The 56,163-nt window shown below is 70.1% G+C and carries 53 protein-coding genes and 1 pseudogene; 29 read left to right on the top strand and 25 right to left on the bottom strand.

All coding sequences use genetic code 11. The features are described from left to right. Positions 1-611: MFS transporter (locus A5712_RS28880; RefSeq protein WP_156766820.1), on the bottom strand; the 611-nt coding region annotated here is incomplete at its 3' end. A gap of 94 nt (positions 612-705) precedes the next feature. On the opposite strand from A5712_RS28880, the gene A5712_RS28875 reads away from it, so the two are divergent. Together A5712_RS28875 and A5712_RS32260 are read left to right on the top strand one after the other, a co-directional pair. Beyond that, complete coding sequence (locus tag A5712_RS28875; RefSeq protein WP_068113672.1) at positions 706-1,335, top strand: helix-turn-helix domain-containing protein; 630 nt, start codon at positions 706-708, stop codon at positions 1,333-1,335. A 104-nt stretch (positions 1,336-1,439) separates the two neighbouring features. Next, positions 1,440-2,054 (top strand): annotated as a pseudogene (locus A5712_RS32260) (PPE family protein); the annotation flags it as partial. 270 nt (positions 2,055-2,324) lie between these two features. Here the strand turns inward: A5712_RS32260 and A5712_RS28865 are convergent. Continuing rightward, on the bottom strand, positions 2,325-3,428 hold the full coding sequence (locus A5712_RS28865) for a cytochrome P450 (RefSeq protein ID WP_068113666.1): 1,104 nt from the start codon (positions 3,426-3,428) through the stop codon (positions 2,325-2,327). Between the two features lie 71 nt (positions 3,429-3,499). On the opposite strand from A5712_RS28865, the gene A5712_RS28860 reads away from it, so the two are divergent. Then, positions 3,500-4,108, top strand: a complete 609-nt coding sequence (locus tag A5712_RS28860; RefSeq protein ID WP_068113663.1) for a TetR/AcrR family transcriptional regulator — start codon at positions 3,500-3,502, stop codon at positions 4,106-4,108. Here the strand turns inward: A5712_RS28860 and A5712_RS28855 are convergent. Further along, on the bottom strand, positions 4,071-4,715 hold the full coding sequence (locus tag A5712_RS28855) for a TetR/AcrR family transcriptional regulator (protein WP_152531325.1): 645 nt from the start codon (positions 4,713-4,715) through the stop codon (positions 4,071-4,073). The two genes, A5712_RS28860 and A5712_RS28855, sit on opposite strands and share 38 nt — an antisense overlap. Positions 4,716-4,775: 60 nt before the next feature. On the opposite strand from A5712_RS28855, the gene A5712_RS28850 reads away from it, so the two are divergent. Then, a complete protein-coding gene (locus A5712_RS28850) occupies positions 4,776-5,972 on the top strand; it encodes an acyl-CoA dehydrogenase family protein (RefSeq protein WP_068113657.1) in 1,197 nt (398 codons plus the stop codon). A 7-nt stretch (positions 5,973-5,979) separates the two neighbouring features. Here the strand turns inward: A5712_RS28850 and A5712_RS28845 are convergent, their stop codons facing one another. The 3 genes from A5712_RS28845 to A5712_RS28835 are packed head-to-tail and all read right to left on the bottom strand — an operon-like array spanning position 5,980 to position 8,233. After that, entirely contained in the window at positions 5,980-6,573 is a 594-nt protein-coding gene (locus A5712_RS28845) for a TetR/AcrR family transcriptional regulator (protein WP_068113654.1), read from the bottom strand. Positions 6,574-6,585: 12 nt separating this feature from the next. After that, a complete protein-coding gene (locus A5712_RS28840; RefSeq protein ID WP_068113646.1) occupies positions 6,586-7,422 on the bottom strand; it encodes an SDR family oxidoreductase in 837 nt (278 codons plus the stop codon). A 13-nt stretch (positions 7,423-7,435) separates the two neighbouring features. After that, positions 7,436-8,233, bottom strand: a complete 798-nt coding sequence (locus tag A5712_RS28835; RefSeq protein WP_068113645.1) for an SDR family oxidoreductase — start codon at positions 8,231-8,233, stop codon at positions 7,436-7,438. Between the two features lie 191 nt (positions 8,234-8,424). Between A5712_RS28835 and A5712_RS28830 the strand changes: the two genes are divergently transcribed. From A5712_RS28830 to guaA, 4 genes are read left to right on the top strand one after another with little or no spacing between them, the layout of a single operon-like run. Further along, the gene (locus A5712_RS28830; RefSeq protein ID WP_068113643.1) at positions 8,425-8,853 is read left to right on the top strand and encodes an MmpS family transport accessory protein; all 429 of its coding nucleotides are present in this window, start codon (positions 8,425-8,427) and stop codon (positions 8,851-8,853) included. Continuing rightward, positions 8,850-11,684 (top strand): RND family transporter, encoded by a 2,835-nt coding sequence (locus A5712_RS28825; protein WP_304528685.1) that lies wholly within the window; start codon positions 8,850-8,852, stop codon positions 11,682-11,684. Before A5712_RS28830 ends, A5712_RS28825 begins: the two co-directional genes overlap by 4 nt. Then, entirely contained in the window at positions 11,681-12,058 is a 378-nt protein-coding gene (locus tag A5712_RS28820; RefSeq protein ID WP_068113630.1) for an SRPBCC family protein, read from the top strand. Before A5712_RS28825 ends, A5712_RS28820 begins: the two co-directional genes overlap by 4 nt. 34 nt (positions 12,059-12,092) lie before the next feature. Next, positions 12,093-13,664: a glutamine-hydrolyzing GMP synthase gene (guaA, locus tag A5712_RS28815; protein ID WP_068113629.1), complete on the top strand. Its 1,572-nt coding sequence runs from the start codon at positions 12,093-12,095 to the stop codon at positions 13,662-13,664. Between the two features lie 9 nt (positions 13,665-13,673). On the opposite strand, the gene A5712_RS28810 is transcribed toward guaA, so the two are convergent. After that, a complete protein-coding gene (locus A5712_RS28810; protein ID WP_369830445.1) occupies positions 13,674-14,288 on the bottom strand; it encodes a TetR/AcrR family transcriptional regulator in 615 nt (204 codons plus the stop codon). 110 nt (positions 14,289-14,398) lie between these two features. Here A5712_RS28810 and A5712_RS28805 point away from each other — a divergent pair, with 110 nt between their 5' ends. The 3 genes from A5712_RS28805 to A5712_RS28795 all read left to right on the top strand — a co-directional run bounded on the left by A5712_RS28805 (position 14,399) and on the right by A5712_RS28795 (position 16,540). Next, on the top strand, positions 14,399-15,151 hold the full coding sequence (locus A5712_RS28805) for an SDR family oxidoreductase (RefSeq protein ID WP_068113620.1): 753 nt from the start codon (positions 14,399-14,401) through the stop codon (positions 15,149-15,151). 64 nt (positions 15,152-15,215) lie between these two features. After that, positions 15,216-16,097, top strand: a complete 882-nt coding sequence (locus tag A5712_RS28800; protein ID WP_068113617.1) for an NAD(P)H-binding protein — start codon at positions 15,216-15,218, stop codon at positions 16,095-16,097. Next, a complete protein-coding gene (locus A5712_RS28795) occupies positions 16,094-16,540 on the top strand; it encodes a nitroreductase family deazaflavin-dependent oxidoreductase (protein ID WP_156766819.1) in 447 nt (148 codons plus the stop codon). Before A5712_RS28800 ends, A5712_RS28795 begins: the two co-directional genes overlap by 4 nt. Positions 16,541-16,551: 11 nt before the next feature. Here A5712_RS28795 and A5712_RS28790 read toward each other — a convergent pair whose 3' ends face one another. Next, positions 16,552-17,139, bottom strand: coding sequence for a hypothetical protein (locus tag A5712_RS28790; RefSeq protein WP_231982269.1), 588 nt, complete (start codon positions 17,137-17,139; stop codon positions 16,552-16,554). Between the two features lie 89 nt (positions 17,140-17,228). On the opposite strand from A5712_RS28790, the gene A5712_RS28785 reads away from it, so the two are divergent. The 3 genes from A5712_RS28785 to A5712_RS28775 all read left to right on the top strand — a co-directional run bounded on the left by A5712_RS28785 (position 17,229) and on the right by A5712_RS28775 (position 19,815). Next, positions 17,229-17,885 (top strand): hypothetical protein, encoded by a 657-nt coding sequence (locus tag A5712_RS28785; protein ID WP_068113611.1) that lies wholly within the window; start codon positions 17,229-17,231, stop codon positions 17,883-17,885. A 4-nt stretch (positions 17,886-17,889) separates the two neighbouring features. Continuing rightward, positions 17,890-19,449 carry a DNA polymerase Y family protein gene (locus A5712_RS28780; RefSeq protein WP_197519526.1) on the top strand — a complete coding sequence of 520 codons (1,560 nt, stop codon included), beginning with the start codon at positions 17,890-17,892 and terminating at the stop codon, positions 19,447-19,449. Positions 19,450-19,524: 75 nt separating this feature from the next. After that, a complete protein-coding gene (locus A5712_RS28775) occupies positions 19,525-19,815 on the top strand; it encodes a hypothetical protein (protein WP_068113610.1) in 291 nt (96 codons plus the stop codon). On the opposite strand, the gene A5712_RS28770 is transcribed toward A5712_RS28775, so the two are convergent. Genes A5712_RS28770 through A5712_RS28755 form a run of 4 tightly spaced genes read right to left on the bottom strand, consistent with a single transcriptional unit; the run spans position 19,778 to position 24,201 of the window. Then, the gene (locus tag A5712_RS28770; protein ID WP_156766818.1) at positions 19,778-20,734 is read right to left on the bottom strand and encodes a nucleoside hydrolase; all 957 of its coding nucleotides are present in this window, start codon (positions 20,732-20,734) and stop codon (positions 19,778-19,780) included. The genes A5712_RS28775 and A5712_RS28770 overlap by 38 nt on opposite strands. A gap of 1 nt (position 20,735) precedes the next feature. Further along, positions 20,736-21,473 carry a 2OG-Fe dioxygenase family protein gene (locus tag A5712_RS28765; protein WP_082973709.1) on the bottom strand — a complete coding sequence of 246 codons (738 nt, stop codon included), beginning with the start codon at positions 21,471-21,473 and terminating at the stop codon, positions 20,736-20,738. Positions 21,474-21,515: 42 nt separating this feature from the next. Beyond that, positions 21,516-23,480 (bottom strand): SDR family oxidoreductase, encoded by a 1,965-nt coding sequence (locus A5712_RS28760; RefSeq protein ID WP_068113605.1) that lies wholly within the window; start codon positions 23,478-23,480, stop codon positions 21,516-21,518. Between the two features lie 16 nt (positions 23,481-23,496). Then, positions 23,497-24,201: a histidine phosphatase family protein gene (locus A5712_RS28755; RefSeq protein ID WP_068113602.1), complete on the bottom strand. Its 705-nt coding sequence runs from the start codon at positions 24,199-24,201 to the stop codon at positions 23,497-23,499. Positions 24,202-24,283: 82 nt separating this feature from the next. Here A5712_RS28755 and A5712_RS28750 point away from each other — a divergent pair, with 82 nt between their 5' ends. After that, the gene (locus A5712_RS28750; RefSeq protein ID WP_068113599.1) at positions 24,284-25,153 is read left to right on the top strand and encodes a MaoC family dehydratase; all 870 of its coding nucleotides are present in this window, start codon (positions 24,284-24,286) and stop codon (positions 25,151-25,153) included. Here A5712_RS28750 and A5712_RS28745 read toward each other — a convergent pair. From A5712_RS28745 to A5712_RS28735, 3 genes are all read right to left on the bottom strand, one after another. Further along, complete coding sequence (locus tag A5712_RS28745) at positions 25,150-27,570, bottom strand: PE family protein (RefSeq protein ID WP_068113597.1); 2,421 nt, start codon at positions 27,568-27,570, stop codon at positions 25,150-25,152. The two genes, A5712_RS28750 and A5712_RS28745, sit on opposite strands and share 4 nt — an antisense overlap. Before the next feature lie 118 nt (positions 27,571-27,688). Further along, positions 27,689-28,801 (bottom strand): trehalose-phosphatase, encoded by a 1,113-nt coding sequence (otsB, locus tag A5712_RS28740; RefSeq protein ID WP_082973708.1) that lies wholly within the window; start codon positions 28,799-28,801, stop codon positions 27,689-27,691. A 41-nt stretch (positions 28,802-28,842) separates the two neighbouring features. Beyond that, positions 28,843-30,168 carry a wax ester/triacylglycerol synthase domain-containing protein gene (locus tag A5712_RS28735; protein ID WP_068113590.1) on the bottom strand — a complete coding sequence of 442 codons (1,326 nt, stop codon included), beginning with the start codon at positions 30,166-30,168 and terminating at the stop codon, positions 28,843-28,845. Positions 30,169-30,336: 168 nt separating this feature from the next. Between A5712_RS28735 and A5712_RS28730 the strand changes: the two genes are divergently transcribed. After that, positions 30,337-33,633: an error-prone DNA polymerase gene (locus A5712_RS28730; RefSeq protein WP_068113587.1), complete on the top strand. Its 3,297-nt coding sequence runs from the start codon at positions 30,337-30,339 to the stop codon at positions 33,631-33,633. Positions 33,634-33,782: 149 nt separating this feature from the next. Continuing rightward, positions 33,783-34,121 (top strand): hypothetical protein, encoded by a 339-nt coding sequence (locus tag A5712_RS28725; RefSeq protein ID WP_068113584.1) that lies wholly within the window; start codon positions 33,783-33,785, stop codon positions 34,119-34,121. A gap of 68 nt (positions 34,122-34,189) precedes the next feature. Here the strand turns inward: A5712_RS28725 and A5712_RS28720 are convergent, their stop codons facing one another. Next, the gene (locus tag A5712_RS28720) at positions 34,190-34,600 is read right to left on the bottom strand and encodes a TIGR03667 family PPOX class F420-dependent oxidoreductase (protein ID WP_068113678.1); all 411 of its coding nucleotides are present in this window, start codon (positions 34,598-34,600) and stop codon (positions 34,190-34,192) included. A gap of 23 nt (positions 34,601-34,623) precedes the next feature. Here A5712_RS28720 and A5712_RS28715 point away from each other — a divergent pair, with 23 nt between their 5' ends. Continuing rightward, positions 34,624-35,268, top strand: a complete 645-nt coding sequence (locus tag A5712_RS28715; RefSeq protein WP_068113581.1) for a nitroreductase family protein — start codon at positions 34,624-34,626, stop codon at positions 35,266-35,268. Position 35,269: 1 nt separating this feature from the next. Here A5712_RS28715 and A5712_RS28710 read toward each other — a convergent pair whose 3' ends face one another. Then, the gene (locus A5712_RS28710; protein ID WP_068113578.1) at positions 35,270-35,596 is read right to left on the bottom strand and encodes a YciI family protein; all 327 of its coding nucleotides are present in this window, start codon (positions 35,594-35,596) and stop codon (positions 35,270-35,272) included. A 38-nt stretch (positions 35,597-35,634) separates the two neighbouring features. After that, positions 35,635-36,099: a tRNA (cytidine(34)-2'-O)-methyltransferase gene (locus tag A5712_RS28705; protein ID WP_068113576.1), complete on the bottom strand. Its 465-nt coding sequence runs from the start codon at positions 36,097-36,099 to the stop codon at positions 35,635-35,637. A 255-nt stretch (positions 36,100-36,354) separates the two neighbouring features. Here A5712_RS28705 and A5712_RS28700 point away from each other — a divergent pair, with 255 nt between their 5' ends. From A5712_RS28700 to A5712_RS28680, 5 genes are read left to right on the top strand one after another with little or no spacing between them, the layout of a single operon-like run. Continuing rightward, the gene (locus tag A5712_RS28700) at positions 36,355-39,144 is read left to right on the top strand and encodes an ATP-binding protein (protein WP_156766817.1); all 2,790 of its coding nucleotides are present in this window, start codon (positions 36,355-36,357) and stop codon (positions 39,142-39,144) included. Next, on the top strand, positions 39,141-39,545 hold the full coding sequence (locus A5712_RS28695) for a serine protease inhibitor (protein WP_068113573.1): 405 nt from the start codon (positions 39,141-39,143) through the stop codon (positions 39,543-39,545). Before A5712_RS28700 ends, A5712_RS28695 begins: the two co-directional genes overlap by 4 nt. Before the next feature lie 6 nt (positions 39,546-39,551). Further along, positions 39,552-39,926 (top strand): DUF742 domain-containing protein, encoded by a 375-nt coding sequence (locus tag A5712_RS28690; protein ID WP_068113571.1) that lies wholly within the window; start codon positions 39,552-39,554, stop codon positions 39,924-39,926. Continuing rightward, entirely contained in the window at positions 39,907-40,491 is a 585-nt protein-coding gene (locus A5712_RS28685) for an ATP/GTP-binding protein (protein WP_068113569.1), read from the top strand. Before A5712_RS28690 ends, A5712_RS28685 begins: the two co-directional genes overlap by 20 nt. Position 40,492: 1 nt before the next feature. Next, positions 40,493-41,047 carry a pentapeptide repeat-containing protein gene (locus tag A5712_RS28680; RefSeq protein ID WP_068113566.1) on the top strand — a complete coding sequence of 185 codons (555 nt, stop codon included), beginning with the start codon at positions 40,493-40,495 and terminating at the stop codon, positions 41,045-41,047. Here A5712_RS28680 and A5712_RS28675 read toward each other — a convergent pair. The 3 genes from A5712_RS28675 to A5712_RS28665 are packed head-to-tail and all read right to left on the bottom strand — an operon-like array spanning position 41,044 to position 47,431. After that, positions 41,044-43,494 (bottom strand): ATP-binding cassette domain-containing protein, encoded by a 2,451-nt coding sequence (locus A5712_RS28675; protein WP_068113561.1) that lies wholly within the window; start codon positions 43,492-43,494, stop codon positions 41,044-41,046. The two genes, A5712_RS28680 and A5712_RS28675, sit on opposite strands and share 4 nt — an antisense overlap. Further along, a complete protein-coding gene (locus tag A5712_RS28670; protein WP_068113559.1) occupies positions 43,494-46,184 on the bottom strand; it encodes an ATP-binding cassette domain-containing protein in 2,691 nt (896 codons plus the stop codon). The genes A5712_RS28675 and A5712_RS28670 overlap by 1 nt, the downstream gene beginning before the upstream one ends. 29 nt (positions 46,185-46,213) lie before the next feature. Beyond that, positions 46,214-47,431 (bottom strand): NADH:flavin oxidoreductase, encoded by a 1,218-nt coding sequence (locus A5712_RS28665; RefSeq protein ID WP_068113556.1) that lies wholly within the window; start codon positions 47,429-47,431, stop codon positions 46,214-46,216. Between the two features lie 39 nt (positions 47,432-47,470). On the opposite strand from A5712_RS28665, the gene A5712_RS28660 reads away from it, so the two are divergent. Both A5712_RS28660 and A5712_RS28655 read left to right on the top strand, forming a co-directional pair. Beyond that, on the top strand, positions 47,471-48,319 hold the full coding sequence (locus tag A5712_RS28660; RefSeq protein ID WP_068113554.1) for a bifunctional methylenetetrahydrofolate dehydrogenase/methenyltetrahydrofolate cyclohydrolase: 849 nt from the start codon (positions 47,471-47,473) through the stop codon (positions 48,317-48,319). Between the two features lie 3 nt (positions 48,320-48,322). Then, a complete protein-coding gene (locus A5712_RS28655; protein WP_068113551.1) occupies positions 48,323-48,598 on the top strand; it encodes a DUF3017 domain-containing protein in 276 nt (91 codons plus the stop codon). A 62-nt stretch (positions 48,599-48,660) separates the two neighbouring features. On the opposite strand, the gene A5712_RS28650 is transcribed toward A5712_RS28655, so the two are convergent. Beyond that, on the bottom strand, positions 48,661-49,140 hold the full coding sequence (locus A5712_RS28650) for a DUF732 domain-containing protein (RefSeq protein WP_068113548.1): 480 nt from the start codon (positions 49,138-49,140) through the stop codon (positions 48,661-48,663). A gap of 259 nt (positions 49,141-49,399) precedes the next feature. Here A5712_RS28650 and A5712_RS28645 point away from each other — a divergent pair, with 259 nt between their 5' ends. The 4 genes from A5712_RS28645 to A5712_RS32565 all read left to right on the top strand — a co-directional run bounded on the left by A5712_RS28645 (position 49,400) and on the right by A5712_RS32565 (position 54,091). Next, a complete protein-coding gene (locus A5712_RS28645; protein WP_068113545.1) occupies positions 49,400-50,842 on the top strand; it encodes an FAD-dependent oxidoreductase in 1,443 nt (480 codons plus the stop codon). Then, positions 50,842-51,222: a VOC family protein gene (locus A5712_RS28640; protein WP_068113542.1), complete on the top strand. Its 381-nt coding sequence runs from the start codon at positions 50,842-50,844 to the stop codon at positions 51,220-51,222. Before A5712_RS28645 ends, A5712_RS28640 begins: the two co-directional genes overlap by 1 nt. Before the next feature lie 148 nt (positions 51,223-51,370). Next, positions 51,371-52,783, top strand: a complete 1,413-nt coding sequence (locus A5712_RS28635) for an HNH endonuclease signature motif containing protein (RefSeq protein WP_068113538.1) — start codon at positions 51,371-51,373, stop codon at positions 52,781-52,783. 54 nt (positions 52,784-52,837) lie between these two features. Continuing rightward, positions 52,838-54,091 (top strand): PE-PPE domain-containing protein, encoded by a 1,254-nt coding sequence (locus A5712_RS32565; protein ID WP_068113535.1) that lies wholly within the window; start codon positions 52,838-52,840, stop codon positions 54,089-54,091. Positions 54,092-54,101: 10 nt separating this feature from the next. Here the strand turns inward: A5712_RS32565 and A5712_RS28625 are convergent, their stop codons facing one another. The 3 genes from A5712_RS28625 to A5712_RS28615 all read right to left on the bottom strand — a co-directional run. Next, complete coding sequence (locus tag A5712_RS28625) at positions 54,102-54,836, bottom strand: class I SAM-dependent methyltransferase (protein WP_068113532.1); 735 nt, start codon at positions 54,834-54,836, stop codon at positions 54,102-54,104. After that, entirely contained in the window at positions 54,833-55,960 is a 1,128-nt protein-coding gene (locus A5712_RS28620) for a homoserine O-acetyltransferase (protein ID WP_068113528.1), read from the bottom strand. Before A5712_RS28620 ends, A5712_RS28625 begins: the two co-directional genes overlap by 4 nt. A gap of 11 nt (positions 55,961-55,971) precedes the next feature. Beyond that, positions 55,972-56,163 (bottom strand): PLP-dependent transferase (locus A5712_RS28615; RefSeq protein WP_197519525.1); only part of this gene is annotated, 192 nt, incomplete at its 5' end.

Genomic DNA, 56,163 nt, shown 5'->3' with positions numbered 1-56,163 from the left:
TCGACGCGTGGCGCCGCGGGGTCGCGCGAGGTGGGGACGAACAGGATTCCCCCGACGATGGCCAGCGCCGCGATGGGGATGTTGACCATGAATATCGAGCCCCACCAGAAGTGTTCGAGCAGCCAGCCGCCGCTGATCGGCCCGACGGCCACCCCCACGCCGACCATGGCCGCCCACAGTCCGATCGCCTTGGCGCGTGGGACCGGGTCGGTGAAGATGTTGGTGATCAGGCCCAGCGTGGTCGGAAAGATCACCGCGGCGCCGATGCCCATCGCGGCGCGGGCCGTGATCAGCGCGTCGGCCGAATTCACTTGCGCGGCAACGGCGGAGGTGAGCGCGAACAGCGCGAGTCCGGAGTTGAGCCAGCCCCGCCTGCCGTAGCGGTCGGACAGGCTGCCGGCCGACAGCAGCAGCCCGGCCATGACCAGCGTGTAGGCGTCGACGATCCATTGCAGCTGGGCGGTGTCGGCGCCGAGTTCGCGCGACAGGGTGGGCAGGGCGACGTTGACGATGGTGGCGTCGACGCTGATGACGAAGACGCCGAGGCAGATGACGGCGAGCGCGGCGATCGGGCGGTTCTTGAAGATCGGGAAGACGGGTTCGATACTCATGCACAAGACGCTAAAGCGATGAGATAGCTAAATCAAGTAGTAAGTTGAAAAAGATGTCTGCCCCGATTAGAGTGAACGCGTGGCGTCACGCCGGATGTACAACCAGAACTGCCCGATCGCGCGCGGACTCGACGTTCTCGGCGAGCGGTGGACGCTGCTGATTCTGCGCGAATTGGTCGGTGGACCCCGCCGCTACGGCGACCTGCGCGACGCGTTGCCCGGGATTGCGACCAATCTGCTCGCCGAGCGTCTCAAGGAATTGCAGGCGGCCGGGCTCGTCGACCGGACCGACCTGCCCGCCCCGATCGGGCGCACCGTGTACACCCTCAGCGACATGGGCTGGCAGCGTGCGCTGCCCGTCCTGCGGAGCCTCGCGTGGTTTGGGCTGGACCGGCTGGACCCGATCGGGGACGGCCCCGCGACGCCGTTGAACGGGTTCCTGGCCGGAATCCTGCTCGGCTTCGATTCCGCTGGCGCGGCGGGCCTGGATGCGACAATCCGCATCGAAATCGACGGCCGTCGTTTCGAATTCGCCGTGACGCAGGGGCGGCTCGCCGGCGCTCGTGGCGAGCCTTCGGTGGAGATCACCGCCAGCGCCGCGGACCTGGTCACCGCGCGCCTCGGCGCCAGCGAGGCCAAGCGGCGGGCGGCGCTGCGGCGCACCGACTTCGATGGCGACCCCGGCACCGTCGACGCCGTGCGCCGGGCGTTCGCGCTCCTCTAGATCGACTTTTCCGAAATCGTGGATTTTCGGCCCGCACTGCAATACAGTCGTATCGTTTTGCGCCGTTTTCACCTCGAGCATGTCCGAACGAAGGGACGGGTCTGATGAGTTTTGCGGTGCTGCCACCAGAGGTGACGTCCGCGCAGATGTATAGCGGCGCCGGCTCCGGGCCGATGCTGGCCGCCGCGGCGAGCTGGGCCGGGTTGGGCGACGAGTTGGGGTCGGCGGCGGAGTCGTTCTCCTCGGTCACCTCGGGCCTGGCCGGCGGGCCCTGGCAGGGTCCGGCGTCGGCGGCCATGGCGGGCGTGGCCGCCCAGTATGCGCAGTGGCTCGACGCATCGGCGGCTCAGGCCGCCGGAGCTGCCGCGCAGGCCAATGCGACGGCCGAGATCTTCGAGGCGGCCAAGGCGGCGATCACCCACCCGGCGGCCGTCACCGGCAACCGCCTGCAGCTGCTGTCGCTGGTGCGCTCCAACCTGTTCGGGTTCAACGCCCCGGCGATCGCGGCCACCGAGGGTGCGTACGAGGAGATGTGGGCCCAGAACGTCGCCGCGCTGTCGGGCTATCACGGCGCGGCCTCGGCGGTGGTCGCCCAACTGGCGCCCTGGCAGCAATTGCCGTCGGCCCAGGCGACTCCGGCGGTGGCCCTCGGTGCTACCCCTTGGGCTCAAATCGCCGCGGCGCTCGCCCCCGCGCGAACCCAGGCCAACGTGGTTGTCGACCTGGCATCCGAGATGGGCAAAGCCGCGCTCCGGGCTGACCTCCAGCAATTGAACAATGTTGCCCGTCCCCTCGCGGCGATTCCCGTACCACCACCGGTGCAAGCCGTCGAACGCAGCGTGGAAGAGGGCGCCGACGCAATGGCCAGGCTGGCCAGGGGGCTTGAAGCCGAAGCCGAAGCCGACGCCGTTTCGCTCATCACGACCGGAGCTTTACCGGCTCCGCCTGCTACGCCTCCGCCGACCAGTCCGCTGCCGCCGTAGCAATCCTCACCAGGACACCGGAAGTTCGGCGAGACCGCCGGCCAGCACGTCACCGCGCGTCGGCAGTGTCTCGGGATCGACGGCCAGGCGCATCGACGGGAATCGCGGAATCAGTTGTCCGAAAACGGTTTTCAGCTCGATGCGGGCTAGCGGGGCTCCGATGCAGTAGCGGGCGCCGTGCCCGAACGTCAGGTGGGCGGTCTCCTTGCGGGCGACGTCGACACACTGCGGGTCGGGGAAGGCCGTGGGGTCGTGGTTGGCGGCGTTGATGTCCAGCAGCACCAGGTCCCCGGCGTGGATGGCGACGCCGTCGATGTCGAAGTCGGTGCGCGCGTAGCGCGGAACTCCGCCAACACCGCCGCCACCCGACGTCGCCCGCAGCAGCTCCTCGACGGCGTGGGGGATCAGCGCGGGATCGTCGACGAGCGCCCGCCATTGATCGCGATTGGTCAGCAACAGCATTGCGCCCAGCCCGATTTGGACCACCGTGGTCTCGTGCCCGGCGAACAGCAGGAACATCGACATCGTGGCGGCCTCCTCGTCGGAGACGCCGTCGGTGGCGCACAGCCGCGACATCACGTCGTCGCCGGGATGGGCGCGCTTACGTTCGACCATTCGGCGGCCGTACTCGAACAGCTCGGCCAGCCCGCGCTCGGAGCGGGCGTGATCGCGCACGTTGCCGGCGTCCTCCGCCCAGGCCCGGAACTGCTCACGGTCGGCGTATGGCACCCCGAGCAGCTCGCAGATCACCAGGATGGGCAGCGGCAGCGCGAGGCGCGCGTGCAGGTCGGCCGGGGGCCCCTGCGCCGCAAGTTGGTCCAGCAGGCCGGCGGTGAGCGCCGCGACCCTGGGTTCCAGCGACCGCAGGTGCCGCGGTGAGAAGTGAGGCTGCAGCAGTGCGCGCAACCGCGCGTGGTCGGCCTCCTCGGTGTCGAAGTCGCCTAGCGGTCCACCAAACAGCGCGGATTCCCCCGTGCGAGAGGCGGTTTCGGGGTTCCGATGCGAACGACCGAGGCGATCGTCGTCGAGCAGCCGCCGCACCTGCGCGTAGTCGGTGACCAGCCAGGCCTCGTGGCCGACCGGCGTGCGCACCGAATGAATCGCTGTCATGGCGCCACCTTGTATACGGCAAGTTATACAAGATTACTTGTACACTCTGCTCTAGACAAGAGGAGGCTGAGATGACGGTGGTCCGGCCCGAGTCGACCCGGCGGATGCCCCGCGCCCAGCGGCGGGAACAGATCCTCGATGCCGCCACGCGCGCCTTCGCCCGCGGCGGCTTCGCGAACACGGGACTCGACGCCATCGCCGCGGAAGCCGGTGTCACCCCGGTGATCCTGTACCGGCACTTCGCCTCGAAGGCCGACCTGTACCGGGAGGTCATCGAGGGCGGTCACGCACGCCTTCGCGAAGCCACCGGCCCCGACGACTTCGACGACGCCAGCATCCCCGCGCTAATCCGCGCCGCCGCAGCCGATCCCGACACCTTCCGGCTGCTCTATCGCCATGCCGCACGCGAAGCCGACTTCCGCGACATCATCGACACCCTCGTCGAGCGTTCGGCCGAGATCACCCGCCGCCACCTCGAGGACATCGCCGACGAAGGTTGGCGCAACTGGGCGGCGCGGCTGCTGCCCACCATGACGATCGACGCCGTCATCGCCTGGCTCGACGCCGGTCAGCCCGACCCCGATCAAGCCGCCGCCCGAATTCGCAGCGTCGTCGACGCCGTGATCCAGGCCGCGTCGGGCGCTAGCCGAGCAGGGCGTCGATCCACGCCTGGGCGATGAACTTGCCGTAGCGGGTGGCCGACCAACCACGTTCGAGCACGAGAAGCTCGTAGAGCTCGGGCGCGTGGTAGGTCCACAGGATGTCGCGCGCCTGCGTGGCGCTGACCCGAAGCTGTCCGGTGCCGGCGAGGCCGGCGGCGAACATCGTCATGGCCGTGAGGGTTTCGTGCCGGATCTGCTTCCAGACCTCCGCGGCGTCGGCAGACGACGCGGCGCCATCGCGGGCCAGCAGCTGGACCGGGGCGCTGCGCGGCATGGTGGCGGCCAGGTGCTTGGCGTAGAGCTCGAGCTTGCGGGCGGCGTCCGGGGCGTCGCGCACCTTCTGGATGACGTCACGCTCGGCCATCGGGATCGGTTCGTCGTCGCCCGCGACGGACACGTCGAAAAGCGCCTTGAGCACCCCCGCCTTGGTTGCGAAGGCCTTGTACACCGTCTCGACCGACACGCCGGCGTCCCGCGCGATCTCCGCGATGGTCGTCGCGGCATAGCCCTGCGCCAGGAAGCGTTGGCGGGCTGACGTGAGCACCGCGCGCCGATTCCGTTGGGCCTGTTGGCGTCGACGGCTCGAGTCGTAGCGGCGCGGGGGCTGGCTCTTGACAGATCCCATAATTCAGTACATGCTCCTGTATCTATTACAGATTACTGTATCAGAAAAAGGGGAGCCGACATGACAACCGCGACACGCGCCGCCACTTTGGCCGACGGCGACCATCCCACGGCGGTAGCACGCGCCCTGACAACGGAGATCACGCGGGCCGCCGACGACGCCGAGGCGCTCGGCACGCTGCCGAACGAGCTGGTGACGCGGCTGCGTGCGGCCGGCGTCTTCCGGGCGGTGCAACCGCGCGCGCTCGGCGGATTCGAAGTGGCCCCGGTCGACTACATCGAGATGATCGAGGAGATGGCGCGCGCCGACGGTTCGACGGGCTGGATCGCGGCCATCGGCGCCGGCGCACCGGCGTTTACCGCCTGGCTCGAGCCGGCCGTCGCCGAAGACCTGTTCGGTTCGGACGCGGACTTCTTGGCGGCCACCGTGTTTTCCCCCACCGGGCGGGCCGTCCCCGACGGCGCGGGCCGGTTCGCCGTCGACGGCCGATGGCCGTTCGCCAGCGGTTGCCGCCACGCCGAGTGGTTACTGACGGGGATGTTCGTGTTCGACGACGGTCAGGCGCCGCGGATGATTCCGGGACAGGGCCCGGACTGGCGCCTCGGGTTCTTCCCCCGCGCCGAGGCCGAAATCGTCGACAACTGGGACGTTTTGGGGTTGCGCGGCACCGGTAGCAACGACGTGGTGGCCCGGGGCCTGAGCGTCGCCGAGGAACACACCATCGCCCCGTTCTTCGGGCCGGCCCGGCACGACGGGCCGCTGTGGCGGCTGCCGTTCTTCACGATGGTGGGGGTGGCCCTCGTCGGCGTCCCGCTCGGGATAGCGCGGCGCGCCCTCGACGAATTCGCCGACCTGGCGCCCACGAAGACCCGCGCCGGCACGTTCGAGCCGCTCGCCGCGGACCCCGTCGCGCAGGTCGAGTTCGCCGGTGCCGAGGCGGGTTTGCGGTCGGCGCGGGCCTTCGTTCTCGACGAGGCCGGCTCCCTCTGGGACACCGCCCTCGCCGGGGACGCGCCGTCGCTGAAGCAGCGCGCTCGTTTCCAGCTCGCCGCCCAGCAGGCGATGCGCGCGGCGCGCCAAGCGGTCGACACGACGTTCGGCCTGACCGGTGCGGGTGCGGTGCACGCCGCCCATCCGCTGCAACGATGCTTCCGGGATTTGCACACCGTCGGCCAGCACGTGTACTTCAGCCCGGCCGCGCTGAAGCGCTACGCCAACACCTACTTCGGCATCGCCCAACCGACACACCTGCTGTGACACCGACCTACAGGGCGTTGATCCACTTTTCCATCCGCCGGGCCTGGTGCGCCATCAGCTCGGGTTGAGCCAGCGCGTTAGTCAGCACCGCGCTGCCCTCGTAGGCGATGACGAGCTCGCGCGCCAGGTCGCGCGCGTCGCGGCGACCCATCGCGTGGAATTGCTGCTCGGCCCAGTCCAGCAGGGTTTGCATAAGGGGGGCGGTCAGTGCGGGTGATCGGCCAGGTTGGTTCGCCAGCTCGGTGCACAGGGTCCCCAAGGCGCAGCCGTGGTCGGCGATGGCCTCGCTCGATTCGGCCAGCATCCCCACGAGCGCCTTGAGCCGGGCCTTGGGGCTCCCGTACTTGCGCTGCAGGGCCGCGGTCGCGGCCCGGATTTCCTCGGTGCGCGCCTCGACGACGGCGGCCACGATGTCGTCTTTGGTCTTGAAGTAGTAGTACATGTTGCCCAGTGGCACGTCGGCGGCCTCGGCGATGTGCGCGAGCGTGGTGCCCGCGATGCCCTGGCGGTAGAACAGGTCGCAGGCGGCGGCGATCAGTCGCTCACGCTTGCCGGGCGGTGGCGCCAAGGGGGCCTCGCCGGCGTCGGTTAAGTCAGCCATATCACTCACGGACTATAGACGGCACGCGGCCATGCTCAGGTTCCACAGCAGCTCCCTGTTCTCCGGGGTGTTGTAGGCGCTCTTGACGTTCTTCGGCGCGGCGTTGATGAAGTACTGGCCGGAGGCCGCCGCCGCGTCCGGTGAGGTGGCGAGGAACAGCGAGGTGGCGGCACCCTGCTGCGGCGACCGGGAAAACGGCAGCGCCGCAAAGGAGATCGCGCGGAAGACCCCTTGGGCTCCACGCATCATCGGCGTTCGGACGATCCCAGGGTGCGCGGCGTTGGCGGTGACGCGGGTCGGGCGAAGTCGATGCGCCAGTTCGATGGTGAAGAGCAGCACGCACAACTTGGACGCGGCATACGTGCGGATCGTCGAGAAGCGGCGTTCGCTCTGCAGGTTGTCCGGTTCGAACTTGCCGGCGCGGTAGACGCTCGAACTGAGATTGACGACCCTGCCCTGCGGGCTTTTTTCCAATTCGCCCAGCAGCAATTGGGTGAGATAGAACTGCGCCAGGTAGTTGACCTGAAACGTCGTCTCGTATCCGTCGGCGGTCAGCACGCGTTGCGGCATGATGACGCCGGCGTTGTTGATCAGCACGTTCAGTCGCGGGTAGCGGGCCCTAAACGCCTCGGCCAGCCGGTGCAGCTGCGCGAGCGACCCTAGGTCGGCGGTGAGGTAAGCGACGTCGCGGTTGCCGGTCGCCGCGACGATTTCGCTTGCGACGCTTGCCGCCTTCGCCTCGTTGCGCGCGGCCAGCACCACACAGTAGCCGGTGCGGGCGAGCTCGGTGGCGGTGACCTTGCCGATGCCGTCGGTGGCTCCGGTGATGAGGCAGATGGGCCTGTCCATATATTTCGAGCGCCTATCTGGACTCGGCCAGGGTGGGCCGCAACAACATCCGCGACATCACCGAGCGGGTGACGGCCGCCGGCACCAGCGCGGCGGTCACCCGGTTCATTCGTCCCGGTATGCAGTTGGCGCGATTGCGTTCGAGGGCGCGCAGCGCCTCCCGGGCGCAAGCGTCCGGCGCCATGGGCGATATCGGCATCTTGTCGGGGTCGAGGCCCAGGTCGCCCAGCGCCGGCGTGCGGGTGGGCCCCGGGTGCAGCACCGTAACGTGCACCCCCCGCTTGGCCAGCTCGCCGTGCAGGCCGACGCCGAGGCTGGTGATGTAGGCCTTGGTCGCCGCGGTGTGCGCCATGTAGGGCACGCCATGCACCGCTCCGAGCGCGGAGACCAGCAGGATGCCGCCGCGGCCGCGCCGCACCAGCCGTTCACCGAAGTGGTGCGTCAAGCCCAGGTGTGCGGCGGTGTTCAGCCGCAGGATCGCGCGCTGGGCCTGCAGGTCGGAGCCCACGAGGGCACCGGGCAGGGCCGTGCCGGCATTGGAGACCAGCAGCCCGACGTCGATGTCGTTGGTGGCCTGGACGATTGGGGTCAGCGAGCCCGGGTCGGACAGGTCGACGCCGACGGCCCGGTAGTCGACGCCGTAGCCCCGGCTCAGCCCTTCCCCTAGCTCCTGCAGCACGGCCAGGCGCCGCGCGACGAGGACCACGTTGACGCCCGAATCGGCGATCTGGTGCGCGAATTCGCGCCCGATTCCCGACGACGCGCCCGTCACGACCGCCCATGGGCCAAACCGATCTGCGCTAATGCTCATGCGTGCAAACCTCCGTATCGAGTTAGTTGCCTAACTTAGCAGCTGCGGCATCGGTCGGCAAGCGGGGGAGAGTAGGTGCCGCATTTTTTGCCGCAAGCTTCTGGAAATCAACGTTTTCTTGCGTCGCCGCCATCGCAGTGGTTAGCGTATGTATTAGTTGGCTAACCAACTATGGACGCACAGGGGTGAGGATGAGTGTCGTCAAACGCGCGTGGATTCCACTGGTCGTCGTGGTCCTGGTCGGCGTCGCGGGTTTCGCCGTCTACCGGCTACATGGCGTCTTCGGCGCGCGCGGCGGCACGTCGGCCGTCGGCGCGCGCTCCGATGACATCAAGCCCTTCAACCCCAAGCGCGTGACCCTGGAGGTCTTTGGGCAGGAGGGGACCGTGGCGGACATCAACTATCTCGACGTCGACGCCGCACCGCAGCGGGTCGACGGCACGCCGCTGCCGTGGACGTACAGCGTGGCCACGACCGCTCCGGCGGTCAGCGTGAATGTCGTGGCCCAGGGCGACGGTGACGTCATCGGCTGCCGAATCACGGTGAACGGCGACGTCAAGGCCCAGCGAACGGCATCGGGGATCCACCCGCAAACCTATTGCCTGGTGAAGTCCGCGTGATCGCGCGAACGGTCCGCCGGCTGTCGGTGCCCATCCTGCTTTTCTGGCTCGGGCTGGCCGCGGTCACCAATGTCTTTGTACCGCAACTGGAAGCGGTCGGGGAAGCGCACGCCGTTTCGATGAGCCCCGACGACGCCCCGGCGATACAGGCGATGAAGCGTATCGGCCAGGTGTTCGGAGAATTCGACTCCGACAGCGCGGTCATGGTCGTGCTGGAAGGCCAGGCGCCGCTGGGCGACGCGGCGCACCGCTTTTACGACGACCTGATGCGCAGGCTCGCCCGCGACCGCAAGCATGTCGAGCACATCCAAGACTTCTGGGGCGATCCGCTCACCGCGGCCGGGTCGCAGAGCGCCGACGGCAAGGCCGCCTACGTTCAGGTTTTCCTCGCGGGCCACCAGGGCGAGACACTGGCCAACGAGTCCGTCGACGCCGTCCGGGGAATCGTGTCAAGTGCGCTGGCGCCCAACGGCGTCCGGGCATACGTCGCCGGCCCGGCGGCCGTGACCACCGATCAGCTCGAGTTCGGCAACAAGAGCGCCCGCAAGGTGATGGGTGTGACGGTCGGGGTCATCGTGCTGATGCTGCTGATCGTCTACCGCTCCGTGGTCACCGTCCTGCTGACCCTGCTGATGGTCTTCATCGAACTGCCCGCCGTGCAAGGAGTCATCGCATTCCTCGGAAACCAGGGGTTCATCGGGCTTTCCACCTTCGCGGTCCAGATCCTTCCGGTCCTCGCCATCGCCGCGGGCACCGATTACGCGATATTCATCGTGGGCCGATATCAGGAGGCTCGGCAGACCGGGCAGGACCGAGAGGCCGCCTACTACACCATGTTTGGCGGCAGCGCCCACGTGGTCCTCGGCTCGGGCCTGACCATCGCCGGCGCGATGTTCTGCCTCAGCTTCACCACGCTGCCCTACTTCCAGACCCTGGGCGCGCCGTGCGCGATCGGGATGTTCACCATGGTGGCGGGCGCGCTCACGCTCGGCCCGGCCATCGTCACGCTGGGCAGCCGATTCGGCCTGTTCGATCCCAAACGGAAGATCAAGACGCGCGGGTGGCGGCGGGTGGGAACTGCCGTCGTCCGGTGGCCCGCACCGATACTCGCGGCGGCGTCGGCGAGCGCGCTCGTCGGGCTGCTCGCCCTGCCGTCGTTCACGACGAGTTACAGCGACCGCAATTACCTACCCCGGATCACCCCGTCCAACATCGGGTACGCCGCGGCCGAGCGGCACTTTTCGCCCGCCCGGTTGAACCCCGACCTGCTGTTGGTGGAGGCCGACCACGACATGCGCAATCCCGCCGACATGCTCGTGCTGGACCGGCTGGCCAAGGGCGTGTTCGGGGCCGACGGCGTGGCCCGCGTTCAATCCATCACCCGTCCGTTGGGCGCCCCAATCACGCACACCTCCATCCCATTTCAGATCAGCATGCAGGGCACCACGCTGACCGAGAACATGAAGTACCTGCATGACCGCATGGCCGACATGCGGGCCATCGCCGATCAGATGTCCGGCGTCATCGACACCATGCAACGCATGCTCGCCATGATGCGCGAGCTCGCCACCACCACACACGACGTCGCCGGCCAGACGAAGCGGATCGTCGACGACACGACCCAAGTGCGCGACCGGATCGCCGATTTCGACGACTTCTTCCGCCCGCTGCGTGGCTACTTCCACTGGGAGCAACACTGTTTCGACATCCCCGTCTGCTGGGCGCTGCGATCGGCATTCGACGCGCTCGACGGCGTCGACACGCTCACCGACGACCTGGGCGGCCTGGTCAAGGACACCGACCGGCTGGACAGCCTGATGCCGCAGCTGATTTCGCTGCTGCCGCCGATCATCGACGCGACGACGACCATGCGCACCATGACCATGACGATGTACAGCACGTTCGCGGGCCTGCTGGACCAGATGGACGCCGCGCAGCAGAACGCCTCCGCGATGGGGAAAGCCTTCGACACGGCCAAGAACGACGACTCGTTCTACCTGCCGCCGGAGGTCTTCGACAACCCGGACTTCAAACGGGGCCTGGCGATGTTCCTCTCGCCGGACGGCAAGGCCGCGCGACTGATCATCACCCACGACGGGGATCCCGCCACCCCCGAAGGCGTCTCGCGCGTCGACGCCATCAAGAAGGCCGCGCGTCACGCCCTCAAAGGAACGCCCTTGGAAGATGCCAGGATCTACCTGGGTGGCACCGCCGCGACGTACAAGGACATGAGCGACGCGGCCAAGTACGACCTGCTGATCGCGGGAATCGCCGCGGCCTGCCTGATCTTCATCATCATGCTGGTCATCACCGGCAGCGTCGTCGCGGCCCTGGTCATCATCGGGACGGTGGTGCTCTCGCTGGGATCTTCGTTCGGGCTGTCGGTGCTGGTGTGGCAAGACATCCTCGGTATTCCGTTGCACTGGTTGGTCATCGCGATGGCGCTGATCGTGCTGCTGGCCGTGGGATCGGACTACAACCTGTTGCTCGTCTCGCGGTTCAAAGAGGAAATCGGCGCCGGAATCAAGACCGGGATCATCCGCGCGATGGGCGGAACCGGGGCGGTGGTGACCTCCGCGGGCCTGGTGTTCGCGTTCACCATGGCGTCCTTCGTGTTCAGCGACCTGCAGATGATCGGCCAGTTCGGGACCATCGTCGGCATCGGCCTGCTTTTCGACACGCTGATCGTGCGGTCGCTGATGACACCGTCGATCGCCGCCCTGCTCGGGCGGTGGTTCTGGTGGCCCCGGCGGGTGGGTCCCCGCCCTCGCGCGCGGGGGCCCCGTCACACCCTGTCGACCCCGACCGCCATCGAAAGCGTGCGCCCATGACCCTCCGCCGCAGCAGACACCAGAAGCTGTCCGAGTCGATCCGCATCGCCGCCCCGCCCGACCAGGTGTGGGAACTGATCACCACCGTCGCCGGCATCACGGAGTGGTATGACGCCTGGGACGCGGTGGAGCACTCCGCCGACGAGGAACGGCTCCAGGTCGGCACGTCGTTTCGACTGATCCGCCGCCGCAAGGGCCGCGACGACACCGTGCTGTGCCGCGTGACCTCGATGCAGCCGGGCAGGCGGTTGTGCTGGGTGCAGTACGCCCCCCACCTGCCCGCCATGTCGGTCGAGTTCCGGTTGGCTGCCGGAACCGACGCCGGCACGCTGCTCAGCCACACCAGGAGCTGGCTCGAACCGGGTAATCGCTGATGCCACTCGGCTGGCTGCCACTAAGCTGGCTGCCGTGGAAACCCCCTCGCCCCGGCCCGTGCTGGTCGTCGACTTCGGCGCGCAGTACGCGCAGTTGATCGCGCGCCGGGTCCGCGAGGCCCGGGTGTTTTCCGAGGTCATCCCGCACACCGCCACGGTCGAGGAGATCAAGGACCGGGACCCCGCGGCGATCGTGCTGTCCGGCGGGCCGGCCAGCGTCTACGCCGACGGAGCCCCGCAGCTCGACCCGGCGCTGTTCGACCTCGGGCTGCCGGTGTTCGGCATCTGCTACGGCTTTCAGGCCATGGCGCAGGCCCTGGGCGGGACCGTCGCGCACACCGGCACCAGCGAGTACGGCCGCACCGAGCTGAAAGTCGTTGGCGGCGAACTGCATTCGGGCCTGCCCGATGTCCAGCCGGTCTGGATGAGCCACGGCGACGCGGTCACCGCGGCGCCGGACGGGTTCGACGTGGTGGCCAGCAGCGCGGGCGCCGCCGTCGCCGCCTTCGAGAACCGGGCCCGGCGCCTGGCCGGCGTGCAGTACCACCCGGAGGTGATGCACACCCCGCACGGGCAGCAGGTGCTCAGCCGGTTCCTGCACGACTTCGCCGGCCTCGGCGCGGAGTGGACGCCGGCCAACATCGCCGACGCGCTCGTCGAGCAGGTGCGCGCCCAGATCGGTGACGGCCGCGCCATCTGTGGGCTGTCCGGTGGGGTGGATTCGGCGGTGGCCGCGGCGCTGGTGCAGCGCGCCATCGGTGACCGATTGACCTGTGTGTTCGTCGACCACGGGTTGCTGCGCGCCGGCGAGCGCGATCAGGTGCAGCGCGACTTCGTGGCCGCCACCGGCGCCAACCTGGTCACCGTCGACGCCGCGGACACCTTCCTGCAGGCGCTGTCGGGCGTGACCAATCCCGAAGGCAAGCGCAAGATCATCGGCCGCCAGTTCATCCGGGCGTTCGAGGGCGCGGTGCGAGACATCGTGCAAGAAGAGGGGGCGGAGAGCGGGTCTGACGTCGAGTTCCTGGTGCAGGGCACGCTGTATCCCGACGTGGTGGAGTCCGGTGGGGGCAGCGGCACCGCGAACATCAAGAGCCACCACAACGTCGGCGGCCTGCCCGACGACCTGAAGTTCAAGCTCGTCGAGCCGCTGCGGCTGCTGTTCAAGGACGAGGTGCGTGCGGTAGGGCGCGAGCTGGGCTTGCCGGAGGAAATCGTTGCGCGCCAACCGTTTCCGGGGCCCGGTCTGGGCATCCGGATCGTCGGCGAGGTCACCGCGCAGCGGCTGGACACGCTGCGGCGCGCCGATGAGATCGCGCGCGAGGAGCTCACCGCCGCGGGCCTGGACAAGCAGATCTGGCAGTGCCCGGTGGTGCTGCTGGGCGACGTCCGGTCGGTCGGCGTGCAGGGCGACAACCGGACCTACGGCCACCCGATCGTGCTGCGGCCGGTGTCCAGCGAGGACGCCATGACCGCCGATTGGACCCGGGTGCCCTACGAGGTGCTGGAGCGCATCTCCACGCGGATCACCAACGAGGTGGCCGAGGTCAACCGCGTGGTGCTGGACATCACCAGCAAGCCGCCCGGCACCATCGAGTGGGAGTAGCTCGGCGGTTTATGCTCGCGGGTCCGTTGTGAGGCCCGGCCAGGCGGCCATCGCGGCCGCGACTGCGCCCATGAGCGCTTTGCGGGAGGCGCCGTCGCCGGCGCGCACGGCCAGGCCGTGGATCACGGTGGCGTAGAACGATGCGATGGTATCGATGTCGGTCGATGCCGCCAGTTCACCTTCGTCGACGGCGCGGGCGAGCCGTGCCTTGATGACTTTCGGGGTTTGCCGGCGGATGGCCTGTAGGTAGTCCTGCGCCCCGCTATTGGCCGGCGTGCAATTCGTCGCACCCAGCACCAGCAAGCATCCGTGGGGTTGCCCTGAGCGGCTGAAGGATTCAGCGGTGAGTCGCAGCATCTCGTGCAGGGCTTCGCGAGCGGTCGGAGTTTCCTGCAACGCGTGCAGCGCGGGCGCGCCGACTGTCTGCTGGTAGGCATCGACGGCTTGACGAAACAGGGCCTCTTTGGACCCGAACGCGTGGTACAGGCTGGTCGCGCTGATATCGCCCATGGCAGCCAACAGGTCCTCCAGGGTGGTGCCCTCGTAGCCGCGTTCCCAGAACAACATCATCGCGCTGTGCAGCGCCTCGTCGCGGTCGAATCCCGGCGGTCGTCCCCTCTTCACCATGTCCTCCTCCATTTCTGTAGTTCATACTACATAAACTCTTGACACGGTCGCTCCCGGCCCACCACTATTTCTGTAGGACGGACTACAAAATAGCGAAGGGTAAGAGGATGGGCGGTTCTGCACAACCTGTCGTGCTCGTCACCGGCGGCACCACCGGCATCGGATACGCGAGCGCAGTGGCGCTACACAAACGGGGTTACGCGGTGCTGGTGACCGGCAACAATCCGGCCAGGCTGGCAGCTGCTCGTGACGGTATGCCCGCCGATATCGTTGTGCTGCAGGCAGATTCGGCAGATGTCGCATCGGCCGATCTGATCGCTGATGAACTGCGGCGGCGGTGGGGCGGTGTCGATGCTGTCGTGCTCAACGCGGGCATCGGGCGGATGTTGCCCATCGAGGCCGTCGAGGAAGGGATCTTCGACGAGCACTTCGCGGTCAACGTGAAAGGCCCGTTTTTCACTCTGCAGAAGGTGCTGCCCCTGCTGCCGTCGGGCGGGTCGATCGTCATCACCAGTGCGGTCGGGACGTATCTGGGCGCGCCGAACTGGTCGGTGTACACCGCCACCAAGGGCGCCTTGGCGGCCATGGTGCGTGCGCTGGCCGCTGAACTCGCGCCGCGTGGAATCCGGGTGAATTCGGTGAGCCCGGGCCCGATCGACAACGCCGCCTTCGACAAACTCGGAATGCCGCCCGAGGAATTGGCAGCCTTCAAAGCCCTGTTGCCCCAGCGCATTCCGATGGGCCGCTTCGGTGTCGAGGACGAGACCGCGCGCCTGATCGCCTTCCTGGTGTCGCCCGAGGCGAGCTTCATCACTGGCGAAGACATCCGTGTCGACGGCGGCCTGGCCGCCACTCTCTGAACGGACGCCAGCCGATCCCACCCCTGCCCTACCGGCTCGCCTCACCCACCCACGGAGACAAACCATGACGCATAACCCCATCCTGGTCACCGGAGCCACCGGCCGCGTCGGCCGCCACCTCGTCACCCAACTCGCCGCCGCCGGGCATCCGGTCCGAGCTCTGATTCGTGATCCGTCCAAAGCCGCCATGTTCCCGCCCTCCGTCGAAGCGGTAGTGGCCGACCTGAGCGAACCCCGGTCGCTGACCGCCGCGTTCGACCGAGCCGAGCGGGTGTTCGTGTTGGCCCCCACCCCGCCGATACCGGACATGGAACAACTGGAGATCAACGCGTTCGTCGCCGCCGAACAAGCCGGCGCCCGCCACATCGTCTACCTGTCCAACTTCGGTGCCGGCCGCTTCCACCACCCGCTGTTCACCGCGCACGGAGCCAACGAATGGCGCCTCCGCTCCCTGGCCGTCGAGTGGACCATCCTGCGCCCCACCCGATTCATGACCGAAGTGCCGTTCACCTGGCACGGCATCCACACCGAGGCGACCCTGCGCGAACCCGTCGGCGGTCAGCCGCTGACCATCGTCGATCCGCACGACATCGCCGCGGCCGCAGCGCTGATCCTGACCACCGATGGTCATGCCTCCCGCATCTACGAACTCACCGGTCAGGCCATCACCGGCCCCCAGATCGCCGAGCACCTTTCCGCAACCTTGAACCGGCCGATCGGATTCGAAGATTGCACCGAGGACGTCTTCGACCGCGACCTCGTCGACGGCGGGGTGCCCACAGCAGTGATCGAGATCCTGCACGAAGTCTTTCGCACCGTGCGCCAAGGCCACTGGTACGACACCCCCACCCTGGCGAACCTGCTCGGGCGCCCGCCCCGCAGCTACGCCGACTGGCTGCGCGACAACCGCGAGCGGCTTCCGGCCGACCGCGAGGCGCTCAAGTGAGCAAACCTCGACCCGAGCTTCCCGCGGCGATGCTGCGCTTCTCCAAAGTGCCGGCCGCGTTGCTGCGCGCCGGCATTCCCCTTGGCCCGCTGTACCTTCTCGAGAGCCGCGGCCGGCGCAGCGGAACGCTGCGCTCCGTCCCCGTGGTCGTCTTCCGCCACGACGACGGCCGCTGGCTGGTGTCGATGTACGGCGAAACCGGGTGGGTCGCCAACGTGCGGGACGCCGGCACGGCTGTCATCCGGCGCGGGCGCCGGGCGGAGACCGTCCACTGCACCGAAGTCACCGACAACCGCCGCGCCGAGGTCGCCATGCACCTGCGACGCAAATTCGGTTTCATCCCGTTTGTCCGGGCCGCGTTCAACGCCAACCCGAGCGACGGCCCGGGCGCTTTCGAGGCCGAACAGCGCCGCCACCCGGCATTCCTCATCGCGCGGGAGTAACGCGGGAGTAACTACGCCACGAATTCGCGCCTGCCGTAGGCGATCGTGGCGGCCTCCCAATTGCCGCCGGCCGCGCCGACGAGTCGGCGGGCGACGTCTCGATCGTCGTTGCCGGCGACCAGGATCAGGGTGTGGTCGGTCGTGGTGACGGATCCGCCGCGGATGCGTTCGCGGGCGACCGGGTCGCCCGCCAGCGCGTCGCCGAAGCGGGCGACGTCGACATCCGGCACGGCGATGATGATCGCGTCCTCTCCCGGCGCGCGCTCGTAGTCGAAGGTCAGCACCGCTTCCTGGTCGAACTGGCGGCGCAGCGCCTCGGCGGCGGTGTGCAACGAGCCGTCGGCGCCGCACAGATGAAATTCCCGCGAGCGCTCCTGGGTGTTCCGTTGCAGCGCGCTCGACCAGTACACCCCGTCGAGCGGGGTCGATCCCGTCACCGTCGCGCCGCTGAGCGCGATCGTCGCGGTGGCCTGCGCCTCGAACAGGGGATCGGTGGTGTCGGTGGCGAACAGCTCCGCCGGTCGGCAGGGAGCGGCGACGCTCGGAGCCGAAAAAGTGCAGCAAAAAAGCACCATCAGCCACACCAGCAACGACCGCATAAAGCAGCCTCTCACGTTTCTTGACGCTTGTCGGAGGGTGGGTGTTTACTCGCGAATGTATCGAACATACATTCGAACAGGAGGCAGTCATGACCGCGGCTTTGGCCTCCGATAACCGCGCTGAGCAGCTGGAATCGCTGCGCAGGCGGATGGCTGCAATGTCCGGGCGAGCCCCCGACCCGCTGCCGGATTCGGAATCCGTGGTGGCGCTCCCGCGGTGGCTGGCGGAGTCGCTGCCGGCGCCGTTGCCGCGCGGGACGGTGGCGGTGTGCTCGGGGGCCCGGTCGCTGCTGCTGAGCGTGGTGGCCTCGGTGACGGCGGCGGGGGGCAACGTCGCCATCGTCGGCCAACCGGACCTCGGGCTGCTGGCCGCGGCGGAGATGGGGGCGGACCTGAGCCGGCTCGCGGTGATACCGGATCCCGGAACCGATCCGGTCGAGGTGGCCGCGGTGCTCATCGACGGCATGGACCTGGTGGTGCTCGGCCTGGGCGGGCGGCAGGTGCCGCACACCCGGGCGCGGGCGGTGGTGGCGCGGGCCCGCAACAAGGGGTGCACCCTGCTGGTCACCGACGGCGACTGGCAGGGGGCGCCGACGCGGCTCGCGGCCCGGGTCTGCGGCTACGAGATCACTTCGGCTTCTTCAGGGGTTCCCGCCCCGGGCTTCGGCCGGATCGGCAGGGTGCGGCTGCAGATCAGCGGTGTGTGCGCGGGCAGGCGGGTGATCGGCCGGGCGCGGGCCGGGTGACCCCATGGCATCCCGGGCCCTGGCGATCTGGTGCATGGACTGGCCGGCGGTCGCGGCGGCGGCCGCGGCGGACCTGCCCGCGACGGCCCCGATCGCGGTCACGCTGGCCAACCGGGTGATCGCCTGCTCGTCGGGCGCCCGCGCGGCGGGAGTGCGGCGCGGGCTGCGGCGACGGGAGGCGGCGGCGCGGTGTCCGCAACTGCACGTCGCGCCGGCCGACGCCGACCGCGACGCCCGCTTCTTCGAACCGGTGATCGCCGCGGTGGACGACCTGGTGCCCCGCGCCGAGGTGCTGCGGCCCGGGCTGCTGGTGCTGCCGGTGCGCGGGGCGGCCCGCTACTTCGGGTCCGAGGAGCAGGCCGCCGAGCGGCTGATCGACGCGGTCGCCGCGGCCGGCGCCGAGTGCCAGGTGGGCATCGCCGACCAGCTGTCCACCGCGGTCTTCGCCGCGCGGGCGGGCCGGATCGTCGAGGCGGGGGGCGACGCGAGGTTCCTGTCGGTGCTGTCGATCCGGCAGCTCGCCACCGAACCGAGCCTGTCCGGTCCGGGGCGGGAAGAGCTGACGGATCTGTTGTGGCGGATGGGAATTCGCACCATCGGGCAGTTCGCCGCGCTGTCTAGGACCGACGTGGCCTCCCGGTTCGGCGCCGACGGGATGGCCGCGCACCGGTTCGCCCGCGGCGAACCCGAGCGTGGGCCGTCCGGGCGCGAGCCGCCGCCGGAGCTCGAGGCGGTGCTGGATTGCGACCCGCCGATCGACCGGGTCGATGCCGCGGCCTTCGCCGGCCGCTTCCTGGCCGGCGCGCTGCACCAGGCGCTGATGGCCGCGGGGGTGGGCTGCACCCGGCTGGCCATCCACGCCGTCACCGCCAACGGCGAAGAGCTGCAACGGGTATGGCGGTGCGCCGAGCCGTTGACCGAGGACGCCACCGCCGACCGGGTGCGCTGGCAGCTGGACGGATGGCTGAGCAGCCGATCCGCCCGCACCCCGCGCCCGACCGCGCCGGTGACGCTGTTGCGGCTGCAGGCGGTGGAGGTGGTGTCCGCCGAGGCGCTGCAGTTGCCGCTGTGGGGTGGGCTCGGCGAGGAGGACAGGCTGCGGGCCCGTCGCGCGCTGGTGCGGGTGCAGGGCCTGCTCGGCCCGGAGGCGGTGCGGGTGCCGGTGCTGTCCGGCGGGCGGGGGCCCGCCGAACGCATCACGCTGACCCCGCTGGGCGACGAGCCGGTACCACACGCCGACCCGGGCCCGCCGTGGCCCGGTCAACTGCCCGAGCCGTCGCCGGCCGTGCTGCTGGACGACCCGGTGGATCTGCTTGACGCCCAGGGCAATCCGATACGCGTCACCGCCCGGGGGATGTTCTCGGCCGACCCCGCCCATCTGACCGTGCGCGGCCGGGACCAGGGGCTGCGCTGGTGGGCCGGGCCGTGGCCGGTCGACGAGCGGTGGTGGGATCCAGACGCGAAGGGCCGCGCCGCCCGCGCCCAGGTCTTGCTGGAGGACGAGCGGGCGTTTCTGCTGTGCTACCGCCAGCGGCGCTGGTATCTCGAGGGGGCCTACGAGTAGCGCTGCGACTCAACGTGTTCAAACCTTCGGTACCGTGGTAGTCGAAGTCATTCGGTATTGAGTGAAGGGGTAAGGATGGCGGCTGAAATCGGCCGGCGGGTCGACGACGTCCTCGCACGAAGCACGGGCGCCGTCCTCGAAGCTGCGCACGCGACGGTGCTCCACCTGAGCCGGATGGTCGGCGCCGTGTCGGAGGCCGCGTCGAGGGCCGTCTCAAAAGTCGGCAGCGAGGCCGATGACTTGGTCTGGTCTTACCGTCATGTCGCCGGCAACCGCGCAGACTCGCCGGACTCGGGCGGTCCCGACAACCTGATCGACATCCGCTCGGTCAGATCCGCCGCGCGAACGGCCCGACCCGCTCGATGAACCGCTCGAAGAACACCGAAGCGTCCACGTCAACACCGATCAGCGCGTTGGCTTTTCGATCCCCCGACCAATCGGGGGTCGTCACGCCCCGGGTCGGCGTGTCCGCCAGCTCGATGTCCACCGTCGCCGCCCGGGTCGTTATCAGCTGCGCGTCCAGCGCCGCCGCCGCGGCCAGCGGGTCGTGCATATAGGCGACGTAGCCGTGCCCGCGGACCTCGTGGGATTCGAAGTAGAACCGCATCGCGTCCTCGATCACCGGAACTAGGGGCGACGGCCCCGCGGCGGCCGCGAGCTCGGCCAGGATCTCGGGTGTCATCGCGACGCGCCGGGTGAGGTCCAGGCCGCAGACGATCGGAAGTCGTTGCTGCCCGGCCCAGCCGGCGAAGACCTCGCCGGCCGCCTCGGGATCCACCCGGATGTTCCACTCGGCCATCGGGTTTATGTCGCCGCCGAACGAGCCGCCCATGATCACCAGCCGTCGCAGCAGCGCCGGCAGCGCCGGTTCGGCGCGCAGCGCGAGCGCCAGGTTGGTCAGCGGGCCGGTGACCAGCCCGACCAGCTCCCCGGGGTGGGCGCGCGCCGCGGCCACCCACGCGGCGGTGGCGTCGTGGTCGGTGAGCCGCCGGTCGGTGCGGGGCAGCTCGGCATATCCCAAACCCTTGGGGCCGTGGAACTTCGAGTGATGCGGCCAGTGGCCGCACAGCGGGTCGTCGGCGCCCTTGGATACGGGTATGGCTGGGGCCCGGCACAATTCGAGCAACCGAAGGTTGTTTTCGCAGACCTGCTCGACGTGGATGTTGCCGCCGGTGGAGGCGATGCCCACCACGTCGGCGTCGGCGCTGGCCAGCAGGTAGATCAACGCCATCGCGTCGTCGATGCCGGTGTCGACGTCGACGAAAAGGCGGTTCACCGCCGTGATCTTACGGCCAGGCGGACGCGAACGTGATCACCAGGACGTCGCGCTGCGCCGGCCCGGAGCCGTCGATCGGCCGGATCGGCGACACCGCGTGCAGGGTGCGGCGGTCGTCGCCCAGCATCAGCGTCCCCGGCTCGGCCAGCGTCGTCGCCAGCAGCCGGCGACCCTCGAGGTCACACACCGTGCTCTCGCCGCCGATGGCGTTGCGCCGCCCGATCAGCAGCGAGCTGACCAGGGTGACGCCGTCGCGGTGCAGGCCCTCGGGCGTCGGGCTGCCGTCATCGTCCGTGCAGCATCGGATGCGAAACGGGTGCACCTTGACGTTCCAGTCGGCCACGTCGTCCAGGGCGGCGGCCACCCGGGCCAGCAGCCCGATCACCTTGTGCAGCAGGGGATCCGCGGCGAACGCATCGGTCAGCGGCTCGAACTCGCGGTCCCTGCCGACGTAGAGCGGGTTGGAGTCCTGCGGTTGGACGAACGCCAGCTTGGGCATCGGGCGCAGCACGCCGTCACGAAACGAGTACTGGCCGTAGCGGCGCAATCGCCGGACCCCCAGCTCGGCCGCGTAGGGGTCGGGCGCCAGCTGCCGCCAATGCCGGGCGAACCGCGTCCACTCTTCGCGGCCGACCTCGAGGCTGCGCGTCACGTCGAGCGCGGGTAGCACGGCGACGCCGGTCGTGGCGACGAGCCGGCCCGCGGCGGCCACCGGGTCGGCGTCCGTCCGCTTTTCGCAAAGGACCATCGCGCCGGAATACCGCAATCGGGCCGGGCTAAAACCCCGGGTTTACCAGTGCACTCCGGGTACCCGTCGCACCAGCCGCTTGACCGGTCGCGGCGTGCGGAGTCCGGTGACGGTGCGGGTCGGGCGCTTCGGCCGGCGGTTCGGCACCTTCGTCGGCGCAGTGGCTTCGGTGGGCAGCCCGCGCGCCGCGGCGGAATCCGGGTAGCCGAGGTAGAGCTGGTGCAGGATGCGCCGCGACGTCCTGGGCGCGAAGTAGTTGCCGGCCTCGGCGAGTGTGCCCAGCGGGGTGTCGATGCGGGCCGGCTTGTCGACGAGGCCGCGCACCACCATCGCCGCCGCGCGCTCGGGGCTGATCGCGGGAACCGGGTTGAGCCGGTGCGACGGCGCGATCATGGGTGTGCGGACCAGCGGCATGTGGATGTTGGTGAACGTGATGTGGTCTGACAGCGTCTCCGACCCGACGACGTCGGCGAACGCGTCGAGCGCCGCCTTGCTCGGCAGGTACGAGCTGTATTTGGGGTTGCGTGCCTGCACGCCCGCGCTGGAGACATTGACGACGTGACCGAAGCGCCGCTCGCGCCAGTGCGGCAGCAGCGCCAGCACCATGCGCACCGCGCCGAAGTAGTTGACCGCCATCACCCGCTCGTAGTCGTGCAGCCGTTCGGTGGAGTTGACCACGGAGCGCCGGATCGACCGGCCGGCGTTGTTGACCAGGTAGTCGACGTGGTCGAAGCGGCCGAGGATGTCCTTGATGGTGTGCTCGACGGACGCGGAATCGGTGACGTCGCAGGCGAACGCGTGCGCCTGCCCGCCGCCCGCGCGGATTTCGGCGACCAGCTCGTCGAGCGCGTCGGCGTTGCGGGCCAGCGCGAACACCGTCGCCCCCTTTTCCGCGACCGCGATTGCCGACGCCCGCCCGATCCCGCTGGACGCGCCGGTGATGATGACGTGCCGGCCCTGCAAGGGGCCCCTCGGGTCGTCGCGCCGCGCGCGGTCGGGGTCGAGGTGCTCGGCCCAATACCGCCACAACCGGGGCGCGTAGCTGGCGAACTCCGGGACCTCGATTCCCTTGCCCCGCAATGCTTTTCGGGTCCCGTCGCTGATGAAGGTGGGCTTCAGGTCGACGACGTCGAAGATCTCGGCGGGGATCCCGAGCTGGGTGGCCGCCATGTTGCGCAACACCCTGGCGCGCCCGCGCACCTTGAGCACCGGCGCGGCCACCGAGCCGGGCAGCGATGCGCGCATCGGCGGCAGGCCGGCCTCCTTGGCGACACCGCGGTAAATGCCGCGCAGCCCAACGGTTTTCGGCGCGGTCAGGTGGAACGTCCGGCCGTCGCACCCCTCGGTGTGCATGAGCGCCACCAGGGCGTCGGCCACGTAGTCGACCGGGACGATGTTGGCGCGCCCCGTGTCGGGCAGCACGATCGGGGTGAACCTGGGTAATACAGCAAGTGCCGACAATATGCCGAAGAAGTGGTACGGCCCGTCGACCTTGTCCATCTCGCCGGTGACCGAATCGCCCACCACGACCGCCGGGCGGTAGACGCGGTAGCGCAGCCCTGGTGTCGACCGCACCAGCGACTCGGCCTCGAACGTCGTCCGCTGATAGGGAGTCGGCAGCTGCTGGCCGACGTCGAAGTCGTCCTCGGTGTACTCGCCGCGAAAGTCGCCCGCCACGGCGATCGACGACACGTGATGCAGCGTGGCGTCCAGCCGCGTCGCCAGCTCGATGACCGCGCGGGTGCCCTCGGCGTCGACCGCCGCGCAGTGCACGAGGTGGTCGACGCGGCCCAGCTCGGCCAGCGTCTCGTCGGTCAGGCCCAGCTCCGGCAGCTCGCCGACCAGCGGCTTGACCCGTTCGCCCCAGTCGACGGCCAGGCGCTCGAACCGCCCCAGCGACCGGCGGCGGGCCAGCACCCACACCTGGGCATCGGGCTCGGTGGCTAGCAGACGAGAGACGACGCGGCGCCCGATAAACCCGGTACCGCCGGTAACGACATACCGCATTCGGTCATGGTAGCGGTCAGCCGCTGAAGTTGCGGATGCCGTCCCAATCCTCGAGCGTCCAGCCGGTCGCCGGGTTGCCGCTGATCACCACGCGGCCGGTGTTGGGCAACGGGTGGCTGGTGCGCAGGCTGTCCTTGGCGTTCTTCACGTTCATCAGCACCCAGTACTCGATGGAGTAGAGGTGCGCGAACACCACCGGCTTGCTGTGACCGCTGTCGTAGATCTTCTGCACCGCACCGGTGAACCGGTCGTTGAACTCCTTGCCGGAGATGGAGCCCGGGATGCTGTTCTGGGTGTCGCCCGCCAGCCAGTCCGCCGGGGCCAGCAGGTACGTCGTCGGGTCCATCGAGATCGGCTTGCCCTCGAACCAGCCGGCGTTGATCTCCTGGATGCCCTGCAGCACCTCCACCTGCTTGCCGAGTTCGGCGGCCAACGGCGCGGCGGTCTGCTGGGCCCTCGTCATGGTGGAGGCGTAGACGGCGTCGTAGTGCTCGCGGCCGAGCTGATGCGCGACCTGCTCGGCCTGGGATTTGCCCTCCGGGCTCAGGCCGGGACCCGGCACGCTGGTGTCGATGATCCCGCCGGCGTTGGCCTCCGACTGCGCATGCCGGATGAACGTGATCGTGATGCTGCGCACCTGCGGTGACCCGCCGCAGGCGCCGACGATCATCACCGCGGCGAGCGCGGCCACGAATTTCCAGGACATGCTCCCCTTGCGCATGTCGATAGCCTGCCCTGCCGACGGTGCCGGGGGGAAGGGTTTGCGATGGTTAGGTGCAGAAAATCCTCGAAAGGAGCCCCCTATGGCGATTGACCCGAGTGCGGTCGGCGCGATGAGCGACCCCATGCTGTTCGAATGGACGGACCGGGAGACGCTGCTTTACGCGCTCGGCGTCGGTTGCGGCACCGACGACCTGTCGTTCACCACCGAGAACAGCCATGACATCACCCAGCAGGTGCTGCCCACCTACGCGGTGATCTGCTGCCCGGCCTTCGGGGCGGCGGGCAGGATCGGAACGTTCAACTGGGCCATGCTCTTACACGGATCGCAGGGCGTCCGGTTGCACGCGCCGCTGCCGCCCGCGGGGAAGCTGTCGGTGGTCTCCGAGGTCACCGACATTCAGGACAAGGGCGAGGGCAAGAACGCGGTCGTGATGTTGCGCGCCCGCGGCACCGACCCGGACTCGGGGACGCTGATCGCCGAAACGACGACGACCTTCGTCGTGCGCGGCGCGGGCGGTTTCGGGGGAGTGCCCGGCCAGCGGCCGGTCGCGCCGGAGATCCCCGACCGCGAGCCCGACGCGCGCCTCCCGCTGCCCACCCGCGAGGATCAGGCGCTGATCTACCGGCTCTCCGGTGACCGCAACCCGCTGCACAGCGACCCGTGGTTCGCCCGCGAGCTGGCCGGGTTCCCCAAGCCGATCCTGCACGGGCTGTGCAGTTACGGGGTGGCGGGCCGCGCGCTGGTCGCCGAGCTGGGCAAGGGGGTGGCCGCCAACGTCACCTCGATCGACGCCCGGTTCAGCTCGCCGGTGTTTCCCGGCGAGACGCTGACCACGCTGATCTGGCGGACGGAGCCCGGCAAGGCCGTGTTCCGCACCGAGGCGTCCGGCGCCGAAGGCAGCCCCGCGCGCGTGGTGCTCGACGACGGCGCCGTGGAGTACGCGGGCTAGGTCCCGTTGCTGCCGGCGGTGCCGAACAGCGAGCCGCGCTTGCCGCCCGCGCCGCCGGTTCCGGGGGTTCCGGAAGCCGTGGGGCCGGTGCCGGCGGCCCCGCCGTTGCCGCCGGCACCGCCGTTGCCGACGGTCTGGGCGCCCCCGCCGGCTCCGCCGGCGCCGCCGTTGCCGCCGTCGCGTGTCGCGCCGGTGGCGGTGCCGGTGTTGTTCCCGCCGGACCCGCCGATCCCGCCGGCCCCGCCGTTGCCGTAGAGGGCGCCGGCGGTGCCGCCGTTCCCGCCGCCGCCGCCGTCACCGCCGTTGGTGCCGTTCGTGCCGTTGGCCGGGCCGTTGGTGTTTCCGCCGTTCCCGCCGGCGCCGCCGTTCCCGCCGGCGCCGAAGAGCCCGGCGTTGCCGCCGTTCCCGCCGTTCCCGCCGAAGTAGCCGCTGCCGACACTGTGGGCGGTTTGGCTGCCGCCCAGCCCGCCGGAACCGCCGTCGCCGCCATTGCCGGACAGCAACCCGCCGGTTCCGCCGCCACCGCCGTTGCCGCCCAAGCCTCCCCTGCCGTTGCCGCCGGCTTCGTTCCCGGCGGCCCCGCCCTGGCCGCCGTGACCGCCGGCGCCGATCAGTCCGGCGTTGCCGCCGGCGCCACCAAGGCCGCCGTCGCCGCCGGCCCCGTTGTCCACGTTGTCGCCCCCGGCGCCCCCGGCGCCGCCCGTTCCGCCGTTGCCGGAGAGGTACCCGCCCCGGCCGCCGTTGCCGCCGGCGCCGCCCGTGCCGGCCGGCGAGCCGGCATTGGAACCGTTGACCCCGCCGGCCCCGCCGTGCCCGCCGGCGCCGCCGTCGCCGACCAGCAAGCCGGCGGCTCCGCCGGCCCCGCCGCGGCCCCCATCGCCGGGGGCGCCGGTCAGAATGCTGTTCGGCGGGCCGTCGCCGCCGGTGCCGCCGGCGCCGCCGTTGCCCCACAGCCCGGCCGCACCCCCGGCCCCGCCGCCGCCGCCGTTGCCGCCGGTGCCCTGCTGGACGTTGACGTTGCCGCCGTTGCCGCCGCCGCCGCCGTTGCCGTAGAGCCACCCGCCGCGGCCGCCGTTGCCGCCGGCCCCGCCGCCGCCGTTGTCGGCGGGCTGTCCGCCGTTTCCGCCCGCGGCGCCGTTGCCGAACAACCCCGCGTTGCCGCCGCCACCGCCGTTGCCCGCGGCGCCGGCGCCGCCCGGGGTGCCGCCGTTGCCGCGGAGACTCCCGGCGACCCCGCCGTCGCCGCCGGCGCCGCCGGCGCCGGCGTTGCCCCAGAGCAGTCCGGCGCTTTGGCCGGCCCCGCCGGCGCCGCCGGCGCCGCCGTTACCGGCGCTCTGTGGGCCGGGGCTGAAGCCGCCCCAGGCGGTCCCGCCGGTACCGCCGGCGCCGCCGTGGCCGCCGGCGCCGCCGCTGCCTCCGAACAGCCCGGCGGTCCCGCCGGCCCCGCCGGCTCCGCCACTGCCCGCGCTGCCGCTCACCGCATTGGGGGCGGGCGTGGCGCTCGTCCCGGCTTGCCCGCCGTTGCCGCCGACCCCGCCGCTCCCGCCGGTCCCGCCGTCGCCCCACACCAGCCCGGCGCGGCCGCCCGTCCCGCCGCTGCCGGGGCTGCCGCCCTGGCCACCCGTGGCACCGGATCCGGTTGCCGCACCGCCGGTTCCGCCGTCGGCGCCGGATCCGCCGGCGCCCCCGTTGCCCCCGAACAGCCCGGCCGCACCGCCCGCTCCGCCGCTGCCGCCGTTGCCGCCCGCGCCGCCGAGCACACCGCCGGAGGTGCCGGTCGCGCCGGCCGCGCCGTTGCCGCCGGCGCCGCCGCTGCCGAGCAGCCAGCCGCCGCGACCGCCGGCCCCGCCGTTGCCGCCTGCCATCCCGGCGGTGGTGCCGCTGCCGCCGTTGCCGCCGAGACCGCCGTTGCCGATCAGCCCGGCGGCCCCGCCGTTGCCGCCGCTCAGGCCGGACCCGGCGGATTGCGTGTAGCCGTTGCCGCCGTTGCCATACAGGAACCCACCCGGCTGGCCGTTCGGGCTCGCCGCCGTCCCGTCGGCGCCGTTGCCGATCAGCGGGCGTCCCAGCAGCGTCTGGGTGGGCGCGTTGATGGCGCCGAGCACGTCCTGTTCGAGGGTCTGCAGGGGCGAGGCGTTGGCGGCCTCGGCGGCGGCGTAGGACAGGCCGGCGCCATTCAACAGCTGCACGAATTGGTCGTGGAACGCGGTCGCCCGCGCGCTGAACGCCTGATATGCCTGGCCGTATTCGCCGAACAGCGCGGAGATGGCCGTAGACACCTCGTCGGCGGCCGCGGCCCGCACCTGCGCTATCGGCGCGGCGGCGGCGGCGTTGGCCGAACCGATCGCCGACCTGATTCCCGCCAAGTCCGTTGCGGCCGACGCCACCACGTCCGGGCTCGCGGATACAAACGACATAGCTGACCTCCCGAGTCGGCGGGAAGCCTAGCGGGTTTGCGTACCCCGCGCTCGGAGATACGCCGACGCCCAGACCATTCGCAGGAATGACCGTGGTCAGCAGACCGAAGGTGATCGGTTACGTGCGGGTGCTTTTTAACCGCTCCGCCAGCCGGTCGGTGAACTCGGCGGCCTGCGCGGGAGTGTCCAGCGCGTAGAGCGCGGCGGTGGCGCGGTCACCGTCCTCGTTGTGCCGCACCAGGATCGGGACACCGTCCGCGCGGACGGCGTCGAACGCGTCCTCGTCGGTGATGTCGTCGCCGAGATACATCGGCACCAGGGGGCCGTCCTCGCTCAGGTGCTCGAGCACCCAGCGGAGGGTCTTTCCCTTGTCCCAGTCCATGTCCGGGCGCAGCTCGATGACCTCGCGGCCCGTGGTCACCCGAAGCGCGTCGCGCCGGCCCGCCGTCCGCACCGCCGCGGCGACCTCGGCGACGCGATCACGGGCGGCGTTGCGGTAGTGCACGGCGACGCCAAAACGCTTGTGCTCCACCACGACACCGGGAATGGACCCGAGCTTGTCGCGCAGCTCGGCGGCCGCCTGTTCGAGCACCGGCACGGCCGCCGCCGCGTCCTCGTTCTGGTGGTGTGTCCCGTCGGGGGCGGTCAGTTCGAAGCCGTGGCTGCCGGCATACCAGATGCCGGGCACGCCCAGGCGCTGCGTCACGTCGGCGAGGTCGCGTCCGGACAGCACCGCCACCGGGCACTGCGCGGCCAGCTTCCCCAGCGCCTCGACGGCGCCGGCGACCGGCCTCGCGGCGTCCGGGTCGTTGACGATCTCGGACAGCGTGCCGTCGAAGTCGTAGAACACGGCCGGCCCGCGGGCGGCCAGGGCGTCGAGCGCCTCCAGCGCGTCCGGCAGCTCCGACATCCGGCGGTCCCCGGTGCGCACAGCGATCTGGTCGAGGTCGTCGACGACCGCGTCGGCGTCAACCGCCGGGCGGACACCGATGACCAACGCGAACCCGTGCTCGCGCGCCGCCCGGACGACGGCCGCGTCGCCCGCGATGACGACGCTCCGGCCCGGCCGCACGCCCGCACGCCCGAGCTCGTCGCTCGACGAAAAGCCGCCGGTATCGACGCCCACGTCGTGCAGCCGACCCACCAGTACGTCGGTCGACCCCAACGCGGCGTCGAACAGCACCGCGTCGTGACGGCGAGGGTCGATGGTGACCGGCTCCAAGGTGGGCACCGATCCACCCTCTCACGGTGACCACGGCCACCGGGTCCGGGTCAGCGCAGCGACGACGGGTGCGCCCGCAGCGACCGGTTCGGAAACGCGCGGGCCTTGCTCCTGCGCCGGCGGTCCTTGCTGAACAGCAACACCGAGTCCTGGCTCAGCGCGACCAGCCGCGCCACACCCAGTTCGATGCCGGCGGCCAGCCGCTTGACGTCGGCCGCGGCGTCGTATTCGCCGGTGATGCCGAACACCACCTCGTCGCCGTAGCTGAGCACGCCCACCCCGGTGCTCAGCCGCACGGCGGTCGGGGGAATCGGCAGGAAGCGCTCCAACGTCCGGCCCATCAGCCGCAGCTGGTGGCGGGGACCCGGCGCGTTGGTCGCCAGCGTCACGGTCGCGCGTTGCGGCAGCCGCGCCAGCAGTTGTATCACGTTGCTGCGCAACATCGTCGGCAACATGTTGAGCGCCGACTCGACGAGGCCGGGCTCGTCGGTGTGCTCGGCCTTCTGGGCTTTCCAAAGGTCGTGCACCGCCCGCAACAGCTGCACGGGGTCCTCGTGCTCGACGGGCAGATACGGCAGCATGGCCGATCGCATCGGCATCGGCACCAGCGTGCGCAGCGAATCGGCCCGCGGTTGTTCGCCGCGGCCCAGCAGCATCGTGCGGAAGCCCTCAGTGATGGCCGCGAGGGCAACGTCGTTGACGGTCACCCCGAATTTGCGGCACACGCGGTCGACGTCGGCGCGCGGCACCCGCACGGTGCCGTACTTACGCATGGTGGTGACCGCGCCGACCGCGGGCCGCGCCGCCGGCCATATCGCCCCGACGAGGGAGTCCGCCAGCCCCGCAGCCCGCCCGAGCGCGTCGACCCAGCCGCGCTTGTCGTCCTGCGTCGGCGAAATCCCCTTCGGGCCCGCGTGATTGGCGAACGTGTCGCGCTCGGCGTCGTCGCAAAGCCGGGTGAGCAGGTGGGCGGCGGAGTGGCCGTCGGCCAGCCAGTGATGGACCTTCATCAGGATCGCCCACCGGTTGCCGCGCAGCCCCTCGATGACCCAGCACTCCCACAGCGGACGGTCCAGGTCGAGGGGGCGCTCCAGGGCATGGGCGATGGCCCGCGACAATTCGGCGTCATCGCCCGGTCGCCGAACCGCCACCCGGCGCACGTGATGGGCGAAATCGAGCCCCGGGCAGTCCATCCACTCGAAGTCCTGGGTTCGCAGCACCTGCGTGCACCGCGGAATCGACGGAAGTCGTTGCGCCAGCAGATCTTTCAGTAGTTCGTCATCGGGGGCCGGACCGTCCACGATGGCGACCGCCCCGATCGCCAGGCTGGCATGCTGATCGGGGAACGCCGTGTCCAGTGTCTTCACCTGCGCCATGCTCAGTCCCCGCCGTCGAATTTTGATCTTGTACCAGTATCTGCGCGGCAGGTTATGCCCGGTAGGCCCCGCAGCGTTAAGACCTTGTTTAGGAGTTGAAGATCCGTTTAACAACTGTTGTCACGAGCCAGGGTTAAATCGAACATACATTCGAGTAGACTCGGCGACGTGGGTTGGTTTAACGGGCCGCTGAGCTGGTCGGAAATGGAGCGGGTGCTCGACGGCAAGCCGCGCCACGCCGGCGCGCCGGCGGATCCTCCCGAGGACGCCCCGTTGTCGCGCAGGCGCGGGACGTATCAGCCGCCCGACGACACCCGGCCGGCCCGCTCCTCCGTCCCGTATGCCGAGCTGCACGCGCACTCGGCGTTCAGCTTCCTCGACGGCGCCAGCACCCCCGAGGAGATGGTGGAGGAGGCCGCCCGGCTGGGCCTGCGCGCCCTGGCGCTGACCGACCACGACGGGCTGTACGGGGCGGTGCGGTTCGCCGAGGCGGCCGCCGAACTCGAGCTGCCCACCGTCTTCGGCGCCGAACTCTCGCTGGGGCCGGGCGCCCGCACCGAGCAGCCCGACCCGCCCGGCCCCCACCTGCTGGTGTTGGCCCGCGGCCCGGAGGGGTACCGACGGCTGTCGCGGCAACTGGCCGCGGCGCACCTGGCCGGCGGGGAGAAGGGCAAGCCGCGCTACGACATCGACGCGCTGACCGAGGCCGCCGGCGGGCACTGGCACATCCTCACCGGCTGCCGCAAAGGCCATGTGCGCCAGGCGCTTTACCAGGGCGGGCCGGACGCGGCGGAGCGGGCGCTGGCCGACCTGGTGGACCGGTTCGGCGCGCACCGGGTCAGCGTCGAGCTGACCCGGCACGGTCACCCGCTCGACGACGAACGCAACGCCGCGCTGGCCGGGATCGCGCCGCGCTTCGGCGTCGGCGTCGTCGCCACCACCGCAGCGCATTTCGCGGATCCGTCGCGCGGGCGGCTGGCCATGGCGATGGGCGCCATCCGGGCCCGGGAGTCCCTGGATTCGGCCGCCGGGTGGCTCGCCCCGCTGGGCGGTTCACACCTGCGCTCCGGCGACGAGATGGCCCGCTTGTTCGCCTGGCGCCCCGATGCGGTGACGGCCGCCGCCGAGCTCGGCGAGCAGTGCGCGTTCGGGCTGGCGCTCATCGCGCCGCAGCTGCCGCCGTTCGACGTGCCCGCCGGGCACACCGAGGACAGCTGGCTGCGGCAGCTGACCATGGCGGGCGCGCGCGAGCGTTACGGGCTCCCGGAATCGGCGCCGCGCGCGTACGCTCAGATCGAGCACGAGCTGAAAGTCATTGCGCACCTGACGTTTCCGGGTTACTTCCTGGTGGTGCACGACATCGCCCGGTTCTGCCGCCAGAACAACATCCTGTGCCAGGGCAGGGGATCGGCGGCCAATTCCGCGGTCTGTTACGCCCTCGGGGTCACCGCGGTGGACCCGGTGGCCAACGAGCTGCTGTTCGAGCGCTTCCTGTCGCCGGCCCGCGACGGGCCGCCCGACATCGACATGGACATCGAATCGGACCAGCGCGAGAAGGTCATCCAGTACGTCTACGACAAGTACGGCCGGGACTACGCCGCTCAGGTCGCCAACGTCATCACCTACCGGGGCCGGATCGCGGTGCGCGACATGGCCCGCGCCCTGGGCTTTTCGCAGGGGCAGCAGGACGCGTGGAGCAAGCAGATCAGCCACTGGAACGGGCTCGGCCCCAATTCAAATGACCCAGCGCCGGACATCGAGGACATCCCGGAGCAGGTGATCGACCTGGCCAACCAGATCCGGAACCTGCCGCGGCACCTGGGCATCCATTCCGGCGGCATGGTGATCTGCGACCGCCCCATCGCCGACGTGTGCCCGGTGGAGTGGGCGCGCATGGAGAACCGCAGCGTCCTGCAATGGGACAAGGACGACTGCGCGGCAATCGGTCTGGTGAAGTTCGACCTGCTCGGGCTGGGCATGCTCTCGGCGCTGCACTACGCCATCGACCTGGTGGCCGAACACAAGGGGATCGAGGTGGACCTGGCCCGCCTCGACCTCTCCGAGCCGGCGGTATACGAGATGCTGTGCCGCGCCGATTCCGTCGGCGTGTTCCAGGTGGAGTCGCGGGCCCAGATGGCCACCCTGCCCAGGCTCAGGCCGCGGGTGTTCTACGACCTGGTGGTGGAGGTCGCGCTGATCCGACCCGGACCCATCCAGGGCGGGTCGGTGCACCCCTACATCCGCCGGCGCAACGGCATCGACCCGGTCGTCTACGACCACCCGTCCATGGAATCCGCGCTGCGAAAGACGCTGGGCGTGCCGCTTTTTCAGGAACAACTCATGCAGCTCGCCGTCGACTGCGCCGGGTTTTCCGCCGCGGAGGCCGACCAGCTGCGCCGCGCCATGGGCTCCAAGCGCTCGACCGAGCGGATGCGACGGCTGCGCGGCCGGTTCTACGACGGCATGCGCGAACTGCACGGCGCCCCCGACGACGTGATCGACCGGACCTACGAAAAGCTGGAAGCCTTCGCCAATTTCGGGTTCCCCGAGAGCCACGCGCTGTCCTTCGCGTCGCTGGTGTTCTACTCGTCGTGGTTCAAGCTGCACCACCCGGCGGCGTTCTGCGCGGCGCTGCTGCGCGCGCAGCCGATGGGCTTCTACTCGCCGCAGTCGCTGGTGGCCGACGCGCGCCGACACGGCGTGACGGTGCATGGCCCGGACGTCAACGCCAGCCTGGCGCACGCCACGCTGGAGAACGAAGGGACGGAGGTCCGGCTCGGCCTGGGTGCCGTCCGCCACATCGGCGACGACCTCGCCGAGCGGCTGGTCGACGAGCGAAAAGCCAATGGCCCCTTCGCCTCCCTGCTGGACCTGACCACCCGGCTGCAGCTATCCGTGCCGCAGACCGAGGCGCTGGCCACGGCCGGGGCGCTGGGCTGCTTTTCCATGTCCCGGCGCGAGGGGCTGTGGGCGGCCGGGGCCGCCGCCACCCAACGCCCGGACCGGTTACCCGGCGTGGGCTCGTCGTCGCACATCCCGGCGCTGCCGGGGATGAGCGAGCTGGAGCTGGCCGCCGCCGACGTGTGGGCCACCGGCATCTCCCCGGACAGCTACCCGACGCAATTCCTGCGGGCGGACCTGGACGCGATGGGCGTGGTGCCCGCCGACGCGCTGGGCTCCGTGCCCGACGGCGACCGCGTGCTGATCGCCGGTGCGGTGACGCATCGGCAGCGGCCCGGGACGGCCCAGGGAGTGACGTTTATCAACCTCGAGGACGAGACCGGGATGGTCAACGTGCTCTGCACGCCGGGGGTGTGGGCGCGCCACCGCAAGCTGGCCAACACCGCGCCCGCGCTGCTGATCCGCGGGCAGGTGCAAAACGCCAGCGGCGCCGTCACCGTCGTGGCCGAGCGGCTGGGCCGCATCACCCTGGCGGTCGGCTCGAAGTCGCGCGACTTCCGCTGAGCCGAGCCACCCGCGTCGAACGTGCACTGGCGGCGCGGTTTTGGCGGTCGCCGTGCCTCTTGCACGGAAAGGCGCACAGCAAATCCGCCGCGTCGTAAGCTATTCGAAAGGTAGCTTGGAATCGGCTGTATTGATTCAAGGGAGTCGAAATGAAATTCAGGCTCGCTCGCCGCGGCACCGCGATATTGGGTTGTGCTGCGGCGCTTGTTCTTTCCCCCGCGGTGGCCAGCGCCGATCCGCCCGACCCGCACCAGCCGGACATGACGAAGGGCTTCTGCCCCGGGGGTCGATGGGGTTACGGCAATTTGGCCGTGTGCGACGGCGAGAAGTACCCGGACGGGTCGTTTTGGCACCAATGGATGAAAACCTGGATAGTCGGCCCGCAATTTTATTACGACTGCGTCGGCGGGGACGAACCCCTTCCGGGGCCGCCGCCGCCCGGCGGCTGCGGCGGGGCGATTCCGCCCGGGGGGCCGCCCCCGCCCTGATCTCGGGGGTCAGCCGGGTGGTGGCGAGATCTCCACCGTGGCTGCACGTTCGGCGAAGCCAAATCGGCTCAGCCCGTCGGCGTCGTCCACACCTTCGTCGGCGTGATCTTCAATCGGGTGCTGTAGGTGGCCATCGCGTCGGTCAGGCCGAATCTCGTCGCCGCGTCGCGGTACTTGGCCCAGTACGGCTCGTCGTCGCGGCAGTCCACATCGGTGGCGTCCACCGTGGCGATGCCGCCGATGACGATGATGCCGCCGCCGTTGCCGTCGGAGTCGAGGTTCAGGCTCACCTGCGGGTGCGCCTTGATGTGGGCGACCTTGGCCGCCTGCGGCGTGGAATAGACCGTCAGGTCTGCGCCATCAAAGTAGAACCAGATCAGCCGCGGGACCGGTTGCCCGGACTTCGCGACCGTCGTCAGCCAGCCGTAGTGATCCGACGTCAGCCTGTCGGAAACCTCTTGTGTCAGTTCGACGCTCATGGACCCGAATGTAGTCTCCACACATGACCCTCAACCTGTCCGTCGATGAAGTCCTCACCACCACCCGCTCGGTGCGCAAGCGCCTCGACTTCGACAAGCCGGTCGGCCGCGAGGTGCTGATGGAATGCCTGGACCTGGCGCTGCAGGCGCCCACCGGCTCCAACTCGCAGGGCTGGCAGTGGGTGTTCGTCGAGGACGCCGAGAAGAAGAAGGCGATAGGCGACATCTACCTGGCCAACGCCCGCGGCTACCTCGCCGCGCCGGGAGCCCAGTACGCCGAAGGCGACACCCGCGGCGAGCGGATGGGCAAGGTCCGCGATTCGGCGACATATCTCGCCGAGCGCATGGGCGAGGCGCCGGTCCTGATGATCCCGTGCATCGAGGGCCGCGAGGACAAGTCGCCGCTGGGCGGCGTGTCGTTCTGGGCGTCGCTGTTTCCCGCGGTGTGGAGCTTCTGCCTGGCGCTGCGCTCGCGGGGCCTGGGCTCCTGCTGGACGACGCTGCACCTGCTGCGCGACGGCGAAAAGCAGGCCGCCGAGGTGCTCGGCATCCCGTACGACCAGTACAGCCAGGGCGGGCTGTTCCCGATCGCCTACACCAAGGGCACCGACTTCCGGCCGGCCAAGCGCCTGCCCGCCGAGCAGCTCACGCACTGGAACAGCTGGTAAGTCAGCTCGACAGCGGCCACACCTCGACGACGCCGTGCGCGACGGCACACGGCGTCTGGCTCACCCGCTCGATCGCCGCGTCGAGGCTCTCGGCCTCCAGCACCATGAACCCGGCGATCGGCAGCGTCGATTGCAGGTAGGGCCCCGGCTCCGTCCGCACGCCGGAGCCCCCCGGGTTGCGCACCCGCACGGGAGGTCCGGCGATTCCGATGAGCGCTCCCGCCGCGCGCAGGGCGTCGTCGCGCGCGTGCGCGGTCGCCTTGCATTCGTCGCTGACGCGGTCGTATCCCGCCTTGTCCCCGTAACCGATCGTGATGAAGGTAGCCATATCGATGCTGACCCGGCGGCGGGCCGGAATTCATCGGGTCAGACGGCCCCGGCGTACCCGTGCTGGCGCCAGGCCTCGTAGACCGCGATCGCGGCCGCGTTGGACAGGTTGAGCGAGCGCCGGCCCGCCAGCATCGGGATGCGCACCTGCCGGGTGATGTGCGGGTCGGCCAGGGTCGCCGCGTCCAGCCCGTCGGGTTCCGGCCCGAACATCAACACGTCGCCGGCGTGATAGTCGACGTCGGCGAACGACGTCGTCGCGTGCGCGGTGAAGGCGACCACCCGCTCCGGCGCCAGCGCCTGCCACGCCGCGCGCAGCGACGCGTGCACGGTGACCGACGCGAGGTCGTGATAGTCCAGGCCGGCACGCCGCAGCTTGGGCTCGGACAGGTCGAAGCCGAGGGGCTCGACGAGGTGCAATTCGGCGCCGGTGGCGGCCGCGGTCCGGATGGCGTTGCCGGTGTTGGGAGCGATGCGCGGGGTGACAAACATCAGCCGGAACATCTGCCGATCATGACAGGCCAATTTGTTTGCCAGACTTGCATCCCCGCGCGCGAGCCAACCTTGGAGGGCTCTGCGTACTCAGTAGGAATTGTGGAGACCTCGGCCGCGGGCTGTCATACTCGTCGGATTGCCAGGTGTTTATCGCTGGCGCCGACTGCGTGGGGTAGGCGGAATTAAGCAGGAAAGTCTCATGAGCCTCTCGTTTCACCGAGCGCTGATAATCGGCGCAGCGGCCCGTCGCGCGGCCGCAGACAAGTGACCATGTTCACCCGCCCGGCCCACGCGGCCGAGGCGGACGCGCCGCAATACACCGAAACCCCGGTCGCCGACGGCCGGCAGGCCAAACGCCCGCCCAGCTGGTCGCCCAGCAACTGGCCCGTCCGCTACAAGGTCCTGGCGATTGTGCTGGTACCGCTGCTGTTGGCGACCGCGTTCGGGGGGTTGCGCATCAAGGACGCGATGGCCAACGCCAGCGGCCTTCGGCTGGCCGCCGCTCGCGCCGACGTGCTGCCGGCGATCACCAAATACATGTCGGCGTTGGACGTCGCGCTGCTGGCGAGCTCGACCGGGCGCGACGTCGAAGGCGCCAAGAAGAACTACGAGGCGCGCAAGTACGAGCTGCAGCAGCGGCTGGCCGACACCGACGTCACCCCCGACGTCCGGTCCGGGGTGAGCACGCTACTGAACGGCGGCGCGGGCCTGCTGGACAAGGTCGCCGACAACAGCATCGGTTTGCGGGACCGGGTCACCACCTACGCCCCGATCCTGCTGACGGCCGAGGACGTGATCAACGCGTCGGTGCACGTCGGCAACGAGCGGATCCGCGCCCAAGCCCAGGCGCTGAGCCGGGCCGTCGGCGCCCGCGGGCAGATGACGATGCAGCAGATCCTGGTGACCCGCGGGGCCGACCTTCCCGAGCCGCAGCTGCGGACCTCGATGATGACCCTGGCCGGCACCGAGCCGTCGACGCTGTTCGGGATGAGCGAGGTGCTCGGCGCCGGGTCGGCCGAGGCCAAGACGCTGCAGCAGCAGATGGTAACCCGGATGGCGATCATGTCGGATCCGGCCAGCGCGCTGGTCGACAACCCCGACCTGCTGCGCTCGATCGAGACCACCGACGGGATCGCCGAGCAGGTCATCAACGACACCACCGCGTCGGTGACCAAGTCCGTGCACGCCGAGGCCACCGATCGCCGCAACGCCGCGATCGGTGATACCGCGCTGGTGCTGGCCGTCATCGTGATCGCGCTGCTCGTCGTGTTGCTGGTGGCGCGCGCGCTGGTGCGCCCGCTGCGCGTCCTGCGTGACGGCGCGCTCAAGGTCGCCCACACCGACCTGGAGGAGGAGGTGGCCCGGGTCAAAGCCGGTGGCGCCGAACCGATTCCGCAGCCGCTGCCGGTGTACACCACCGAGGAGATCGGTCAGGTCGCCCACGCGGTCGACGAGCTGCACACCCAGGCCCTGCTGCTCGCCGGTGACGAGGCGCGCCTGCGCCTGCTGGTCAACGACATGTTCGAGACGATGTCGCGGCGCAACCGTTCCCTGGTCGACCAGCAGCTGATACTGATCGACCGGCTGGAGCGCAACGAGGAGGACCCCGAACGGCTGGACAACCTGTTCCGGCTGGATCACCTGGCGGCCCGGTTGCGGCGCAACAGCGCCAACCTGCTGGTGCTCGCGGGCGCACAGCTGGCCCGCGACCAGCGCGACCCGGTGCCGCTGTCCACGGTGATCAACGCCGCGGTTTCCGAGGTCGAGGATTACCGCCGGGTCGAGCTGTCCGGCCTGCCCGACTGCGCGCTGGTCGGCGCCGCGGCGGGCGGCGTCATTCATCTGTTCGCCGAGCTGATCGACAACGCCCTGCGCTACTCGCCGCCGACGACGACCGTCCGGATCTCCGCCGGACGCGGCGGCGACGGGGGAGTCGTGCTCCGGATCTCCGACTCCGGCCTCGGCATGAATGACGCCGATCGGCGCATCGCCAACATGCGGCTGCGGTCCGGCAGCGACGTCACGCCCGATAACGCCCGGCACATGGGGCTTTTCGTGGTGGGCAGGATCGCAGCCCGGCACGGCATCCGGGTAGGTCTGCGCGGCCCGGCCGGCGACGAGGCGGGCGCCGGCACCACGGCCGAGGTCTACCTGCCGCCCTCGGTGCTGGCCGGCTCGGCGGGGCCGCAGGGACGGCCGGGGTCGGTGTCGTCGCCGAGCACCCAGCTCGCCAACGCCATGGCGACGACGGACCCCGCAGGCGCGCCGGCCGCGCCCGAGCCCGCCGGCCAGAACGGCGCCGACGCGTCGGGACCGCCGGTTACGTTGTTGCCGCGCCGCAATCCGGGCTCCAGCGGCATCGCGGACGTTTCGGCGGTGCCGGAGGCTCCCCAGCCGGTCGCGCAGCTGCCGCGGCGGGACCGCCGCGAGCTGACCACCCCGTGGTGGGAGGGCGAGCAACCCGAGCCCGAGCCCGAGCCCGAGCCCCGACCAGAGCCGGAGCCACCACCGAGGCCGGCCAAGCCCGCGGCGGTGTCGGACACGTCGGCGTTCTTCGCCGCGCGCGCCCAGGCCGCCGCGACTCCAAGCGAAACCCCGCCGCCCGTCGCCTCGGCCCCGAGCATCCCGAAAGCCCCGGAGGCGCCGGCCGATGACGACGTCATCTACCGTCGGATGCTGTCGGAGATGCTGGGCGACCCGCACGACCTGGTCAACAGCCCCGACCTGGACTGGCAGTCGGTCTGGGACCGGGGCTGGTCGTTGGCCGCCGCGGCCGAGGACAAGCCCGTCGAGGCGAAAACCGAGCACGGGCTGCCGGTCCGCGAGCCCGGGGCCCGGCTGGTGCCCGGCGCCGCGAACGGGACGGACACAACCGAAGAGGAGCGGCCGGACGGCGACGAGGGGTCCCTGGTGGGATCCAACGGCCTCGCGCGGCACTCCGCCGCGGGGCGCGACCCCGAGGCGGTGCGGGCCTCGTTCAGCAGCCACTTCGGCGGCGTGCGCTCCGGACGGTCGCACGCCCGCGAGACGAGTGAAGGATCGGATCAGGAATGACGGCTCCGGACAGCTCGCTGGACTGGCTGGTGACGAAGTTCGCCCGCGAGGTCCCCGGCGTCGCGCACGCGTTGCTGGTGTCGGTCGACGGGCTGCCGGTCGCCGCCAGCGAACACCTGCCGCGCGAGCGGGCCGACCAGCTGGCCGCGGTCGCCTCCGGCCTGGCCAGCCTCGCGACCGGCGCCGCGCAGCTGTTCGAGGGCGGCCAGGTGCTGCAGTCCGTGGTCGAGATGTCCAACGGCTACCTGTTGCTCATGCGGGTGGGCGACGGCTCGCATCTGGCCACGCTGGCCGTGGCGTCCTGCGACATCGGCCAGATCGGTTACGAGATGGCCATACTCGTCGAACGGGTGGGCGGGGTGGTTCAGTCCACCCGCCGATCCGCAGAGCAGTACCAGTGACCCGCGATGGACAGACGCGAGCACTGGCCGGCACCACGTGAGGCGAACCTGGTCCGTCCGTACACGCTGACGTCCGGGCGGACCGGCACCGACGTCGACCTTCCGTTGGAAGCGCCGATACAGACGTTGGACCCCGGCCTCGCTCACCGATGGCCACCGAACGATGCGAGAGGCAAGATCATCGAACTGTGCGTCAACAGCCCGTCGGTCGCGGAGATCTCGGCCCGGCTGGATTTACCGGTCGGCGTCGCGCGCGTCCTGGTGGGTGATCTGGTGCTGTCCGGCTACCTTCGGGTGCATAGGACGTTGAGCGAGCGTTCGACCCGCGACGAGCGCCACGAACTCATAGGAAGGACCCTGCGTGGCTTACGCGCACTCTGACGCGCACGGTTCCCGCGCGCACGCCTCGACGAAGATCGTGATCGCAGGCGGTTTCGGGGTCGGCAAGACCACGTTCGTCGGGGCGGTCTCGGAGATCATGCCGCTGCGCACCGAGGCGATGCTCACCGACGCATCGGAAGGCGTCGACATGCTCGAGGCCACCCCGGACAAGAAGACCACCACGGTTGCAATGGATTTCGGCCGCATCACGCTGGACGAGGAGCTGGTGCTCTACCTGTTCGGCACGCCGGGTCAGCGCCGGTTCTGGTTCATGTGGGACGACCTGGTGCGCGGCGCGATCGGAGCGGTCGTCCTGGTCGACTGCCGCCGCCTGCAGGACAGCTTCGCCGCGGTCGACTTCTTCGAACACCGCAAGCTGCCGTTCTTGATCGCGGTCAACGAATTCGACGGCGCGCCACGCTATCCCGTCGAGGCGGTGCGCGAGGCGCTGACGCTGCCCCGGCACATCCCGGTGATCACCGTCGACGCCAGGGATCGCCGCTCCGCGACCGACGCGCTGATAGCCGTCAGCGAATACGCGCTGGAAACCCTTGCCGCGAGCTGAATTGCAGCACTGGGTCGATCGCGAGCTGACCGGCACGGATTTTCGCGACGAGGACCTCAGCCGGCTGCGCACCGAACGGGTGGTGTTTTCCGACTGCGACTTCGGCGGCGCCAACCTGGCCGAGTCCGACCACCGCGGGTCGGCGTTTCGCAACTGCACGTTCGAACGAACCTTGTTGTGGCACAGCACCTTTGCGCAGTGCAGCATGCTGGGCTCGGTGTTCGTGGGTTGCCGGATGCGCCCGATCACGTTCGACGAGGTCGACTTCACCCTCGCGGTGCTCGGCGGCAACGACCTGCGCGGCGTCGACCTCTCCGGCTGCCGGCTGCGGGAGGCCAGCCTGGTGGAGACCGACCTGCGCAAGGCCGTGCTGCGCGGCGCCGACCTGTCCGGCGCGCGGACGACGGGCGCCCGGCTGGACGACGCCGACCTGCGCGGCGCCGCCGTCGACCCGTCGGTGTGGCGGACCGCCTCGCTGGCGGGGGCGCGCGTCGACGTCGAGCAGGCGATGGCGTTTGCACTGGCGCACGGGTTGCGCTTCGACGCCAAGGATTAGCGCGTGAGCCGGATGCGCCAGCGCACGATCGCGGAATAGACCGCCGACAGCGCGACCAGCATCCCCATGTCGAACAGCCACGCGCCGCGGGTGTGCGCCCAGTGGGCGTCCTGCGCCAGCAGCGAACCGGGCACCAGCGCCCGCAGGTCGACCGTCGACGCGGATGCCGCGTATCCCCAGCGCGAGGGCATCACCCAGGACAGCTGGTCGAGGAAGATCCGGCCCGTCACGGGCACCATCCCGCCGGCGAGCACCAGTTGCAGCATCAGGGACACCACCAGCAGCGGCATGATCTGCTCGTTGGATCGCGCGAGCGACGACAGCACCAGCCCCAGCACCGCCGAGGCCACACACGTCGCGGCCACGGTGACGAACAGCTCGAAGCTGGGGTTGCCCAGCAGCACCGCCGGCTGGCTGGGCGCGCCCTTGCCCAGCAGCACGATGCCCGTCACGATCGCCGCCTGCACGATCGCGAACGCACAGAACACCGTGAGCTTGGCGGCCAGGTAGGCACCCGACGACAGGCCCACCGCCTGCTCGCGCCGGAAGATCGCGCGCTCGCCGATCAGATCGCGGATGGTCAGCGCGGTGCCCATGAAGACGGCGGCGATCGACATCAAGGTCAGGATCTGCGCGGCCTCGTCGGGCGTCCCGCTGGTCGACTGGGCGACCCCGAAGCCAGTGTTCCCCGGCACCGTCAGCGACAGTGCGCCCAGCACGAACGGCAGCAGCGCCAGGAACGTGAAGTAGGCGCGGTCGGACACGACGAGGCGGACCTGGCGCCGCGCGATCGTGGAGAACTGGTGCCGCACGCTGGTGCGGGCCTGGGTGCCCAGATCGGCGGGCGCCGACTCGACCGGGGGCGGGGGCTTGTTCTGCGCCAAAAAGCGACGGTTCGCCTCGTCGGGGTCGGCGCCCACCTTCGCGAAGATCTGGGCCCAGTTGGTGGTGCCCATGGCGTCACCGATCTGGCCGGGCGCGCCCAGGAAGGCCGTCTTGCCGCCCGGCGCCATCAACAGCACCTGATCGCAGACGTCGAGGTAGGTCAGCGAATGGGTGACGACCAGCACCACGCGGCCGGCGTCGGCGAGCTGGCGCAGCATCGTCATCACCTGCAGGTCCAGGGCGGGGTCCAGGCCCGACGTCGGCTCGTCGAGGATCAGCAGCGACGGCCCGGTGAGCAGCTCCAGCGCCACCGACGCGCGCTTGCGCTGGCCGCCGGAGAGCTTGTCCACCCGGGTGTCGGCGTGCCTGGTCAGCCCCAGTTCGTCGAGCACCTGCGCCACCACCTGTTCGCGGTCGGCCTTGCTGGTGTCGGGCGGCAGCCGGAGTTCGGCGGCGTAGCCGAGGGCCTGGTTGACCGTCAGCTGCCGGTGCACGACGTCGTCCTGCGGGACCATCCCGATCCGGGTCCGCAGCGACGCGTACTCGGTGTGGATGTCGTGGCCCTCGAACGTGACCGAGCCGGAGGTCGGGGTGGCGTACCCGGCGATCAGCCGCGACAGCGTGGTCTTGCCGGCGCCCGAACCGCCGATGATCGCGGTCAGGGTGCCGGGCCTGGCGGTCATCGAGACGCGTTCGAGCAAATTCTTCCCGTTGATCGCGAAGTTGACCTCGCGCACTTCCAGGCCGCCCGACCGCGCCGCCACCTCCTGGCGGCGGACCAGCATGCCGCCGCTGAACACCAGGTCGACGTTGCCGATGGTGACCACGTCGCCCTCGGCGAGCACGGCGGATCCGACCCTGATCCCGTTGACGAAGGTGCCGTTGATGCTGTGCGCGTCGCGGATCTCGGTGCCGACCGGCGTCGCGGTCAGGAACGCGTGCTGGCGCGACGCCAGCACATCGTGGACGACGATGTCGTTGTCGAGCGAGCGGCCGATCCGCGCGACGGGGGCGCTGACCCGCGTGGTCGGGAACTCGGCGACCTCGCCGGTCACGCCCATCTGGGTGGGCGGGTTTGCGTCGTCGATGGCCGGGGGCGGCCGGAGGATCGGGATCGCGGTGGTGCGCTGGACGTCGTCGCCGGGCGGGCGAGGCGGCGGCTGGGGTGGGCGCGGGCGCACCGGCAGCGGGCCGCTGCGTGGTGGGATCGTCGGGAGCGTCTCGGTCGCCGGGAGCAGCCCGACGGTGCCCTGGTGGTGCCCGACCTCGAACGTGATCCGTGGTCCGTCGGGCTTGCCGATGTTGATGGCCTGGCCGTCCCGGATGTCGACCGTCGGCACCCGCCGGCCGTTGAGGAAGACCCCGTTCATCGAGTTGTTGTCGACGGCGACCCACCGGCCGCCCTCGAAGCGCAGCAGCAGGTGCGCCCGGGCGATCAGGGGGTGCGCCACGCGCAGGTCGGCGCGCAGGTCGCTGCCGACGACCACGTCGCGACCCGGCGCGAAATTACCTTCGGATCGCTGGGACCGCACCGTCAGCACTGGCTGCCCGGGCTGGCCCATCAGCGCTTGCGCCGGTTCCTCGACAGACTGCGGCGGCCCGACGAGTGGCCCTTCAGCCGGAGCTTCCACCACACGATGGCGCTGTAGACGACGCACAACACCACGAGCATCGCGATGTCGAACAGCCACGCGCTCGCCTTGTGATCGAAGTGCTGGTCCTTCGGGTCGGTCGGGCCGACGACGAGCCGGTGGGTGTCGATCGTCGACGCCGCCGACGCGTAACCCCACCTCGCGGGCGTGGCCCACGACAACTGGTCGAGGACGGGGCGGTTGGTCACCCAGATCAACCCGCCGCAGAACACCAGCTGCGACATGATCGCGATGACCAGGAACGGCATGATCTGGTCCTGGGACTTGGCGATCGCCGACAGCGCCATGCCCAACAGCGCCGAGGCCACGCACGTCAGCGCGACGTCGAAGAACAGCTCGAAGCTGACGTTGCCCAGCATCACGGCTTTGGCGATCGGCTGGCCCCAGCCGATCACCGAGATCGCGGTCGTGATGCCCGCCTGCCCGATGGCGAACGCGCTGAACACCACGATCTTGGCGGCCAGATACGACGCGGTCGACAGGCCGACCGCCTGCTCACGCCTGAATATGGGACGCTCGCCGACCAGGTCGCGAATGGTCAGCGCGGTGCCCATGAACACCGCGCCCACGGTCAGCATGACCAGAATCTGGTCGGGCTGGTTGGGCGAGTTGCTCAGCGGGTCCCCCATGCCGTACCCGGTCTTGCCGCGCACGGTCAGCGTGAGGATGCCGATGAGGAACGGCAGCAGCGCCAGGAACACCGTGTAGCCCCGGTCGGAGATGACCAGCCGCACCTGGCGGCGCGCCACCGTCGAGAACTGGCGCAGGACGTCGGTGTGCACGGGTTCGCCCAGGTCGCCCGGGCTGGCATCGGAGGGGGCCTGCAACTCCGGTGGCTGGTTTTCGGCGAGGAAGCGGCGGTTGGCCTCGTCGGGGTCGGCGCCCACGTTGGCGAAGATGTCGGCCCAGTTGGTGGTGCCCATCGCCGCGCCGATCTGGCTGGTCGGCCCCAGGAACGCGGTCTTGCCCCCGGGCGCCAGCAGCAGTATCTGATCGCAGACGTCCAGGTAGGCCACCGAGTGGGTGACGACCAGCACCACGCGGCCGGCGTCGGCGAGCTGGCGCAGCATCATCATCACCTGCCGGTCCAACGCCGGATCCAGGCCCGACGTCGGCTCGTCGAGGATCAGAAGCGACGGCCCGGTGAGCAGCTCCAGCGCCACCGACGCGCGCTTGCGCTGGCCGCCGGAGAGTTTGTCGACGCGGGTGTCCGCGTGCTTGGTCAGCTCGAGTTCCTCGAGGACCTGCGCGACGACCTGCTCGCGGTCGGCCTTGCTGGTGTCGGGGGGCAGCCGCAGTTCGGCCGCGTAGCCCAGCGCCTGGTTGACCGTCAGCTGGCGGTGCACGACGTCGTCCTGCGGGACCATCCCGATCCGGCTGCGCATGGACGCGTATTCGGCGTGGATGTTGTGGCCCTCGAACGTCACGGTGCCGGTGCTCGGGGTGGTGTACCCGGCGATCAGGCGCGACAGCGTGGTCTTCCCGGCGCCCGACCCACCGATGATGGCGGTGAGCGTCCCGGGGCGTGCGGTCAGCGAGATGTGGTCGAGCAGTTGCTTTCCGTGGTCGACGGTGAACGTCACGGCGTTCACCTCCAGCCCGCCGGTGCGCGTCGCCGCCTCGGTGCGGCGGACCAGGGTGTCGCCGGTGAAGACGAGGTCGACGTTTCCGATCGTGACCACGTCGCCCTCGGTCAAGATCGCGGACCCGACCCGGACACCGTTGACGAAGGTGCCGTTGACGCTGTGCGCGTCGCGGATTTCGGTGCCCAGCGGCGTCTGGGTCAAAAACGCGTGATGGCGCGACGCCAGGACGTCCTGGATCACGATGTCGTTGTCGGTGGAACGACCGATCGTGATCGCGTCGGACGACTTCGGCATCGCCCCGGAGCGGGACGGCCGCAGCGCCTGGAACATCTTGGTCGCCAGGTTCGCCACCTCGGGCGGCTTGGTCAGGTTGGCCGACATCTGGGTTTCCGGCGCCGCCGGCGCGGACCCCACGGCGGACATCTGCGGGTGCGGCTGGAAATTGGGGGGCGGCGGCGCGCTGGTCGGATATGGCGGGCGCCCGCCGGCGGCCGGGTACATGGGCTGGCCGGGCGGCGGGGGCGCGGCGACCTGCGGGCGTCGCGCCGCCTGCGCGGCCCAGTTCGGTTGCCGACCCGGGGGTCCGGGCGGGGGGCCGGGCGGAGCGGCGACGGGAGGGCCCGGTTGACCGGACCACGCCGCGCCCGGCTGGGCCACCGGGATGCCCATCGACTCGGTGCGAGGCGGGCGACCCGCCAGCCCTTGGTGGCGGCCCACCTCGAACGTCAGCTGCGGCCCGTCGGGATTTCCGATGTTGATGCTCTGGCCGTCGTGGATGTCCACCACCGGCACCCGCCGGCCGTTGCAGAAGGTCCCGTTGAGCGAGCCGTTATCGATCGCCAGCCACCTGCCCTGGTCGAACCGCAGCAAGAGATGCGCGCGCGAGATCAGCGGGTGCGTGATGCGCATGTCGGCCCGGAGGTCCCGTCCGACGACGACGTCGTGACCGGCGGCGAAGGTGCGCTCCGACCCGTCATGACGAACCGTTAATGCAGGCGGGGCTGGTGCACTCATTGCCACAACTGTAGCGGGTGCACCTGTTTTCACCCTGTGGGCTGAATTACCGCGTCCGGCGCGCCGGTGATCACACATCGGGTGCGCGTGTAGATCGTCGGCATGCACCGATTGCAGTGCGTGCACGCCGAATGCACGCTGTGCGCGGCGCCGTCGGCGGCGATCCGGTTGATCAGGTCCGGCTCGGCCAGCAGGGCCCGGCCCATCGCGACGAAATCGAATCCCTCCGCCATCGCGAGGTCCATCGTTTCCCGATTGGTGATGCCGCCGAGCAGGATCAGCGGCATCGTGAGCTCGGCGCGGAACAGCTTGGCGTCGCGCAGTAAATAGGCCTCGCGATAGGGGTACTCGCGCAGGAACTTCTTGCCCGTCATCCGCATGCCCCAGCGCAGCGGCGGCTTGAAGGCGCCGGCGAATTCCTTGACCGGCGCGTCGCCGTGGAACAGGTACATCGGGTTGACCAGCGAACTGCCCGCGGTGAGCTCGATCGCGTCCAGGCCGCCGTCGTCCTGCAGCCACTTGGCGGTGATCAGCGATTCCTTCGTGCTGATGCCGCCGCGCACGCCGTCGGACATGTTGAGCTTGGCGGTGACCGCGATCGGCGTGCCCTCCTTCTCCACCGCGCGCCGCACGGCCATGACTATCCTGCGGGCGACCTTGGCCCGATTCTCCAGCGATCCGCCGAATTCGTCGTTGCGCCGGTTGATCAGCGGGGACAGGAAGGCGCTCGCGAGATAGTTGTGACCCAAATGGATTTCGACCGCATCGAAGCCGGCTTCGATGGCGAGCCGGACCGCGTTGACGTGGCCTTGGATGACGTCCTCGATGTCGTCGCGGGTGGCCTTCTTGGCGAAGCGCATCCCGATCGGGTTGAAGAACCGCACCGGCGCCAGCGCGGTCGCCTTGTTGGACTTGGCGTTGGCGACCGGACCGGCGTGGCCGATCTGCGCGCTCACCGCGGCACCCTCGGCGTGGATCGCGTCGGTCAGCCGCCGGAACCCGGGCACCGCCTCCGGGCGCATCCAGATGCCGTTGCCCTCGGTGCGGCCGCCGGGGGAGACCGCGCAGTAGGCGACGGTCGTCATCCCGACGCCGCCGGCCGCCGGCAACCGGTGGTATTCGATCAGGTCGTCGCTCACCAGGGCGTTGGGCGTGCGCGCCTCGAAGGTGGCGGATTTGATGGTGCGATTGCGCAGCGTGATGGGCCCCAGCTTGCCGGGGCTGAACACGTCTGGAGGGGTAGACATGCGAGGAGGCTACCTCTGCGGCATGCCAAACTGTGAGGCGTGGGCGCAATCACGCTGGACGGCAAGGCCACCCGGGACGAAATCTTCGTCGACCTCACCCAGCGGGTGGCCGCACTGACGGCAGCGGGCCGCACCCCCGGCCTGGGCACCATCCTGGTCGGCGACGACCCCGGGTCGCAGGCCTACGTGCGCGGCAAGCATGCGGACTGCGCCAAGGTCGGCATCACGTCGATCCGCCGCGACCTGCCGGCCGACATCAGCACCGCGCAGCTCAACGAAACCATCGACGAGCTGAACGCCAACCCGGAGTGCACCGGCTACATCGTGCAGTTGCCGCTGCCGAAACAGTTGGACGAGAACGCGGCGCTGCAGCGCGTCGACCCGGGCAAGGACGCCGACGGGCTGCACCCGACAAACCTGGGCCGGTTGGTGTTGATGGACCCGGCGCCGCTGCCGTGCACCCCGCGCGGCATCGTGCACCTGCTGCGTCGCTACGACGTTGAGATCGCCGGGGCGCATGTGGTCGTCATCGGCCGCGGCGTGACGGTCGGGCGCCCCCTGGGACTGCTGCTGACGCGCCGCTCGGAGAACGCCACGGTGACGTTGTGCCACACCAAGACTCGCGACCTGCCGGCGCTGACCAGGCAGGCGGACATCATCGTGGCCGCCGTCGGCGTGCCGCACATGCTGACCGCCGACATGGTGCGTCCCGGAGCCGCCGTCGTCGACGTCGGCGTCGGCCGGGTGGACGGCAAGCTCGCCGGCGACGTGCACCCCGACGTGTGGGAGGTGGCCGGTCATGTGTCGCCGAATCCCGGTGGCGTCGGGCCGCTAACCCGCGCGTTCCTGTTGACCAACGTCGTCGAGTTGGCCGAGGGACGGCAGTAACGCGTGCGCGCTGTGCTACGGGCCCAGTGGCCGATCCTGTTGGTCGAGCTGATCTTCGCCGCGGCATTTGTCTTGGCGGCGGCCAACTTCTGGCGCCGCGGTGCCCTGCTGATCGGCATCGGGGTCGGCGTGGCGGCGGTGCTGCGGTTGGTGTTGTCCGACGAGCGGGCCGGCCTTCTGGTGGTGCGCAGCCGGGGGATCGACTTCTTGACCACCGCGACGGTGGCCGCGGCGATGGTCTATATCGCGTCGACGATTGACCCGCTGGGAACTCGCTAGTGGCGATCGCAAGCGCGGCGTAGCCGGGCGCGGCGGGTCGCCACCATTGGGCTAGCCGGGGGCTAACCGGCGGGCATCCCGGGGATCTGGTGGATGCCGGGGATGCCACCGGGGATGCCGCCCGCCAGCCCGGGCAGGCCCCCGGGAATGCCGGCGGCCGGGTTGCCGCTGGCGATGTTGGCCATCTCCTGCGGGCAGTACGACTGAATGGCGATGGTGGTGAACAGCTTTGCCATCTGAGGTGACAGGCCCCGGTGGCTGACGGTGGCCGCGGCGGCGGCGAAGTTCCCGCCCGGCTGGGCGAGCATCGGGCAGATCGACTCGCCAACCGACATCGCGTTGCCGGGTTCGCCGAAGTCGATGCCGGCGTGGTTCAGCGCGTCGATGAAGGCGTCGTCGGCTGCCGGGTCCGCCTCGGCCGGCGCCGCGAAGGCGGCGGCCACGGTGAGCAGGGCCGCGGTGGCGGCCAGCAGGCGGATGGTCAGCGGCTGGTGACGAAACACCCAGATCCACCGCTGGGTCTCCGCGGTAAGTGCCTTCATGCCAACCTCCCCGTCTATTGCCGGGTGCTCTGTGGGCACTCCAGTCACTTGTGGAACTCTGGTCTAGTTTTGTCACGTTTACAACACGGTGCGATAAAGTTTTGCACAATAAGCGTTTCGTGAGGGGATCGTGCGCGCGACGTCGCTTATTACGCCGCGGGGTGCCGCGGCGGGCCGGCGGCGGATCGAAGCCACACTGTGACCTGACACTCGGGCGGAGGCCGGATTTTCAGTGGCCGTTTGGACCAGAATCCGGCCCATGACGACGAATCACCGGGGCATCTCGCGTCAGACATTCATTCGCGGCGCCGTCGGAATGCTCGCGACCGGAGCGGTTTTCGGCAGCGCGCGCGCCGCCGCCGACCCCGCCACCGGCTGGGGCGGCCTGGCGTCCTCCATCGGGGGCAACGTGTTACTGCCCGCGAGCGGCGCCCAATTCTCAACGGGCAAGCAGGTTTTCAACTCGCTTTACAACAACTCCAATCCGGCGGCGGTGGTCAAGGTGTCGTCACAGGCGGACGTGCAGAAGGCGGTCGCGTTCGCGACGGCCAACGGGCTCAAGATCGCCCCGCGCGGGGGCGGGCATTCGTACATCGGCGCGTCGAGTCCGAACGGCGCGATGGTCATCGACCTGCGCGGGCTTCCGGGCGCGGTGAACGTCGACGGCGCCGGCAATGCCACGGTCACGCCGGCGACGACGCTGTACGCGGTGCACCAAGGGCTGGCTGGCGCCGGGCGCGCGATCCCCACCGCCACCTACCCGAGCGTCGGCATCGGAGGACTGGCGCTGGGCGGCGGGGTGGGCGCCGACTGCCGCCATGCGGGTTTGACCTGCGATGCCCTGCAGTCGGCCACGGTGGTGTTGCCCAGTGGCGACGTGGTCACCGCGTCCGCCAACGATCATCCGGATCTGTTCTGGGCGTTGCGCGGTGGCGGCGGTGGCAATTTCGGGGTCACGACGTCGATGACGTTCGCCACCTTCGCGACCGCCGACAGCGACGTCGTCCGGCTGGACTTCCCGCCGGCGTCGGCGGTGCAGGTGCTCGCCGGCTGGCAGTCGTGGCTGAGCGCCGCGGACCGAAACACTTGGGGGATAGTCGATCTCTCGGTCGGCAGCCAGCCGAACTGCCACGTGCTGGCGACCTGCCCGGCCGGCGCCGGTTCCGGTGTGGTCGACGCCATCAAGTCCGCCGTCGGGGTGGCGCCGACGGCCGTCGTGAACAAGACGCTTGGCCACATGGACCTGGTGACGTATCTGGCCGGGGGCAGCTCGACCGGGTCGCCCGTGGGGTTCGTGGCCGGATCCGACGTGCTCGCGACGATGAATTCCGCTGCGGCGCATGCCGTTGCGACCGCGATCGGGCAGTGGCCCGCCTCCGGCGGCAAGGCGGCGGTGCTGATCGACCCGCTGGACGGCGCCGTCGGCGACGTGCCGGCCGGCAACACGGCCTTCCCGTGGCGCCAGCAGTCGGTGCTCTTGCAGTGGTACGTCGAGCCCGCCGCCAACCAGGTGGCGGCCGCGCAGCAGTGGCTGAGTTCCGCACACCAAGCGGTGCAACAGTTTTCGGTCGGCGGCTACGTCAACTACCTGGAGGCCAACAGCTCGCCGTCGCGGTACTTCGGCCCGAACCTGTCGCAGCTGGCCACGGTGCGGCAGAAGTACGACCCCAACCGGGTGATGTACTCGGGGTTGAACATCTGATGGTCGAACTCGCTCGCGTCCGCTACCTCGTCGACGATGTTCGGGCGGCGCTCGACTTCTACATCACCCACCTGGGTTTCAGCGTCGACCTGGACGCCGCGCCCGCCTTTGCCGCCGTGGTGCGCGGCCCGCTGCAACTTTTGCTGGCCGGTCCCAAGAGCTCCGCGGCGCGTCCGATGCCCGACGGCGCCACGCCGGAACCCGGCGGCTGGAACCGCATACAGCTTGTCGTCGAAGACATCTCGGCCGAGGCCGAGCGGCTGCGCGCGGCCGGTGTTAGTTTCCGCAACGACATCCTCAGCGGCCCCGGCGGGCAACAGGTCCTGATTCAGGACCCCTCCGGCAACCTCGTGGAGTTGTTCCAGCCCGCGCCTCGCTGAGCCAACAACTCGGGCCACTTTTGTTTCACTGGCCCCAGGGTGCGCTGATTGTTGCACCACGCAGACGCTTTCAAATAGCTTGCGCCACTTTGGTTTCAGGCGTCTCGGGGCGGCGGTTTTTGTCGGTGGGGGTGGCTAGTTTGGCGGTATGAGTTCGGACGGTGTCGTTGACAGGGAGGCGTTGTCGGCCGCCCTGGATCGCTGGGACGCCGACTTCGATGCCTTGGCCGCGTTTGACTGCGAGGCGTTGACGACCCGCGAGCACCTCGCGTTGCTCGAGCGCTTCGAGAAGATGCGCCGGCGGATACCGTCCCTAGAACATCCGATCATCAATGCCGTTGCCCGGCAGGCGACCGCGGAAGAGCTGGGCGGCAAGCTGTCGCATGCGATCGCCGAGGCGACGTTGATCAGTCGCGGCGAGGCTGCTCGGCGCATCAGCGAGGCGGCCGAGCTGGGGCCGCGCCACGGCCTGACCGGCGAGCGGTTGGCGCCGGTATTGGCCGCCACCGCCGCCGCCCAACGCCAGGGTACCCTGGGCGCCGGGCAGGTGCGGGTGATCCGGCGGTTTTTCCGCCAGTTGCCCGGCTGGGTCGACCACGCCACCCGCGAGCAGGTGGAAGCCAAGTTGGCCGGCGAGGGCACCCAGTATCGTCCCGAGCAATTGGCCGAGTTGGCCGCCGTGCTGGCCGACTGCCTCAACCCCGACGGCACCTACAGCGACGACGACCGGGCTCGGCGGCGCGGGCTGACGTTGGGTCCCCAAGGCTCCGATGGGATGTCAGAACTGCGCGGCCACCTGACCCCGGAAGCCCGTGCGACAGTGGAAGCGGTGTTGGCCAAGCTGGCCGCGCCCGGCATGTGCAACCCGAGCGATGACACGCCGACCGTGGACGGGGCGCCCCGCCAAGACGCGATCGACACCGATGCCCGCTCGGCCGCACAGCGCAATCACGACGCGCTGAACGCCGCGCTGCGCGCGCTGCTGTGCTCCGGCACGCTGGGCCAACACAACGGGCTGCCCGCCTCGATCATCGTCACCACCACCCTGGCCGAACTCGAAGCCGCCGCCGGACGCGGTCTGACCGGTGGGGGCAGCATCTTGCCCATGAGCGACGTCATCCGCCTCGCGCGCCACGCGCGGCACTACCTGGCCATCTTCGATCACGGCACCGGCAAAGCCCTGGCGCTGTATCACACCAAACGCCTGGCCTCCCCGGCCCAACGAATCGTCCTGTACGGCAAGGAACGCGGCTGCAGCGCCCCGGGATGCACCGTGGCCGGCTACTACAGCGAAGTCCACCACGTCACCGACTACGCGCAATGCCACACCACCGACGTCAACGACCTCACCTTCGCCTGCGGCTGCCAACACCGCATGCTGCACCCCGACGGCTGGACCACCCGCAAAAACACCAAAGGCGAAACCGAATGGATCCCCCCACCCCACCTCGACCACGGCCAACCCCGCACCAACACCTACTGGCACCCCGAAAAACTCCTCCACACCAACGAGGATGACGACGACGACGGCGTCGACGAGGAAGACGAAAGCCACGCCTAGCGTCCCGGCCGCGAGTAGCCTCACAGCCACCGATCGGGGGCAAGGAGGCACCAGGTGTCGTATGTCCTCGCCGCGCCCGAATGGTTGTCGGCTGCTGCCGAGGATCTGGCCGGGATCGGGTCCGCGGTCGACGCCGCCAACGCGGCGGCCGCGAGCTCCACGACGTCGCTGCTGGCGGCCGGCGCCGACGAGGTGTCGAGGAGCATCGCCGGCCTGTTCGGCGCGCACGGCCAGGCATTCCACGCGATGACCGCGCAAGCGGCGCAGCTGCACGAAAAGTTCGTCCTCACCCTGCAGGCCAACGCCGGCACGTATCTGAACACCGAGATCGCAACCGCCGAGGCGCTGTTGGGGTCCCCGCTCATCCCGGGCGCGGCGGCGGGCACGCGGATCACGGTTCCCGGCGCGGGACCGCTGTACTACCCGAACTTCATCACCGAGCTGCCGTATCTGGGGCAGTTGCTCTATGCGGGCAGCATCCCGGGCCCCATTTCCGTGTCGATCCTGCAGGGGTACGACCTGCTGAACCACGCCATCGGCGAGAATTGGTTCCCCGGCACCACTTCCCAGGTGGTCAACTACCCGGCCAGCATCGGCTTCATCAGCGGGAGCCTGGCCGCACCCGGCGTCAACGAGGCCCTCGCCATGGGGCAGCAGGCGCTCAACGACCAGATCTTCAATGCCTTCACGAACGGCAGCGGTGCACCGGTGCGCATCGCGGCGCTGTCGGAGGGAACGCTCGTGGTCAACCGCGAATTGGCCGCCCTGGCAGCAGACCCAACCGCTCCACCACACAGCGCCCTGCAGTTCGCCCTGTTCAACGGCCCCGAGACCGGCCTGTTCCACATCTACCTGCCGAACGGCGTGACCGTGCCCTTCGTCGACTACACGTCGCAGGGCCTGCCGAACACCCAGTACGACGTCAGCGTGGTGTTCGGGCAGTACGACTTCTTCGGCAACCCGCCCGACCGGCCCTGGAACATCCCGGCGTGGGTCAACGCGCTGGCCGGCGGGATCTACCACCACAACACCACATCGCTGGCCTCGATGTCGGACGCGGTGCAGCTGTCCAGCACGACCACTTCCCTGGGCGGCACCATCACCACCTACATGGTCCCGTCACCGACCCTGCCAATGTTGTTGCCGCTTCAGCAGATTGGCGTTCCGCAACCGATCGTCGACAACCTCAACTCGTTCCTGGAACCGATCGTCAACGACGGCTACTCGTCCCTGACACCGAACGCGGGGCCGTACTTCTCCCAGGGCGTGCTGCAAGGCTTGCCCCCGCTGCCGAACCTCTTCTGGTGACGCGAACGAGCTACGCCGCCAACGCCGCCCGGATGCACACGGTCACGTACGGCAGCGCCAGGCCGTTCGAATTCGCCAGCGCCGGATGGGTGGCCAGCAGCTGGCGCACCTGGTCGAGCGTGCGGGTGCGGACCTCGGTCGGCGAGGTGATGCAGTAGCTGCGCGACGCCACCAGGTCTATCAGTGCTTGCGGCGTAAGGTAATTCGTCCACTCGACCTGATGACGCTCGGGATCGGTGAACGACGCCGACAGCGACACGTCGAAGCGGCCCCGGTCCCCGTCGGAGCCGATGATCTCGCCCAGCTCGCGCACCCAGCCCAGCCGCTCGTCGCGGGTGTTCCACACCAGGCCGAGCCGTCCGCCGGGCCGCAGCACCCGGGCCACCTCCGGGATGGCGCGCTCGGGATCAACCCAGTGCCACGCCTGCGCGACGACAACGGCGTCAACGCTGTTGTCCTCCAACGGAATCTCTTCGGCGGTGCCCAGCAGGGCACGGGTCTCCGGCAGCGAGGAGCGCAGCACCTCGAGCATGTCCGGAATCGGGTCGACGGCCACCACGTCCAGGCCGCGTTCCACCAGCCGGGTGGTCAGCTTGCCGGTGCCCGCGCCCAGATCCAGCACGCGGCGCGCGCCGCGCGGGATCAGCCAGTCGATGGCCTCGGGCGGATAGGAGGGGCGGCCACGCTCGTAGGCGGCGGCCGCCGAGCCGAACGAGAGGGAGCGTTCCTGGCCGGAGCGGATCACCGCCGACCCCGATCAGCCGAGTCCGCCAAGTCGAGCGTCTTGCGGATCAACTTGCCGACGGCCTCGGACTCCACCAGGAACCCGTCGTGCCCGCAGATGGAGTCGACGACGTGCAGCTCGGAGCAGCCGGGCAGCAGCTCGGCCAGCTCCTCCTGCAGCCGCAGCGGGTAGAGCCGGTCGGAGGTGATGCCCCCGACCACCACCGGCACCGGGCACCCGCGCAGGGCGCGCTCGACGCCGCCGCGGCCGCGGCCGACGTCGTGACTGCTCAGCGCCTCGGTCAGGACGACGTAGCTGCCGGCGTCGAAGCGGGCCAACAGCTTGTCGCCCTGGTGCTCCAGGTAGCTCTGCACGGCGTAGCGGCTGTCCCCGCCGCCCTGCTTGTCGTTGGCAAAGCGGGTGTCGAGCTCGACCTCGCCGCGGTAGGTCAGGTGCGCGAAGCGGCGGGCGATCGTCAGCCCGGCGTCCGGCGACTGCCCGGTCTCGTAGTAGTCGCCGCCGTGCCAGTTCGGGTCGGCCTTGATGGCCGCGACCTGCGTGGCCTGCGTGCCGATCTGGTCCGCGGTGGCGCGCGCGCCGACCGCGAGCAGCAGTCCGGCGCGGACCCGGTCGGGGTGGCCGACGATCCACTCCAAAGCCCTTGCGCCGCCCATGGATCCGCCGACGACGGCGGCCACCCGGTCGATGCCCAGGGCGGCCAGCGCGGCGACGTCGGCCTCCACCTGGTCACGCACCGAGATCAGCGGAAACCTTGAGCCCCAGGGCTTTCCGTCCCGGGCCAGCGAGCTGGGACCGGTGGAGCCGCGGCAGCCGCCGAGCACGTTGGTGGCCACCGCGCACCAGCGGTCGGTGTCGATCGGCGCTCCCGGCCCGGCCACGCCGTCCCACCAGCCGGGCGTGGGATGCCCGGGCCCGGCGGGCCCGGTGATGTGCGAATCGCCGGTGAGCGCGTGCAGCACCACCACCACGTTGTCGCGCGTCGGCGACAGCTCGCCCCAGCGCTGAACCGCGATGCAGACGTCGTCGATCACCGCACCGCTTTCGGTGGTCAGCGAGCCGATGTGGACGAGGCCGATCTCGCCTTCGGCGGGCAGCGTCTGCGTCGGGACGTCGGAGATCGTCATGTCGAATCCCCTCAGAACGCCGCCACGGCCTGCGGGTCGGCCGCCCCGGCACCGATCTTGCGGGCCGCGGCGAAGCCGAGCTCCAAATCGGCCAGGATGTCGTCGATGCCCTCGATGCCGACGGCCAGCCGCACCAGACCGGGGCTGACGCCGGTGGACAGCTGCTCCTCGGGGCTCAGCTGGGCGTGGGTGGTCGAGGCCGG

Origin of the sequence: Mycobacterium sp. E2327, from assembly GCF_001672675.1 — a bacterium.
GTDB lineage: Bacteria > Actinomycetota > Actinomycetes > Mycobacteriales > Mycobacteriaceae > Mycobacterium.
Note: the sequence above shows the minus strand (reverse complement) of the source record. Positions and strands in the feature narration are given on the sequence as shown.

Coding starts and splice junctions, on each gene's coding strand:
- A5712_RS28875 (WP_068113672.1), top strand. CDS start 706: ATGTACAACCAGAACTGCCCGATCGCGCGCGGACTCGACGTTCTCGGC.
- A5712_RS28765 (WP_082973709.1), bottom strand. CDS start 21,473: ATGGTCCTTTGCGAAAAGCGGACGGACGCCGACCCGGTGGCCGCCGCG.
- A5712_RS28745 (WP_068113597.1), bottom strand. CDS start 27,570: ATGTCGTTTGTATCCGCGAGCCCGGACGTGGTGGCGTCGGCCGCAACG.
- A5712_RS28640 (WP_068113542.1), top strand. CDS start 50,842: ATGGTCGAACTCGCTCGCGTCCGCTACCTCGTCGACGATGTTCGGGCG.
- A5712_RS28855 (WP_152531325.1), bottom strand. CDS start 4,715: ATGGGATCTGTCAAGAGCCAGCCCCCGCGCCGCTACGACTCGAGCCGT.
- A5712_RS28790 (WP_231982269.1), bottom strand. CDS start 17,139: ATGCGGTCGTTGCTGGTGTGGCTGATGGTGCTTTTTTGCTGCACTTTT.
- A5712_RS28755 (WP_068113602.1), bottom strand. CDS start 24,201: ATGCGCAAGGGGAGCATGTCCTGGAAATTCGTGGCCGCGCTCGCCGCG.
- A5712_RS28635 (WP_068113538.1), top strand. CDS start 51,371: ATGAGTTCGGACGGTGTCGTTGACAGGGAGGCGTTGTCGGCCGCCCTG.
- A5712_RS28780 (WP_197519526.1), top strand. CDS start 17,890: ATGGCATCCCGGGCCCTGGCGATCTGGTGCATGGACTGGCCGGCGGTC.
- A5712_RS28775 (WP_068113610.1), top strand. CDS start 19,525: ATGGCGGCTGAAATCGGCCGGCGGGTCGACGACGTCCTCGCACGAAGC.
- A5712_RS28720 (WP_068113678.1), bottom strand. CDS start 34,600: ATGAGCGTCGAACTGACACAAGAGGTTTCCGACAGGCTGACGTCGGAT.
- A5712_RS28845 (WP_068113654.1), bottom strand. CDS start 6,573: ATGGCTGACTTAACCGACGCCGGCGAGGCCCCCTTGGCGCCACCGCCC.
- A5712_RS28670 (WP_068113559.1), bottom strand. CDS start 46,184: ATGAGTGCACCAGCCCCGCCTGCATTAACGGTTCGTCATGACGGGTCG.
- A5712_RS28800 (WP_068113617.1), top strand. CDS start 15,216: ATGACGCATAACCCCATCCTGGTCACCGGAGCCACCGGCCGCGTCGGC.
- A5712_RS28835 (WP_068113645.1), bottom strand. CDS start 8,233: ATGAGCATTAGCGCAGATCGGTTTGGCCCATGGGCGGTCGTGACGGGC.
- A5712_RS28725 (WP_068113584.1), top strand. CDS start 33,783: ATGAAATTCAGGCTCGCTCGCCGCGGCACCGCGATATTGGGTTGTGCT.
- A5712_RS28840 (WP_068113646.1), bottom strand. CDS start 7,422: ATGGACAGGCCCATCTGCCTCATCACCGGAGCCACCGACGGCATCGGC.
- A5712_RS28865 (WP_068113666.1), bottom strand. CDS start 3,428: ATGACAGCGATTCATTCGGTGCGCACGCCGGTCGGCCACGAGGCCTGG.
- A5712_RS28705 (WP_068113576.1), bottom strand. CDS start 36,099: ATGTTCCGGCTGATGTTTGTCACCCCGCGCATCGCTCCCAACACCGGC.
- A5712_RS28675 (WP_068113561.1), bottom strand. CDS start 43,494: ATGGGCCAGCCCGGGCAGCCAGTGCTGACGGTGCGGTCCCAGCGATCC.
- A5712_RS28715 (WP_068113581.1), top strand. CDS start 34,624: ATGACCCTCAACCTGTCCGTCGATGAAGTCCTCACCACCACCCGCTCG.
- A5712_RS28710 (WP_068113578.1), bottom strand. CDS start 35,596: ATGGCTACCTTCATCACGATCGGTTACGGGGACAAGGCGGGATACGAC.
- A5712_RS28805 (WP_068113620.1), top strand. CDS start 14,399: ATGGGCGGTTCTGCACAACCTGTCGTGCTCGTCACCGGCGGCACCACC.
- A5712_RS28695 (WP_068113573.1), top strand. CDS start 39,141: ATGACGGCTCCGGACAGCTCGCTGGACTGGCTGGTGACGAAGTTCGCC.
- A5712_RS28620 (WP_068113528.1), bottom strand. CDS start 55,960: ATGACGATCTCCGACGTCCCGACGCAGACGCTGCCCGCCGAAGGCGAG.
- A5712_RS28750 (WP_068113599.1), top strand. CDS start 24,284: ATGGCGATTGACCCGAGTGCGGTCGGCGCGATGAGCGACCCCATGCTG.
- A5712_RS28850 (WP_068113657.1), top strand. CDS start 4,776: ATGACAACCGCGACACGCGCCGCCACTTTGGCCGACGGCGACCATCCC.
- A5712_RS28690 (WP_068113571.1), top strand. CDS start 39,552: ATGGACAGACGCGAGCACTGGCCGGCACCACGTGAGGCGAACCTGGTC.
- A5712_RS28860 (WP_068113663.1), top strand. CDS start 3,500: ATGACGGTGGTCCGGCCCGAGTCGACCCGGCGGATGCCCCGCGCCCAG.
- A5712_RS28650 (WP_068113548.1), bottom strand. CDS start 49,140: ATGAAGGCACTTACCGCGGAGACCCAGCGGTGGATCTGGGTGTTTCGT.
- A5712_RS28665 (WP_068113556.1), bottom strand. CDS start 47,431: ATGTCTACCCCTCCAGACGTGTTCAGCCCCGGCAAGCTGGGGCCCATC.
- A5712_RS28735 (WP_068113590.1), bottom strand. CDS start 30,168: ATGGCGCAGGTGAAGACACTGGACACGGCGTTCCCCGATCAGCATGCC.
- A5712_RS28645 (WP_068113545.1), top strand. CDS start 49,400: ATGACGACGAATCACCGGGGCATCTCGCGTCAGACATTCATTCGCGGC.
- A5712_RS28830 (WP_068113643.1), top strand. CDS start 8,425: ATGAGTGTCGTCAAACGCGCGTGGATTCCACTGGTCGTCGTGGTCCTG.
- A5712_RS28760 (WP_068113605.1), bottom strand. CDS start 23,480: ATGCGGTATGTCGTTACCGGCGGTACCGGGTTTATCGGGCGCCGCGTC.
- A5712_RS28820 (WP_068113630.1), top strand. CDS start 11,681: ATGACCCTCCGCCGCAGCAGACACCAGAAGCTGTCCGAGTCGATCCGC.
- A5712_RS28785 (WP_068113611.1), top strand. CDS start 17,229: ATGACCGCGGCTTTGGCCTCCGATAACCGCGCTGAGCAGCTGGAATCG.